This is a genomic window from Bacillus sp. KNSH39 (assembly GCF_052656585.1).
In genome coordinates, this window is the sequence record NZ_JBQXYO010000001.1 from 1,153,429 (window position 1) to 1,209,819 (window position 56,391).

71 protein-coding genes, 1 pseudogene and 1 riboswitch (1 of these 73 only partly in view) are annotated in these 56,391 nt (G+C 33.5%); of the genes and pseudogenes, 15 read left to right on the plus strand and 57 right to left on the minus strand.

Going from position 1 to position 56,391, the window contains the following annotated elements; genetic code table 11:
- Positions 1-12 precede the first annotated feature (12 nt).
- Complete coding sequence (locus ACUL40_RS05695) at positions 13-939, minus strand: NADP-dependent oxidoreductase (protein ID WP_445422870.1); 927 nt, start codon at positions 937-939, stop codon at positions 13-15.
- 256 nt (positions 940-1,195) lie between these two features.
- Here ACUL40_RS05695 and ACUL40_RS05700 point away from each other — a divergent pair, with 256 nt between their 5' ends.
- Positions 1,196-2,050 carry an alpha/beta fold hydrolase gene (locus ACUL40_RS05700; protein ID WP_065212646.1) on the plus strand — a complete coding sequence of 285 codons (855 nt, stop codon included), beginning with the start codon at positions 1,196-1,198 and terminating at the stop codon, positions 2,048-2,050.
- 111 nt (positions 2,051-2,161) lie between these two features.
- On the opposite strand, the gene ACUL40_RS05705 is transcribed toward ACUL40_RS05700, so the two are convergent.
- Positions 2,162-2,497: a hypothetical protein gene (locus ACUL40_RS05705; RefSeq protein WP_001257760.1), complete on the minus strand. Its 336-nt coding sequence runs from the start codon at positions 2,495-2,497 to the stop codon at positions 2,162-2,164.
- 11 nt (positions 2,498-2,508) lie between these two features.
- Entirely contained in the window at positions 2,509-3,678 is a 1,170-nt protein-coding gene (locus ACUL40_RS05710; protein WP_000025622.1) for a ParM/StbA family protein, read from the minus strand.
- A gap of 208 nt (positions 3,679-3,886) precedes the next feature.
- Here ACUL40_RS05710 and ACUL40_RS05715 point away from each other — a divergent pair, with 208 nt between their 5' ends.
- Positions 3,887-4,291, plus strand: a complete 405-nt coding sequence (locus ACUL40_RS05715) for a hypothetical protein (protein WP_001093141.1) — start codon at positions 3,887-3,889, stop codon at positions 4,289-4,291.
- 44 nt (positions 4,292-4,335) lie between these two features.
- Here the strand turns inward: ACUL40_RS05715 and ACUL40_RS05720 are convergent, their stop codons facing one another.
- The 7 genes from ACUL40_RS05720 to sleB all read right to left on the minus strand — a co-directional run bounded on the left by ACUL40_RS05720 (position 4,336) and on the right by sleB (position 9,806).
- Positions 4,336-4,872: a DUF1697 domain-containing protein gene (locus ACUL40_RS05720; RefSeq protein WP_000145144.1), complete on the minus strand. Its 537-nt coding sequence runs from the start codon at positions 4,870-4,872 to the stop codon at positions 4,336-4,338.
- A 28-nt stretch (positions 4,873-4,900) separates the two neighbouring features.
- The gene (locus ACUL40_RS05725; RefSeq protein WP_001070829.1) at positions 4,901-5,956 is read right to left on the minus strand and encodes an aromatic acid exporter family protein; all 1,056 of its coding nucleotides are present in this window, start codon (positions 5,954-5,956) and stop codon (positions 4,901-4,903) included.
- Positions 5,957-6,060: 104 nt separating this feature from the next.
- Positions 6,061-6,573: a GNAT family N-acetyltransferase gene (locus tag ACUL40_RS05730; protein ID WP_002025890.1), complete on the minus strand. Its 513-nt coding sequence runs from the start codon at positions 6,571-6,573 to the stop codon at positions 6,061-6,063.
- A gap of 11 nt (positions 6,574-6,584) precedes the next feature.
- On the minus strand, positions 6,585-6,941 hold the full coding sequence (locus tag ACUL40_RS05735) for a hypothetical protein (protein WP_000976446.1): 357 nt from the start codon (positions 6,939-6,941) through the stop codon (positions 6,585-6,587).
- 106 nt (positions 6,942-7,047) lie between these two features.
- Positions 7,048-7,644 (minus strand): YhcN/YlaJ family sporulation lipoprotein, encoded by a 597-nt coding sequence (locus tag ACUL40_RS05740; RefSeq protein ID WP_000854053.1) that lies wholly within the window; start codon positions 7,642-7,644, stop codon positions 7,048-7,050.
- A 26-nt stretch (positions 7,645-7,670) separates the two neighbouring features.
- Positions 7,671-9,011 (minus strand): germination protein YpeB, encoded by a 1,341-nt coding sequence (ypeB, locus tag ACUL40_RS05745; RefSeq protein WP_445422871.1) that lies wholly within the window; start codon positions 9,009-9,011, stop codon positions 7,671-7,673.
- Between the two features lie 15 nt (positions 9,012-9,026).
- Positions 9,027-9,806, minus strand: coding sequence for a spore cortex-lytic enzyme (gene sleB, locus ACUL40_RS05750; protein ID WP_001249053.1), 780 nt, complete (start codon positions 9,804-9,806; stop codon positions 9,027-9,029).
- A 145-nt stretch (positions 9,807-9,951) separates the two neighbouring features.
- On the opposite strand from sleB, the gene ACUL40_RS05755 reads away from it, so the two are divergent.
- On the plus strand, positions 9,952-10,284 hold the full coding sequence (locus ACUL40_RS05755) for a YqzG/YhdC family protein (protein WP_000793370.1): 333 nt from the start codon (positions 9,952-9,954) through the stop codon (positions 10,282-10,284).
- A gap of 52 nt (positions 10,285-10,336) precedes the next feature.
- On the opposite strand, the gene ACUL40_RS05760 is transcribed toward ACUL40_RS05755, so the two are convergent.
- From ACUL40_RS05760 to kynU, 5 genes are all read right to left on the minus strand, one after another.
- Positions 10,337-10,960 carry a Pr6Pr family membrane protein gene (locus ACUL40_RS05760; RefSeq protein WP_000650955.1) on the minus strand — a complete coding sequence of 208 codons (624 nt, stop codon included), beginning with the start codon at positions 10,958-10,960 and terminating at the stop codon, positions 10,337-10,339.
- 16 nt (positions 10,961-10,976) lie between these two features.
- Positions 10,977-11,894 carry a serine hydrolase domain-containing protein gene (locus ACUL40_RS05765; RefSeq protein ID WP_000346250.1) on the minus strand — a complete coding sequence of 306 codons (918 nt, stop codon included), beginning with the start codon at positions 11,892-11,894 and terminating at the stop codon, positions 10,977-10,979.
- A gap of 119 nt (positions 11,895-12,013) precedes the next feature.
- Positions 12,014-12,853, minus strand: a complete 840-nt coding sequence (gene kynA / locus ACUL40_RS05770) for a tryptophan 2,3-dioxygenase (protein ID WP_000661957.1) — start codon at positions 12,851-12,853, stop codon at positions 12,014-12,016.
- Between the two features lie 32 nt (positions 12,854-12,885).
- Positions 12,886-13,515: an arylformamidase gene (gene kynB / locus ACUL40_RS05775; protein ID WP_000858074.1), complete on the minus strand. Its 630-nt coding sequence runs from the start codon at positions 13,513-13,515 to the stop codon at positions 12,886-12,888.
- Between the two features lie 2 nt (positions 13,516-13,517).
- A complete protein-coding gene (kynU, locus tag ACUL40_RS05780) occupies positions 13,518-14,804 on the minus strand; it encodes a kynureninase (RefSeq protein WP_065212643.1) in 1,287 nt (428 codons plus the stop codon).
- 159 nt (positions 14,805-14,963) lie between these two features.
- Between kynU and ACUL40_RS05785 the strand changes: the two genes are divergently transcribed.
- Positions 14,964-15,575 (plus strand): TetR/AcrR family transcriptional regulator, encoded by a 612-nt coding sequence (locus ACUL40_RS05785; protein ID WP_065212642.1) that lies wholly within the window; start codon positions 14,964-14,966, stop codon positions 15,573-15,575.
- A 35-nt stretch (positions 15,576-15,610) separates the two neighbouring features.
- Here ACUL40_RS05785 and ACUL40_RS05790 read toward each other — a convergent pair whose 3' ends face one another.
- The 7 genes from ACUL40_RS05790 to ACUL40_RS05820 form a co-directional block, all read right to left on the minus strand.
- Entirely contained in the window at positions 15,611-16,048 is a 438-nt protein-coding gene (locus ACUL40_RS05790) for an NUDIX hydrolase (RefSeq protein WP_229175193.1), read from the minus strand.
- Positions 16,049-16,563: 515 nt separating this feature from the next.
- Positions 16,564-17,661 carry an L-dopachrome tautomerase-related protein gene (locus tag ACUL40_RS05795; RefSeq protein WP_065212748.1) on the minus strand — a complete coding sequence of 366 codons (1,098 nt, stop codon included), beginning with the start codon at positions 17,659-17,661 and terminating at the stop codon, positions 16,564-16,566.
- Positions 17,662-18,378: 717 nt separating this feature from the next.
- Positions 18,379-18,636: a DUF3977 family protein gene (locus tag ACUL40_RS05800; protein ID WP_000873825.1), complete on the minus strand. Its 258-nt coding sequence runs from the start codon at positions 18,634-18,636 to the stop codon at positions 18,379-18,381.
- 112 nt (positions 18,637-18,748) lie between these two features.
- Entirely contained in the window at positions 18,749-20,599 is a 1,851-nt protein-coding gene (locus ACUL40_RS05805; RefSeq protein WP_322369296.1) for a sigma-54-dependent Fis family transcriptional regulator, read from the minus strand.
- 313 nt (positions 20,600-20,912) lie between these two features.
- Positions 20,913-21,251, minus strand: coding sequence for an NIPSNAP family protein (locus ACUL40_RS05810; RefSeq protein WP_000499992.1), 339 nt, complete (start codon positions 21,249-21,251; stop codon positions 20,913-20,915).
- Positions 21,224-21,820: a GNAT family N-acetyltransferase gene (locus ACUL40_RS05815; RefSeq protein ID WP_048656499.1), complete on the minus strand. Its 597-nt coding sequence runs from the start codon at positions 21,818-21,820 to the stop codon at positions 21,224-21,226. Before ACUL40_RS05815 ends, ACUL40_RS05810 begins: the two co-directional genes overlap by 28 nt.
- Positions 21,817-22,602 (minus strand): DeoR/GlpR family DNA-binding transcription regulator, encoded by a 786-nt coding sequence (locus tag ACUL40_RS05820; RefSeq protein WP_060852075.1) that lies wholly within the window; start codon positions 22,600-22,602, stop codon positions 21,817-21,819. Before ACUL40_RS05820 ends, ACUL40_RS05815 begins: the two co-directional genes overlap by 4 nt.
- 250 nt (positions 22,603-22,852) lie before the next feature.
- Here ACUL40_RS05820 and ACUL40_RS05825 point away from each other — a divergent pair, with 250 nt between their 5' ends.
- Positions 22,853-23,350: a hypothetical protein gene (locus tag ACUL40_RS05825; protein ID WP_445422872.1), complete on the plus strand. Its 498-nt coding sequence runs from the start codon at positions 22,853-22,855 to the stop codon at positions 23,348-23,350.
- Positions 23,351-23,414: 64 nt separating this feature from the next.
- Here the strand turns inward: ACUL40_RS05825 and ACUL40_RS05830 are convergent, their stop codons facing one another.
- The 3 genes from ACUL40_RS05830 to ACUL40_RS05840 form a co-directional block, all read right to left on the minus strand.
- Positions 23,415-24,014, minus strand: coding sequence for a class I SAM-dependent methyltransferase (locus tag ACUL40_RS05830; protein ID WP_002041261.1), 600 nt, complete (start codon positions 24,012-24,014; stop codon positions 23,415-23,417).
- An 89-nt stretch (positions 24,015-24,103) separates the two neighbouring features.
- A complete protein-coding gene (locus ACUL40_RS05835) occupies positions 24,104-24,505 on the minus strand; it encodes an Rrf2 family transcriptional regulator (protein ID WP_000877642.1) in 402 nt (133 codons plus the stop codon).
- An 85-nt stretch (positions 24,506-24,590) separates the two neighbouring features.
- Complete coding sequence (locus tag ACUL40_RS05840) at positions 24,591-25,214, minus strand: DUF4085 domain-containing protein (protein WP_445422873.1); 624 nt, start codon at positions 25,212-25,214, stop codon at positions 24,591-24,593.
- Between the two features lie 220 nt (positions 25,215-25,434).
- Between ACUL40_RS05840 and ACUL40_RS05845 the strand changes: the two genes are divergently transcribed.
- A complete protein-coding gene (locus ACUL40_RS05845) occupies positions 25,435-26,031 on the plus strand; it encodes a hypothetical protein (RefSeq protein WP_000914433.1) in 597 nt (198 codons plus the stop codon).
- 77 nt (positions 26,032-26,108) lie between these two features.
- Here the strand turns inward: ACUL40_RS05845 and lpdA are convergent, their stop codons facing one another.
- The 6 genes from lpdA to ACUL40_RS05875 are packed head-to-tail and all read right to left on the minus strand — an operon-like array spanning position 26,109 to position 31,430.
- Positions 26,109-27,488: a dihydrolipoyl dehydrogenase gene (lpdA, locus tag ACUL40_RS05850; RefSeq protein ID WP_322367910.1), complete on the minus strand. Its 1,380-nt coding sequence runs from the start codon at positions 27,486-27,488 to the stop codon at positions 26,109-26,111.
- A gap of 15 nt (positions 27,489-27,503) precedes the next feature.
- Positions 27,504-28,703: a dihydrolipoamide acetyltransferase family protein gene (locus ACUL40_RS05855; protein WP_445422874.1), complete on the minus strand. Its 1,200-nt coding sequence runs from the start codon at positions 28,701-28,703 to the stop codon at positions 27,504-27,506.
- A 27-nt stretch (positions 28,704-28,730) separates the two neighbouring features.
- Positions 28,731-29,765 carry an acetoin:2,6-dichlorophenolindophenol oxidoreductase subunit beta gene (gene acoB / locus ACUL40_RS05860; protein ID WP_000198898.1) on the minus strand — a complete coding sequence of 345 codons (1,035 nt, stop codon included), beginning with the start codon at positions 29,763-29,765 and terminating at the stop codon, positions 28,731-28,733.
- A gap of 17 nt (positions 29,766-29,782) precedes the next feature.
- The gene (acoA, locus tag ACUL40_RS05865; protein WP_000921275.1) at positions 29,783-30,781 is read right to left on the minus strand and encodes an acetoin:2,6-dichlorophenolindophenol oxidoreductase subunit alpha; all 999 of its coding nucleotides are present in this window, start codon (positions 30,779-30,781) and stop codon (positions 29,783-29,785) included.
- Between the two features lie 30 nt (positions 30,782-30,811).
- Positions 30,812-30,958, minus strand: coding sequence for a hypothetical protein (locus tag ACUL40_RS05870; RefSeq protein WP_162900592.1), 147 nt, complete (start codon positions 30,956-30,958; stop codon positions 30,812-30,814).
- Positions 30,951-31,430 (minus strand): DinB family protein, encoded by a 480-nt coding sequence (locus ACUL40_RS05875; protein ID WP_060852067.1) that lies wholly within the window; start codon positions 31,428-31,430, stop codon positions 30,951-30,953. Before ACUL40_RS05875 ends, ACUL40_RS05870 begins: the two co-directional genes overlap by 8 nt.
- Before the next feature lie 165 nt (positions 31,431-31,595).
- Here ACUL40_RS05875 and ACUL40_RS05880 point away from each other — a divergent pair, with 165 nt between their 5' ends.
- Together ACUL40_RS05880 and ACUL40_RS05885 are read left to right on the plus strand one after the other, a co-directional pair.
- Positions 31,596-32,441, plus strand: coding sequence for an oxidoreductase (locus ACUL40_RS05880; RefSeq protein ID WP_445422875.1), 846 nt, complete (start codon positions 31,596-31,598; stop codon positions 32,439-32,441).
- A gap of 41 nt (positions 32,442-32,482) precedes the next feature.
- Positions 32,483-32,992 carry a GrpB family protein gene (locus ACUL40_RS05885; protein WP_445422876.1) on the plus strand — a complete coding sequence of 170 codons (510 nt, stop codon included), beginning with the start codon at positions 32,483-32,485 and terminating at the stop codon, positions 32,990-32,992.
- Between the two features lie 76 nt (positions 32,993-33,068).
- On the opposite strand, the gene ACUL40_RS05890 is transcribed toward ACUL40_RS05885, so the two are convergent.
- The 6 genes and pseudogenes from ACUL40_RS05890 to ACUL40_RS05915 all read right to left on the minus strand — a co-directional run bounded on the left by ACUL40_RS05890 (position 33,069) and on the right by ACUL40_RS05915 (position 35,899).
- Positions 33,069-33,452 carry a DUF4181 domain-containing protein gene (locus tag ACUL40_RS05890; RefSeq protein ID WP_322367974.1) on the minus strand — a complete coding sequence of 128 codons (384 nt, stop codon included), beginning with the start codon at positions 33,450-33,452 and terminating at the stop codon, positions 33,069-33,071.
- Between the two features lie 23 nt (positions 33,453-33,475).
- Positions 33,476-33,913, minus strand: coding sequence for an NUDIX domain-containing protein (locus ACUL40_RS05895; protein ID WP_000620919.1), 438 nt, complete (start codon positions 33,911-33,913; stop codon positions 33,476-33,478).
- 30 nt (positions 33,914-33,943) lie between these two features.
- Positions 33,944-34,308, minus strand: a pseudogene (locus ACUL40_RS05900) (DUF4181 domain-containing protein).
- A 23-nt stretch (positions 34,309-34,331) separates the two neighbouring features.
- Entirely contained in the window at positions 34,332-35,156 is an 825-nt protein-coding gene (locus ACUL40_RS05905; RefSeq protein WP_322367907.1) for a PP2C family serine/threonine-protein phosphatase, read from the minus strand.
- The gene (locus tag ACUL40_RS05910; RefSeq protein WP_445422877.1) at positions 35,140-35,640 is read right to left on the minus strand and encodes an HIT family protein; all 501 of its coding nucleotides are present in this window, start codon (positions 35,638-35,640) and stop codon (positions 35,140-35,142) included. The genes ACUL40_RS05905 and ACUL40_RS05910 overlap by 17 nt, the downstream gene beginning before the upstream one ends.
- 91 nt (positions 35,641-35,731) lie before the next feature.
- Positions 35,732-35,899, minus strand: coding sequence for a hypothetical protein (locus ACUL40_RS05915; protein ID WP_000508401.1), 168 nt, complete (start codon positions 35,897-35,899; stop codon positions 35,732-35,734).
- A gap of 217 nt (positions 35,900-36,116) precedes the next feature.
- On the opposite strand from ACUL40_RS05915, the gene ACUL40_RS05920 reads away from it, so the two are divergent.
- Positions 36,117-36,329, plus strand: coding sequence for a hypothetical protein (locus tag ACUL40_RS05920; RefSeq protein ID WP_065382618.1), 213 nt, complete (start codon positions 36,117-36,119; stop codon positions 36,327-36,329).
- Positions 36,330-36,382: 53 nt separating this feature from the next.
- On the opposite strand, the gene ACUL40_RS05925 is transcribed toward ACUL40_RS05920, so the two are convergent.
- Both ACUL40_RS05925 and ACUL40_RS05930 read right to left on the minus strand, forming a co-directional pair.
- On the minus strand, positions 36,383-37,219 hold the full coding sequence (locus tag ACUL40_RS05925; RefSeq protein ID WP_001084765.1) for an ABC transporter permease: 837 nt from the start codon (positions 37,217-37,219) through the stop codon (positions 36,383-36,385).
- Entirely contained in the window at positions 37,212-38,417 is a 1,206-nt protein-coding gene (locus ACUL40_RS05930; RefSeq protein WP_000370606.1) for a quaternary amine ABC transporter ATP-binding protein, read from the minus strand. Before ACUL40_RS05930 ends, ACUL40_RS05925 begins: the two co-directional genes overlap by 8 nt.
- 171 nt (positions 38,418-38,588) lie before the next feature.
- On the opposite strand from ACUL40_RS05930, the gene ACUL40_RS05935 reads away from it, so the two are divergent.
- Positions 38,589-39,446 carry a glycine betaine ABC transporter substrate-binding protein gene (locus ACUL40_RS05935; protein WP_074047874.1) on the plus strand — a complete coding sequence of 286 codons (858 nt, stop codon included), beginning with the start codon at positions 38,589-38,591 and terminating at the stop codon, positions 39,444-39,446.
- A 43-nt stretch (positions 39,447-39,489) separates the two neighbouring features.
- On the opposite strand, the gene clpP is transcribed toward ACUL40_RS05935, so the two are convergent.
- Positions 39,490-40,071, minus strand: coding sequence for an ATP-dependent Clp endopeptidase proteolytic subunit ClpP (gene clpP, locus ACUL40_RS05940; RefSeq protein ID WP_000991613.1), 582 nt, complete (start codon positions 40,069-40,071; stop codon positions 39,490-39,492).
- 21 nt (positions 40,072-40,092) lie between these two features.
- Positions 40,093-40,779, minus strand: coding sequence for an RNA polymerase subunit sigma-70 (locus ACUL40_RS05945; RefSeq protein WP_000337513.1), 687 nt, complete (start codon positions 40,777-40,779; stop codon positions 40,093-40,095).
- A gap of 142 nt (positions 40,780-40,921) precedes the next feature.
- On the opposite strand from ACUL40_RS05945, the gene ACUL40_RS05950 reads away from it, so the two are divergent.
- From ACUL40_RS05950 to ACUL40_RS05960, 3 genes are all read left to right on the plus strand, one after another.
- Positions 40,922-41,242 carry a 2Fe-2S iron-sulfur cluster-binding protein gene (locus tag ACUL40_RS05950; protein WP_001125388.1) on the plus strand — a complete coding sequence of 107 codons (321 nt, stop codon included), beginning with the start codon at positions 40,922-40,924 and terminating at the stop codon, positions 41,240-41,242.
- A 4-nt stretch (positions 41,243-41,246) separates the two neighbouring features.
- The gene (rpiA, locus tag ACUL40_RS05955) at positions 41,247-41,909 is read left to right on the plus strand and encodes a ribose 5-phosphate isomerase A (RefSeq protein ID WP_079004353.1); all 663 of its coding nucleotides are present in this window, start codon (positions 41,247-41,249) and stop codon (positions 41,907-41,909) included.
- A gap of 114 nt (positions 41,910-42,023) precedes the next feature.
- Positions 42,024-42,458, plus strand: coding sequence for a GNAT family N-acetyltransferase (locus tag ACUL40_RS05960; protein ID WP_065212632.1), 435 nt, complete (start codon positions 42,024-42,026; stop codon positions 42,456-42,458).
- A 127-nt stretch (positions 42,459-42,585) separates the two neighbouring features.
- Here the strand turns inward: ACUL40_RS05960 and ACUL40_RS05965 are convergent, their stop codons facing one another.
- The 16 genes from ACUL40_RS05965 to ACUL40_RS06040 form a co-directional block, all read right to left on the minus strand.
- On the minus strand, positions 42,586-43,953 hold the full coding sequence (locus tag ACUL40_RS05965) for a lytic polysaccharide monooxygenase (RefSeq protein ID WP_445422878.1): 1,368 nt from the start codon (positions 43,951-43,953) through the stop codon (positions 42,586-42,588).
- A gap of 441 nt (positions 43,954-44,394) precedes the next feature.
- Complete coding sequence (locus tag ACUL40_RS05970; protein WP_445422879.1) at positions 44,395-45,588, minus strand: macrolide family glycosyltransferase; 1,194 nt, start codon at positions 45,586-45,588, stop codon at positions 44,395-44,397.
- Between the two features lie 92 nt (positions 45,589-45,680).
- Entirely contained in the window at positions 45,681-46,361 is a 681-nt protein-coding gene (locus tag ACUL40_RS05975; protein ID WP_000180354.1) for a formylglycine-generating enzyme family protein, read from the minus strand.
- A 161-nt stretch (positions 46,362-46,522) separates the two neighbouring features.
- Positions 46,523-47,026, minus strand: a complete 504-nt coding sequence (locus ACUL40_RS05980) for a DNA topology modulation protein (protein ID WP_000720558.1) — start codon at positions 47,024-47,026, stop codon at positions 46,523-46,525.
- Positions 47,023-47,952, minus strand: a complete 930-nt coding sequence (locus tag ACUL40_RS05985) for a phosphotransferase enzyme family protein (protein ID WP_069358081.1) — start codon at positions 47,950-47,952, stop codon at positions 47,023-47,025. Before ACUL40_RS05985 ends, ACUL40_RS05980 begins: the two co-directional genes overlap by 4 nt.
- Before the next feature lie 24 nt (positions 47,953-47,976).
- Positions 47,977-48,363 (minus strand): ribosomal maturation YjgA family protein, encoded by a 387-nt coding sequence (locus ACUL40_RS05990; RefSeq protein ID WP_445422880.1) that lies wholly within the window; start codon positions 48,361-48,363, stop codon positions 47,977-47,979.
- 65 nt (positions 48,364-48,428) lie between these two features.
- Positions 48,429-49,136: a class I SAM-dependent methyltransferase gene (locus ACUL40_RS05995; protein ID WP_017656468.1), complete on the minus strand. Its 708-nt coding sequence runs from the start codon at positions 49,134-49,136 to the stop codon at positions 48,429-48,431.
- 21 nt (positions 49,137-49,157) lie between these two features.
- Positions 49,158-49,511, minus strand: a complete 354-nt coding sequence (locus tag ACUL40_RS06000) for an MmcQ/YjbR family DNA-binding protein (protein WP_000994622.1) — start codon at positions 49,509-49,511, stop codon at positions 49,158-49,160.
- Positions 49,512-49,526: 15 nt separating this feature from the next.
- Positions 49,527-49,931 carry a GNAT family N-acetyltransferase gene (locus ACUL40_RS06005; protein ID WP_017656469.1) on the minus strand — a complete coding sequence of 135 codons (405 nt, stop codon included), beginning with the start codon at positions 49,929-49,931 and terminating at the stop codon, positions 49,527-49,529.
- 35 nt (positions 49,932-49,966) lie between these two features.
- Positions 49,967-50,383 carry a GNAT family N-acetyltransferase gene (locus ACUL40_RS06010; protein WP_000680537.1) on the minus strand — a complete coding sequence of 139 codons (417 nt, stop codon included), beginning with the start codon at positions 50,381-50,383 and terminating at the stop codon, positions 49,967-49,969.
- Between the two features lie 28 nt (positions 50,384-50,411).
- Positions 50,412-50,783 (minus strand): hypothetical protein, encoded by a 372-nt coding sequence (locus ACUL40_RS06015; RefSeq protein WP_445422881.1) that lies wholly within the window; start codon positions 50,781-50,783, stop codon positions 50,412-50,414.
- Entirely contained in the window at positions 50,780-51,556 is a 777-nt protein-coding gene (locus ACUL40_RS06020; RefSeq protein ID WP_226368770.1) for a serine hydrolase, read from the minus strand. The genes ACUL40_RS06015 and ACUL40_RS06020 overlap by 4 nt, the downstream gene beginning before the upstream one ends.
- Before the next feature lie 127 nt (positions 51,557-51,683).
- Positions 51,684-52,196 (minus strand): GNAT family N-acetyltransferase, encoded by a 513-nt coding sequence (locus tag ACUL40_RS06025; protein ID WP_000617521.1) that lies wholly within the window; start codon positions 52,194-52,196, stop codon positions 51,684-51,686.
- Between the two features lie 80 nt (positions 52,197-52,276).
- Positions 52,277-53,278 carry an HAAS signaling domain-containing protein gene (locus ACUL40_RS06030; protein ID WP_445422882.1) on the minus strand — a complete coding sequence of 334 codons (1,002 nt, stop codon included), beginning with the start codon at positions 53,276-53,278 and terminating at the stop codon, positions 52,277-52,279.
- The gene (locus tag ACUL40_RS06035; protein ID WP_000380296.1) at positions 53,265-53,612 is read right to left on the minus strand and encodes a PadR family transcriptional regulator; all 348 of its coding nucleotides are present in this window, start codon (positions 53,610-53,612) and stop codon (positions 53,265-53,267) included. The genes ACUL40_RS06030 and ACUL40_RS06035 overlap by 14 nt, the downstream gene beginning before the upstream one ends.
- Positions 53,613-54,605: 993 nt before the next feature.
- Positions 54,606-54,667, minus strand: a riboswitch (Fluoride riboswitch).
- Complete coding sequence (locus ACUL40_RS06040; RefSeq protein ID WP_445422894.1) at positions 54,664-55,020, minus strand: DUF952 domain-containing protein; 357 nt, start codon at positions 55,018-55,020, stop codon at positions 54,664-54,666. (Overlaps the previous riboswitch by 4 nt.)
- 47 nt (positions 55,021-55,067) lie before the next feature.
- Between ACUL40_RS06040 and ACUL40_RS06045 the strand changes: the two genes are divergently transcribed.
- The gene (locus ACUL40_RS06045) at positions 55,068-55,796 is read left to right on the plus strand and encodes a hypothetical protein (protein ID WP_226368773.1); all 729 of its coding nucleotides are present in this window, start codon (positions 55,068-55,070) and stop codon (positions 55,794-55,796) included.
- A gap of 241 nt (positions 55,797-56,037) precedes the next feature.
- Positions 56,038-56,391: the 5' portion of a GNAT family N-acetyltransferase gene (locus ACUL40_RS06050; protein WP_000337118.1), read on the plus strand. It continues 207 nt past the right edge of the window; 354 of the gene's 561 nt are visible here — the first part of the coding sequence; its start codon is at positions 56,038-56,040; the stop codon falls past the right edge of the window.

Genomic DNA, 56,391 nt, shown 5'->3' on the forward strand with positions numbered 1-56,391 from the left:
TAATCTTTATTATCATTCCACTTTAACTACAATCTTTCCTCTAACATGTTGTCCTTCACTCAAAATATGAGCTTCTCGAACTCCTGCTTCATTAAATGGCACCACTTTACTTATGATTGGTTTGATTTTTCCGTTTACAATTAAAGCTGATAATTCTTCTAATTGTTTTCCATTTGGTTTTAGCCATAAAAATCCTGATTTTATTCCTTCTACTTTTTGTAGTGGTTCATGAACAATGGAAACTAGAACACCACCAGGTTTAATAATTCGAAAACTTTTTTCTTGCACTTCGCCACCTATTGTATCTAACACAATATCAAAATCTGATACTAGTTCTTCAAATTTATCTTTTTTATAATCAATAACGAGATCCGCTCCTAAAGACTGTAAAAATTCTTTATTTTTACTACTAGCAGTCGTGGCAACAAAAGCTCCAAATGATTTTGCGATTTGGATTGCCAAACTTCCAACGCCACCAGCTCCAGCATGAATGAATACACGGTCATTCTCTTTTATTTTTGCGTAATCTACAAGACTTTGCCACGCTGTAAGTCCTGCAAGAGGAATAGAAGCTGCTTCTTCGTAACTAATATTATTAGGTATATGTGATACTAAATCTAATTGTACTGCAATGAATTCAGCATAAGAGCCGCTTCCTATATTTTCAGGTTTCGTAAACACTTTATCTCCTATATTGAAACACTCTACATCTTCTCCAACTTCTTCAATAACTCCAGCTACATCTAATCCTAAAGTGATTGGAAATGAAAAGCGTAACTGTTCTTGTAAGTCACCTTTTCTTATTTTCCAATCAACTGGATTAACAGATGTTGCATAAATACGTATTAATACCTCATTATTCTTAACAACCGGTTTTAAAACTTGTCTTTCTTTTAATTCTTCAACACTGCCATATCGATCAATAACGATTGCTTTCATTTCCTCTCCTCCTTGCTGTTTATTTTAATAACATACAATTATTTCTCAAAATTTTTTGCCTTGAATTACCATATACTTATTTTTGGGGGTAATTATGCAAAAAGCATTATAAAGTGAAACTTTAATCATTCATCACCAATCGGGCTCTTACTGCCCGGCAAATAGCGGGATGAATTTCAAAAAGAATCTTACACACATCTTAGAATGATTCAAAACTGTATTATTAATTAAATTCAAAAGAAATGGGGCTAACGTTATGAGTGAAAAGATATTTAAAATAAACGGTATTGATATATGTACAGAAAGCTTCGGTAACTCTAATGATCCCGCTATTTTATTAATTATGGGAGCTACTTGTTCAATGATATATTGGGATGAAGAATTTTGTGAACAGTTGGCGAACACAGGAAAATTTGTTATTCGCTTTGATAATCGCGATGTTGGACGCTCTGTTACATATGAACCTGGCACTTCAAATTATTCAGTAACAGATATGGCTGAAGATGCAATCGGGGTATTAGACGCTTATCATATTGATAAAGCCCATCTTTTTGGTATGTCATTAGGTGGTATGATTGCTCAAATTGCCGCTGTAAAACATCCCGAAAGAATTTTGGCGCTAACTTTACTAGCGACTAGTGTAATAGGATCTGATAATAATACTCGCGATTTACCCCCAATGGATGAAAGGATTTTAACACATCATGTAAAGAGCGCAAGTATAGATTGGACAAATAAAAATGATGTGGCAGAGTATTTAGTTTCAGGATCTCGTCTATTATGTGGATCAGAACGAATATTTGATGAAAATAGAGTTTATAAACAAGTAAAACAAGAAATAGAACGCGCAAACAATTTACTAAGTATGTTTAATCACGCTTTACTTCAAGGTGATGATGCATATGAAGGTGTACTTCAATCCATACAAGCACCTACATTAGTTATTCACGGAACAGACGATACAGCACTACCATTTGAACATGGCCTCGCACTAATTGATGAAATTCCAAACTCAGTACTATTAACTCTTAAAGGGGCAGGCCATGAAAACCATCCAGATGACTGGGAAAGCATAATTAACGCTGTTTCTAAACATACATCTAAAATTTAGATAAATAACTAATGGAAGGGGGCACAAATTGTGTCCCCTTCTAGTTACAAACAAAAACCCATCACTGTATTCGTATGTATAGTGATGGGGACTTTTTATATTTTTCTATGTTTAAAAAAATGGACAATCTAATTGATCAACAGATTCCCATAATTTTTTTTTTGCATTTTCGGTGGATGTATTTGTGTCTAGTGTCATGTTTTTAAAAGGGTTTACTTCGACTTTTAATAAGGATGAAGGCTCCACATATAATGAGAAAACATGGCTGCTTGGTAAAGCTTTTGAAACGTCAATATCTCCAACTTGTTTAAATAGTTGCTGCGCAGCAAAAAAGAAGAAATTAGTTGGATTTGATTGTTTATTCAGCCACGCAAGCATTTCAGGTGATACCGATTTATGAATATTGATTTTTACTCGATCACCACGTTTATATCGCCTAGATCGCATACTTCCACCAACTAACTTATCGTTAAGTTTGTAAATCCTAACTCTTTTTGCTTATGCTCTCTATATTTTGGCGAACAAGTATAAACTAATAATCCTCGTGCATTTGTAAATAACGGATTATCTACAAAGATTACATTTTTGAGTCGTCCTTTTTGCTTTAAAATCATTTTTAAACTGTTTTTAATAATTACTGCACCCCCGCCATAAATAAACACGTATGGATCGTCTTTCATATCATCAATTTTATTTATAATATCTGTTGCAACACGTGCTGCTAAACCTAATAGCGCTGGCTGTGATTCCTCAACTAATAAGGTATTTCTCGGATGCTTATCATTTAAATAAATTTGGTTGAATTCTGTAATACTATCAATCGTTTTAGTTGGATACTTCCGGTTCCATCTCGTAATGATTTGTAGTAACGTCTCTTTTACACCATAAGATAAACCTTTACTTAGTTGCGGACGGAAATTCACCCCTAATGAAACGACTTCTTCTGTCGTCCCTGCACCAATATCAAAAGAGAGTAGAGTTTTATCTACAAAATCAATTTCAGAAACTTGATTTTGTTCACATTCTATTTTATGTTTCACAACATTTCCTTCTTCATCGTATACAATGCCCCACGTACCAGAAGCGCCCTCAGGCAGGCATTTACAATACTCAATTGAAACATTAATTGTCACATCGCGTCCGTTCGGATAATGGAAAATAACCTTATGATTTCCCATATAACGTTTTGCATTTTCAGCAGCTATTTCTTGTGTAATAAGCTGCATAGGAAGAGCGACAGATAAATCATAACGAATATTAATATGGCTAGAAGTTGGACTTTGACGCATAGCGCTTACCGCCAAACCTGATAGTATTGTAATAACCATTAACTCATCCGTTGACTTATTCGATTTCTTCTCTACCTCAGTACCTTTTAATTGATCTTGAATAACTTTTTCTCCAACGATGTATCGTACATTATTTAGCATTAACGATGGCGAACTTATAGTCACATCAATGTGGTTTTCTAATTCAGATAATGAAACATCTACCTCATCTAAGAGTCCTGTAGGCTCACCTATATATAAAGAATAAATACTCGGAATAAAAATAGGGTCTTGCCCTTTCACCATTAACTTCAAACCGTTGTTTCCTGCATCTGCACCAGCTTTTAAAAGTATAGACATAACTACCCCCTAAATTAATCTGACATCCCTTCCAAATATATGCGAGCCCATTCTTTTACATTCAAATGTATTGTAATTTTTTATTTATCATAAAAACAAAATATTGCATACTTACATATTGTGTGTAAAAAGTATTTGACATGACGCTTTTCCAATTTTATACTTATATTTGTAAAGAGTTTTTTACAATCGAGGGGGCAATTATTTATTGAATACTAAAAAAACTATTTTTATAATCATTGTTTTAGCATTAATTGCAATACTAGTACATGGCACATATAAATACATAACTGAAGGTTCTATTTTAGGTGGTACGATTTTTGCTATTTCGTTAATACTTAGTAATTTAATTAATCACATTACTTGGGGAGATCCCCACGGTGTGTCAGAAGAAAGTCAAGATGAGATGGGACAACAAATTACATATAAAAGCTTTAAAATTGCGTATTTTGTGCTTGTAGTTGTAATGTTCCTTTTATTAATCTTCTCCGAAGGATTTTCTATGGGGGCTAATTTAGATGGAGTAAAAAACCTCCCCCTGTTCATCGCAATTTGCTCTTCATTCTTTATTTATCCTATTGTCGAACTCATAGTTGCAAAACAATATAAGTAAAAAGATGAGGTTTTCTACATGTAGAAAACCTCATCTTTTTATATTTACATAATCTCTACAATTGCTTTTAATTTATTCACAGTCCGCCAATTCCTAACTGTAGCTGGTGTATGTAACTTCTGAAACTGGTTCATTAATTTAGAATTTCGAATGCTATTTTTGAAAAATAAATAAACGACCTTCTCATCTATATAGCAATCTTCAAGTTCACTTTTAAATGTAAGCAATTGACTACTCTCTTCTTCAGAAAGTACATTAGCTAAAAAAGCAATATGAACACTTTCTCCTTCTAACAATGAATGAACTTCATATGGACATTGTTTAATAATATTTATAAATTCATCATGTGTTCTTAGCATGACTGGAACATCGAAATCAAATTCTTTTTTTATTTCAGATTGTATTTGGTCCTTTAGAAAGTTTATACCTTCCTCAGATTCGAACACAATATTACCACTTTGTATATATGTTTTCACTTGTTTTAACCCTATTGATTCAAACACTCGTTTTAAATCAGCCATTTTGATTACTTTATGGCCACCGACATTGATTCCTCTTAGTAATGCAATATAAAATGTCATATTATCCCCCCACAGTAAAATGAACTTATCAATTGAATCGGTTTTCCCACTCATATTTCTCGGATATTTGTTTTAATTCTTCTAACATATCATGAATAGATAATACCTCAAATAAAATAATAGATTCACTTGAAAAATGGTGATGATAATGATTTGGTTTATAATCTTTTAAATCATTTTTATAACTCCAAAATTGCTTGTCTAATTCAGCAATAAGTTTGAAATGTTCCTCATCAATTTCATTACAACGGTTTCTCAATATAGCAATTATAGAATGAATTGTTCGTTGTAATATTTCTCTTTCACTTTGTGACCAGTCACAAGTCTCAATTGATACCCGAGCTAAATTATCTATATGGTAAATGATTTGCTGTAATATATGAAGTTGCTTCTGCATCGTTAAAAAGCTTCTCATTTCCTTCTTTGTATGTTGATGATATTTCCAATCTTTCTGCTCATATTGAACAAATTGTATCGCCTTATGCAATAATAAAGTCAATTTAGATAAATCCTGAGCAGTCTCCTTTTTCACACCTTTTCCTGCAACTAATGCAGTAATCCATTCTTCCATAATATTTGCTGTTTTAGCAAATAGATCCTCTGTACATCCAAAAATCATTTTCGTGTAGTGGGGTGGAAAAATGAAAAAATTCACTAAAGTAGATACTATAATACCAGTAGATGTAGTAGCTAAACGAATTAAAAATGCAGTAAAATAATGATTTGCCGTAATTGGAATCATTGCTACGGCAGTTAAAGTTGCAACTAAAGTTCCCGCATGTAACCTTAGTTTTTGACATGTAACGATCGTAAACATTGCAGCTAATGCATAAGAAATTGCTTGGTGGCCTAGGAAAAATGTGAAAGTCATGGCATATGCCGATCCAATTGTTGAGGCCGGAAAGCGAATAAGTCCTTTTTTTATTGAGTCTGTTGCAGTTGGTTCAATTGTAACAATTGCTGTTATTACAGCAAAAATAGTTGGGATGTTAAAAAAATCACAAACTAACACTGTAAGAAAAACTGCAATCCCAGTTTTAATCACTCTTCCTCCAACGATATTCCATTTTCTATCTTGATTCATTTTTTATATCCTTCATTCCTGTTTCATTTTATATACATATATTATATATTGTTAAAATAAAAAAACCTACTACTTGAATATTCAAGAGTAAGTTTTCTATCTCATTATTTCATTATCGGTAAATGCATTATTATTTGTTGGCCAATTGGTCCCATTCTTCTAAAACCTTTATCTTGGAAACCAACTTTTGCATATAAATTTTGTGCAGGAATATTTCTTTCATTCACAGCAAGTACAACTTCATTTTTTATTGGAAAATAACGTTTTACAAACTCTTCTAATAATAACAATGACTTTTTAGCGAATCCTTTTCTTTGTCTATTGTGATTAATAGAAAATGACGTTAAAAGTAAAGCATCCTCATTATCTGTGAACTCCTTTACTCTATCTCCCGTTTCCAATGCGAAAAGACCCACCGGTACCCCATTGTGATCTAAAATAACAATCACATTTTTTGTATAATCACTTTTTGCTTTCTCCAGTAATGCGCTTGGATCTGATGTAAACTGAACTTGTTCACTTGGTAAAGTAAATGTTTGTATAACTTCTTTATATTTCTCCTTATACGGAGCTAATTGAATTTCCCCTGTGTGTATGTTCATGCTAAACTCTCCCATTTTTTAGCTTATTAACTTATACCTTGCTGTGCTTTTGAATGCACTCTTCCATCTAAAAAGGTAATTTCAACAAATGAATTTGGATCGTTCCCTTTCCAAGCAAAAATTTGTTTAATTTGTGTAGAATGCTCTACCCCTTCTTCTATAAGTAAATCTCCTTCAAAACCAATTAAATCTTTCACTTCTGTATAAGTCATTCCTTCATTTATACTCGAGAAATGATTTATATTGATAGACTCTTTCTGTTGCCTTTCCATCACAGTAGAAGAAGTTGCTGTTTGGTTTTTCACTTCTTTTCTCTGTTCACACGCTGTCATACTGAAACCTAAGCATAAACTAAACAATATACATGCGCTTTTTTTCATCATAACAGTTGTCCCTCCCATGATAATTAAACCATATATTCCCTTAAAAATAAACTGAATATTTAATATTGCATTTAAAAACCTCGTACAATTAAGTACGAGGCTAATTTCATTTATTCAAATGATTATTTGATTGATCATCCTGTTCTTTTCTTAACTCTTGTTCTTCATCTTTTGGTAATTGTTTATCATTATCTTTAATTGGATTCGTTTCTCTATTTTCTATCATATCATTTGGAACTTGTGGCATTACTCGGCCCACAATAGCGGCTAATTCATCTAGTATACCTTCACCTGTTTTTCCTTTTTTAATTTGCTTTCCGATTTGTTTGAGGCGTTCATACGTATCAACATCTGCTACAACGACTGCATTAGCACCGTCAGGGTCATTTTTTAAACTTTCTGCAACAGAGTATTTAATTGATTCAACTCGAGTTCGATCAAGTTTTGCTTTTACATCAATACCTACAATAGCATATTTTCCAACAACGACCGCTGTTGCATCATTCACACCTGGCACACTTGCTGCTAAAGATGCTAAATGATCTGCTGCTTTTTCATTTGGCTTATTTGATTTATTCGTATAATTAACATTTTTCATTGAAACATTTTTTTGTTCCGGCTTTTCGTTTGGATTGTCTTTTTTTCCAATACTGCATCCAGTTATAACGAAGCAAAGCATCAATATATATATTAGAGTTTTCATTATTTTCACCACTTCACTATTAAGGTTTAATCATAAATTTTTTCAACAGCTTGCATTTTCTTTACCTTTTCCTCGGCCCCGCTATTAGCATTAATGAATATTTGGTACGTATCTTTTCCTAAAGTGCCTACAAATTCATAGCAAAGCACTTCATTATGCAAATCATTGACTACTAAAGCTTTACGTTCTTCCATGATTTTTACATCCGGATTGATTTTCTTTCTTGCTTCTGCTGCAGTTAGCTTTGCCGATGGAACTGTTCGCTTTTGATGTGACGCTAAATATTCTTTTGCGGAGAACCCAACGATAGAACCATCATCTAAAGCAATTTTCATTTGGATTGCTTCTGGATAAATTCGTACTCCATTTTCATTTACTACATACGTAAATACACCAACATTATCATATTGAGAGCTATCATAAAGCTCCATATTATTAAACTTATGGTCCTTTAAAAATTTCAAACCTTTACTACCTGCATCGTTTAAACTAACTTTCTGTTCTTTAATTTCGCGGTTATTCATAACCCAAATTGGATATCCGCCTTTTCCGGTAATATCCATATAGAACTCATTGTTCGTTGCTTCATCTTTAATTTTCACACTATAGAAGGATTCTTTCGCACCTTTTCCGCTTTTCTCAACATCTACTTTTTCATTTCCTTTTAAATTCAAAAACGATTTGGCAATTTTCGCCGCTTCATCTCTAGAAATTGCCTTTCCTTCCGCTTCAAATCCACCTTTTTTATTTTTTTGCGCACTTGTAAAGGTCGGTCCGAAGTTTGTAGAAGAATATGATGTTACGTTTTTCTCTACAGTTTTCAATCCATCAATAATTGTGTTATCTGCTGGATCGCGATTTGATGCAAGTGCCATTTCTACATCCATCCAGCGTAAATTATTTTTCAAAACAAGATGTTGTACTTTTCTTAGTTCATCTTGTATATTTCCTGCATTTGAATATAAAGTTTGTAGCGTTTTATATTCTTGCTCATTTAACGGCTCTTTTTCTAAATCACGAATGGCTGCACGGTAACTGAAATCACCGATATTCGCTAAAAATTCTTCCGTTTTATTAAATGGCATTAATGTTAAAGGTAGTTGTCCTACATCTGAGCGAGCTTCAGATGTTAAACGCCATACATCCGCTAATGCAGGTGATAAAGATGATCGTGAATTCATCGCAAGTGTTGTGCCAATTTTATCGTGTAATAAATCGACTTCGTATGCTAAATCATGGAATGCACGTTGATAGCTATTTTCCGCTCGAATTAAAACCGCATTTTTCTCTTGGTGCTCTTTATAGCCCCAATAGCCTGTTCCTACTACACCGACTGTTAATAATACAATGATAATACCTCGTAACATTGTCCCACCTCCGCTCTATTTACAGAAAATATGTTTACCGATTTTTTTAATTTGTGGACGAGTCCAAATCCATTTACTAGTCGCAGTATCTGGATTGAAATAATATAAAGCATTTCCTGTTGGATCCCATCCGTTAATCGCATCTAAAACTGCTTTTTTTGCTGTTTCATTTGGTGTTAAATATATTTGTCCATCGGCTACCGCTGTAAATGCTCTAGGTTCAAAGATTACACCTGAAACAGTATTTGGGAATGACGCACTTGTAACACGGTTCAAAATAACAGCAGCTACTGCAACTTGTCCTAAATACGGTTCACCACGTGATTCTCCGTATACTGCGTTTGCCATCAGCTGAATATCATTTTGAGAATAACCGTTCGGAACATTTGTCCCTTTATTTTGAGGTGGTTTATTCTCTTGTGCAGTGCCACCACTATTTCCTTTATTCGTTGTCGTCCCTTTATTAGCAGTTGACTTGTCATACTTCGTTGCTTTCACGAGCATTTGCTTCGTTTTAGCTCCAGCTAAACCATCAACGGGTAATCCAAATTTCTCTTGAAAATTCCGAAGTGCCCAATATGTACCCCATCCGAAAACACCATCTACTTTTCCCGTATAAAATCCGTTATATTTTAAACGAGATTGCAGTTCAATGACATCTTCGCCCGATGCTCCTCTTTGAATGACTTGATTAGAAAATGCTTCTACATTCTTTAGTTGTATACTACTGACCATTAAAGACAGTCCTATGAACGCAAGTAAAACCGCTATTTTAAAAATAGCTTTTTGGCGCATAATTTTCCCTCCTTAATTATGTAAATGATTTCTTGGTTATGTTTTGTAAAAGCCTCGCTTTTATGTAAAGAAGACAAAAAAATCCAAACTAATATCGTAGAAAGAAAATGTAAACAATATAAAAAAAGGATAAAAGGAGTTCATCATGAAGAATTTGTTAAAGCGTGTCGCACTCGTCCTTCTGTTCCTAACAACATGTTCAAATGTATATACAGGCTCATCAATTGTTCATGCGCAGCCGCCGTATGCAAAATGGGGTAAGCTTGCTGTAGAGAAAACGAAAGAAAAGTACCCAAAAGCAGAGATTATTGATTACCTTCATATAGGTAGAAAACCAAAAACCGTTCAAATAACAGTTGAAAAATTCAAATTGTGGCTACGTGAAGACGGAAAAGAATATGGTGTTTTTGTTGATGTGGAATTTGAAACGAAGACGGAGAAATTTATTAAAATGTCGTTTCAGAAGATGAGTAGATAAAATGAAAGAAACCCGGCTATTTAGATTCATAACAGCCGGGTTTCTTTCATTTCTAAAATTCTTTTCTAAAATATCGATTCCCTAAAAATCTTACCAATATACAAATAGTGCCAATTACAACTGCTATCCCTATACTGTATAAAAGTACTCTACCATATCCACCTATTCTCGGATCTAAAAATGGATAAGGATACCAATTCACGATTGGACCACGAATTAAGCTATATACAACGTAAAAAAACGGGAATAAGAGCCAACTTGAAGCTTGTTTCCAAGTGATTTTCTTATTTGGTGGATTTAATATCCAATCTAAAAGCATAGCAATTGGCATGATATAATGTAACACCGTATTTACCCATGGTATTGCCGTTTGAAGTGATTCTTCTAACCCTCTTAATAATAAAAAATAAATGAGTCCAGTCGTAAGTATGTATACCGTTGCTGCACCACGAAGTATACCAAACTGTTCTGATCGACCAAATGTAGCTGTTCCGATACTACTTAAAAGGAGAATACATGCAACTAAAATGTTACTTTCGATCGTGAAGAAACTAAAAAAGTTAACTGGATTGAACGGTTTCACTTGTGCCCGTATTATAAATTGCGTAATGATTGCACTAAATGCTAGAAGGCTTAAACATAGTCTAAATAAAGATAAAATTTTTTCATCTTTCATACATTCCCTCCTTTTCTTATATATAATTAGAATTTCCCTGTACATGCTCAATAAATAAATTTAACGGAACGAGCCCACGTTTTGGCATATGACTACTTATAATAGATACTACTTCTAATTGAGGAATGATAACGATGTATTGTCCGCCGTATCCCATAGCGAAATATATACAATACGGTATGTGAAATCTTTCGTTATGTAATACCCACCAGTGATATCCATATGCGCCGACATGTTCATATGTTTCAAATTGCGCCCTACTTGACTCTTCTAACCATTTCGCTGATACAATTTCTTTTTCATTCCAATATCCATTTTGCAAACATAATTTTCCTAATTTTAATAAATCGGTAGATTTCATTTTCATACCGAAGCCACCTACATATATACCCTGCGGATCTTGTTGCCACTCGTATTCGTTAATTTTTAATGGATCAAATAAATATTTCTTTGCAAACCGCTCTGTCGACATTCCAGTAGCTTCTTGAATAATATAGCTCAGTAAATGAGAAGAACCTGAATTATAATTCATTTTTGTAGCAGGTTCTTCAATTATTGGCTTTTCTAATATGTACTGTACCCAGTTCTCTGATTCTACAAAGTCATTTGGGAATACTACTCCATTCCCAAACTCTTTCCAGTCCTCACCAGTAGTCATTGTTAATAAGTGATATAGCGTTAAATCATGTTTTTCCCCAGGTACATTTTCAATCCACTCTGTAATTGATGTATGTATATCATTTATATAGCCCTTATCAATTGCAATACCAATTAATAAAGATACGATACTTTTTGTAATCGAATTTATTTTATATAAGTTATTTGCACATTCGGGTGTTTTATAATACTCCGTTGTTAATTCCCCTTTTTGATAAACAAGAAATGTATTCACTTTTTTCTTTTCGAATTTATTTTCTAGTTGCTTGAAATCCAAAAACTTTACCTCCATTTAAATAGTTACTCCATTTATTATATCTTGTTCCTTCATTTTAAACATAATTGCGCTCAAATAAAAATAAACCTGTCAGCCATAATGAACTGACAGGTTTATTTTTATAATTTCGTACGAACATTCCAAAGCTCTGGGAAGAATTGTTGATCAAGTACTCGCTTTAAATAAGAAACACCGGAGGATCCACCTGTACCCATTTTATGTCCAATAATTCTTTCTACTGTTTTCATATGACGGAAACGCCATTGTTGTAGCCAGTCTTCAATATCAATCAATTTTTCAGCAAGCTGATATAAATTCCAATATTTTTTCACATCCGCATACACTTCCAACCATGCTGCTTCTACTGTTGCATCTTCTTCATAAGGCTGCGTAATATCACGGTTTAATACATCTTTATGAATAGGGAATCCTTCTTTTACTAATGCTTGAATCGCGACATCATATAGACTTGGTGCATGTAGCGCTTTATGAAGTCGTGCATGTAATTCTGGATCCTTTTCATAAATTTTTAATGCGTGTGGCGTTTTATAGCCAAGTGCATACTCAATCATACGATATTGATACGATTGAAAACCTGAAGCTTGACCGAGTGAATCACGAAACTCAATATATTCTGATGGTGTTAATGTCGCAAGAATATCCCAAGATTGAATAATTTGAGACTGAATTTTTGATACACGTGCTAACATTTTAAAAGCTGGTTGTAATTTATCTTGTTTAATAGATTCAATCGCCGCATTTAGCTCATGTAAAATGAGCTTCATCCAAAGCTCACTTGCTTGGTGAATAACGATAAATAACATTTCATCATGATGGTCCGATAATCTTTTTTGAGAAGATAGTAAACTATCTAATTGTAAATACTCCCCATACGTCATATTCTCTTTAAAATCCGTATGAATCCCTTTTTCCATAATTACTTTTTCATTTTCTTTCATATTAGCCAAACGCCCCTTTTATATGATTCTACTTATATTGGTCTAATAACGGCTCGAACTGGACTTCCATCTGCATCAGTTAATGCAAGTGGTAATGCAATAAGTTCATAATCACCGTCTGCTACGTGATCTAGTACGACATTTTCTAAAATATGAATTCCATGTTTAAATAATTGATGATGCGCTGCTAATTCTTTATCATCTAGCGGATCAACTGATGGTACATCTACTCCGATTAAACGAATACCTTTCTCTGAAAGAAACGACGCTATGTCTGCACGTAAATGAGGGATCACCTCTGGAAATTCTTCAGCTTTCCCATGTGAAGATGTACGTAATAATAATCGTTCTACACCTTCTAAATGAAAGCTTTCTAATTCCTTTTTCCCGATGCTTTCAAGATTAGAAACGTCAATAATCCGTGCTGGGCCAACATAAACTTGAACATCTAAATCCAATACTTTCTTTCCATCATTATCAAAATGAAATGGTGCATCAATATGAGTGCCTGTATGAATACTCATCGTTAACTTTCCGACATTTACTGAGCCACTTTCTTCTTTTGACCATGAAACTTCATACGAGAACGGTGTGTCTCCTGGCCACGTTGCAATATTATTATTTAGCGGTTGTGAAATATCAATCCACTCTGATGTTTTCATATTTATGCCACAACCTCTCGCTTATTTTCAAACTGCTTATACTCTTCATTTTTCATAATTTTCTTTAATATTTGTACAGATTTCCACACTTCTTCGTATGTGTTATATAAAGCGACCGGCGCAAGTCTCACCCCATTTGGCGCTCTAAAATCTGGAATTACTCCATTTGCTTTTAGTGCTTTACATATACGTGCTGCTTCTGCATGCTCTAAATAAATGTGCCCGCCTCGTTTTTCATCCTCTAATGGATTTCCAATTGTAAATTCGAAATCTTTTAATTCATGTCCAATTAAATTCAGCATGTATCTCGTAATATGTAAAGATTTCTCACGTAAACGTTCAATACCAGCATCTTTGAAAATTTCAAGTGAACCAATTAATGGTGCTGTACTTAATACGTGCGGTGTACCAATTTGATAAGCACCTGCATGATCAGCAGCTGTTAATGTATGCTCCATATCAAACTGTTTATCTTTTCTAGAACTAAACCATCCAGACAATCCTGGCAGTCTATTAAAATGTTTACTATTTACATAAAGGCCTGCAACACTACCCGGTCCTGCATTTAAATATTTATAATTGCACCAAACAGCAAAATCGACATCCCAATCTTTGAAATGATGCGGAATAGATCCTATTGAATGGCATAAATCAAATCCAATGTGAATGCCGCGTTTATGAGCTTCCGTTGTTAAACGTTTCATATCAAGAATTTGACCACTTCTATATAAAACAGAAGGTAATAAAATTAAAGCGATATCATCTTCCATCGTATGGATAATATCTTCTTCAGAAAGTGTTCTACCATCTCGGCTTTTCACTCTTACTAAATGCTCCTCTGGATCTAATCCTTTTAAACGAATTTGACTTTGAAGTGCATAAATATCTGATGGGAAAGTTAATTCATCCGCAAGTATTTTTGTACGTATTCCTTTTGGTTCGTAAAACGTCGCAATAACTTGGTGTATATTTGTAGTTGTAGAACCGGTTACAATAGTTTCTTCCGGTAAAGCACCAATAAGAGGGGCTGTAAGTTTACCTAATTTCTCTGAAAGGAAAAACCACGGGTGCTCACCTTCTGTCCAGCCGTCAATGCCATACTCTTTCCACGAATCTAGCAACGTAAGTAATGATTTCTCTGCTCTTTTTGAAAGTAGCCCTAATGAGTTTCCATCTAAATATATAGTACCTTCTTTTTTATAGAATTCAGTTTGAAAATCTTTCAGTTCATCATGTTTATCACATTCAAGCGCATACTCATAAGTTGGTTGAAATGGTTCTTTATACATGGTGTCACCTTCTCTTAATTTTCTTTTTATTCTAACTAATTGAAATATATCACCTTAATTGATACAACGTCAATGATATTATGTCAGTTGACTTTATATATGAACTTCTTTTACAATACAGTTATATTTTCAGATATTTCAGTATAAAGAGGTGATTCTTTGAAAAACTCTACTCTTTCATCAAGAAAACACCGCTCCTTAGAAACGAAGAAAAAACTATTACACTCTGGTTACACTATTTTTATAAATAATGGATTTCAAAAAACGACAATTACACAAATTATTAAACATGCAGAAACTGGTTATGGAACAGCATATGTATACTTCAAAAACAAAGATGATCTCCTAATTAGTTTAATGGAAGATGTTATGAATCAATTTTATAATATTGCTGAGCGCTCTTTTTCTCCACAAACAAAACAGGAAGCACGTATAATGATCCAAAATCAAGTTAGAGCATTCCTGCAATTAGCAGATGCAGAACGCGCTATTTTGCAAGTTGTAGAGGAAGCGATAGGATTATCAAGAGAAATACGGCAAAAATGGGATGAGATTCGGGAACGTTTTATAACAAGTATTAAACAGGATATTACTTACTCTCAAGAAAGTGGATTAGCACAACCTAATTTAAATAAAGAGATTGTAGCACGCGGTTGGTTCGCGATGAATGAATCGTTTCTTTGGACTATTACGCAAAATGATAAAAAGATTAACTTAGAGGAAATTGTGTATACGTTAACGGAGATGTATACGACCGGGTTATATAAATAACACACCTTCAATAAGTAAGGTGTGTTATTTTACATCTATAAAAATATATTATCTGGGTATGGTAGCGCTAAAGTAGGCTTTTCAGAAAATGAGAAATATTGTAGTTTTAAAGATTCAACATCTATCGATTTCAGTTTTCCACTAGTAATTTCACATTCAAACACAACAACAATATATTCTACTTGATCGCCATTCGGATATATATGACGGAACCTTTCCCCTCCAAATACCCCTTTTTGTTTTTTTACTTGCACTTTCAAACCCGTTTCTTCCCACACTTCACGAACTACCGCTTCTTCTGGAGTTTCTCCAGGCTCAATTGCTCCAGCCGGCAAACTCCAATATTCTCCGCCAGGATATTGAAATAAGATTTCTCCCTGCTCGTTTTTAATAACTGCAGCTACACTTGGCATGAATATTAGTTCATGGCCTAATTGCTCCCGGATTTTTTTATAATATAGCGACATCGACATATAATTCTCTCCCACTCCATTAATGAATAACTGTATTTTCTGATATATATTCTATAATAATACCAATAACAATTTCTATATAGAAAGGATAAGAAAATTACTCCCCTTTATATCTGCTACACTAGATAATTTATACAGTTCTAAACCTCGCGTTTTCCATTCTTGTGAATCTTGTTTAATTATCTTTTTAAAATATTTTAGTAGTGGCCATAAAGCATACTCCTTATGATCTACATAACTAACAACATCCCATTTTAACTTTTCATTAATTTCACTCATAAGTTCGGGTATTACTACTTCACCATATTTTTTAAAACATTCATGAGTTTCTTCGTAATTTTAAAATAAAGTTTGATTAAAAATATCGTGTTAACCCGTATTCTATGGTAAATAAAAAGAATCCATTTTGAAAAAGATTGATCAAAATGGATTCTTATCCAGCAGGTTTATGTTTTGGTTTTATAAAAAAGTTTGATCATTTTCTATCAATGAAAACAATTAATTGACTATTTTTATTATGAAAAGGTCGGAGCAGGAAATTCATCAATTTTGATACGAAGTAAACTATAAGGTTTCTGTCGTAAGTCTTTTCCATAATGAAATCTAGGCTGTCGATGTAATTGGTTCACAATGACATACAAATATTGATCCGGACCAATTGAAAAAGTATCCGGCCACAAAATTCTCGGATCATGTGCGATAGTTTCCATTATGCCATTTGGCAATATCTTACGGATACTGTTGTTTTCATAATCTCCAGCATAAACAGTTCCCTTTGCATCAGTGATCATTCCATCAGACGCACCTTTTTCTCCCCAATACTCCACATGATAAGGTAAATTCATGTCCGGTATCGTTCTGTTTCTCAGGGCTTCTGTTGAGATCGAGAACAAATGCCGACTGGTTAGTGGAGCAAAAAATAATATCTTTCCATCAGGAGAAATCGTAAGACTATCAGACGCCAATCTAAATGGAGAAGTTGAACCGTCTTTGTTTCGATTCATTAAAATTTGACCTTCTACTTTCGGTAAAAAATAGGGATCGGGGGAAGTTGAATTTGCTCCATTTAACCGTCTAAACGCGTTTCCATTTGACAAATCTACGACGATAATACCTCCTGGTCCTCTTGAAGAAGAATCCGTTATATAGGCATAACCTGCTTTTCCAACACGAAAATCAAAACGGACATCATTCAGATAAGTTGTAGGCAGGACAACATCTTCTGTAAAGGTATATACTTTTCTTATTGTATTGGTTTCTAAATCAACAGCGACTAATTTTGCCCCCCCTTTAATAGGTTCAGAAAAATTGGGTGCCGCTGTATCTAATATCCAAAGCGTTCCCCTTCCATCAGCAACTACACTTTGGACACTGATGAAAGTCATTAGGATATTCTCGAGGTTAACCAAATTGGTTTGTAAATTAGGATAAGGCTGCAATTTATCCTCAAAAATTTCCGCCACCGTAAATTTAACATCGTCTCCCCATTTCGGAAAGCAAATGAAAATACGACCGGTTTCTGAAACAGTAACACCTGTAGGCATAGCCCCATAAAATGCATAAACTAGTTCTAAATTACCGAAATATTTTTCACTAGGTAACATAGGTTTCATAATATCCTCCTCAAGCATTCAAACGGGATATCTCCTATATATGATTTATATTTTTTCTAGTGCATGTTTCTTAATAAGTTTTTCTATACGAAAAGATGATTGAATTGATTGTTTTCCAAATTTAATAAGTCTGTCAGAAGAAAGGAAACATTTTAATTTAAAGGTCTCCAGATGAAGTAGAATTCAATTAGCAGGTAGCGAAGTTCAATATTCCCGAATCAACGTTAAGCTGGTATAAAAAACGGGGAAATTTCCCCATTTAAATTTGTGAAAAAATGTACTTAAGCTAAACTGCCCGTTAGTTTAAGTGTAACACTTCACAAACAATCTTTTGAGTATTCTTATTATTCCTGTTTCCTCAACAATCTGGCCCTTTAATTGAACAATACAACTGAAATTTAAGGGGCAAAAAAAACCTTATATTAATACAAGGTTTTATCAATCTTTTTTATAAATTATCAAACTTTATTTTAAATCAATACCACACTTTATTCCATGTTCCATGAGTGACTAACGGGTACTTTGAACAAGAAAATAAAGGTGAGTACATATTATACATGACTAATATGCGCTCACCTTTATTTTTTAAAGATTTTTAGCTTTTAGGTCTTGATAATAATTTTTAGTGGTTGTATTAACAATTTATATTTAGTAAAATTGCTTTTTATGAATTTGATATAAGTCCAAAGAATTTCCTGGTCAATATAATAACGTATATCAGCACACTTTTTCTTTATTTATTCTACTTACAATTCCAACTATAAATTTATATTCAATCCTCCTCTTCTTAGTTTTTTTAAACCCTTCTTTCGTATCAAAAATAAAACACGTTTTCCGAAACCAAATTCGTACATATAAAGACTCAAAATAAATAGGTTTTATTATTCCTCGTTCCTCAAATTCAGTTCCATCTTTATTTTCAGTTTCTGTTCGAACGAACCACCTATTTCCGAAGCCAATTTCAATATACTTCACATAAGTCCCCCTTTCGGAAATTAATTTCTAACTGTTCTATTATTTCCCCGGTAAGCGCACATTCCGACAGAACATGAGCCCACAAAGAAAAAGTAGATTACAAAAATCTACTTTATAACTTATATTTTTGCATTCGTTTATAAAATGTACTACGGGGTACATCTAATAGTTTTGCAGCTAATGAAACATTTCCGTTTGTCTTTTGTAATGCTTCAATCATGCTATCACGCTGTATTTTTTCGCGAAAATTCAATGTATGTTCGGTTTTATTTTCAACTTGTAACTCAAGTTGTTGTTGATTTCCCATCATTGTTTGTATCAAAAGAGCGACTTGTTTTTCGCATATTTCCCGTCCTTGCGACAAAATGTAAATGCGTTCTAATGCATTTACTAGTTCTCGAATATTTCCGGGCCATGTATGTTGTAAAAATTGATTGCAAATACTCTTCGGAAATACAACATTCCAATTCTTCTGTTCGCAAAAGTGTTGTATAAAATATGGGATATCCTCTTTTCTTTCTATTAACGATGGAACATATAACGGATAAACGTGCAAACGATAATATAAATCTTGACGGAATTTCCCTTCTTCTACTAACCGTAGTAAATCTTTATGTGTGGCAGTAATAATACGAATATTTACTGGTACCTCTTTTGAACTTCCTATTGGAGTTATTGTACGTTCTTGTAAAACACGCAATAATGCTACTTGCATCTCTGGTGGTACTTCACCAATTTCATCTAAAAATAATGTTCCTCCATTCGCTTGTTCAAATTTCCCTTTATATCCTTGACGTCGCGCACCTGTAAACGCACCTTCAGCATAACCGAACAATTCACTTTCCATTAATTCTTTAGGCAAAGAACCGCAGTTAACAGCTATAAAGGGTCCATCTTTTCTTGGACTATTTTCATGAATCGCTCTCGCGACATATTCCTTTCCTACTCCTGTCTCACCACATACATACACACTAGCATCAGTCGGTGAAACAAGCTTAATTTCTTCTAGTGTGTGTTGAAATGCTTTACTTGTCCCGGTAACTCCTGGAAAAGTAATTCCTTTTATAAATGTGAAAGCAGAATATGTATTCATTTGTTTGTTTTCCTTTAAATACATACATTTCCCGATCATTCTTTCATTACTATATACCGGTATCTCTAATTTAGTTTCCAATCCATGGTGCACTAAATCTTCAAGTTTCATTCTTGACCAATTAGTTACTCGTTCCCGAACGCTCTTACTCGCAGAAATGATAACATCACGATGATTACAAATAACTACTTGTTCATCACTATCAATGACATCTAAAAAACGATGGATTAAGTGTAATTCATTTTGATGAACTCTTATGCTACATTCACGTTCTATCGCATGTGCAATTGAAGTTACCATACCGAGCATATATGGATGCGAAAATTCAATTGGACAGGAGAAATCTAGAACACCAATTAATTTCCCGTCATCATTATGAATGGGAGCAGCCGCACAACTCCAGCTATGAGATGCCACGGAGTAATGTTCAGTACCACTTATCATAATAGCTTCTTCAATTTCTAGCGCTGTTCCTATTGCGTTTGTCCCCACAGCTGCTTCCGTCCATTTTACACCTTCAATAAAATTAATATGTTTCGCTCGCTTTAACGTTTGTTTATTTCCACTTAACGATAGAACGTAACCATCTGGATCGATTAATAATGCCATCATTTGTAGTTCATCAATGGTTTTTCTCATATTTTGTATTTGAGGTAGTGCTATATCAAGGAAAATTTCACTCTTTTTCTTTTGTTCTCGAAAAATATGAGAAGACAAAATTTTCTGACCTTTATTCATGTGAGGATTCACATTTGCTTGTTTACATCGATGCCATGACTCTGAAATTCTTTCGTTTATACGGTTCGAATCAAGGACTCCTTCATCAATAAACTTTTTCCATGTATGTAAGTAAAAAGGTGAAGCTAACATTGTATCATCTCCCTTTTAATTATTTTGGAGATTTATAAAACATGCTTTTATTATAAAACTGAATAAAAGCGTTTTCAATATAACTAGCAAGACGACACAAATATGTTAATAATTTGAATATCCTAATGCACTTCTTTATTCTTTTTTAGTAGTACTATATTTTGTATAATGGACGCAAAGAAAATACATAACCAAAACCACTTTTGTGGATTGCCGTTTATAAAGAAAACAATCACGGCTATTGCAAATAAAATAGTGGATGCTAAACTAAAATATAATTTTGTTTTAATTTCTATTATCCCTCACCCCTCTGTTACTTTACAGTACATACTAACTCTTCATTTTTCATCTCTACTATGTACTCCTGTAAAACATATTCTTTCCCGCCATGGTTTTCATACCATTCATGTATTCCTTTAATATGCCTCTCGTCACTTCTAATTTTCGATTCTATTTCATTATACTGTTCATAACTATCATATTCCCATATGGCAAATACTTCAGACGTACCATTCTTATTATCTTTCATCCAGCGTCCTATTAGCCTAGAGCCATGCTTTAACTGATTAGGTAAGTTCGTGTTATTAAAATGATCATTAAATACTTCTATGAATTCATTTTTCACTACATAGTACTTCCTTCTGTAAAACATACTTCTTCACCTCTTTTATGAAAAGTATCAGTAAACCTTCCCATCACTACCGTATTATAATACTTTCCATCCGATAGTCTTTTGTCATTTTTCAAAATGCCTTCTACTTCAAAACCTAATTTTTTATAAAGATGAATAGCTTTCTCGTTTGTCTCTAATACTTGTAAAGATATTTTATTTACTGCATTTTCGTCAGCCCATTTAATAGATTGTTGTAATAGGCTCTTCCCCATTCTATATCCCCAAAACTCTTTTAAAATGCAAACGCCAAACTCCACTTTATGAGATAATCTCTTAAAATTTGATCCTTCACATCTTGAAAATCCAACGATTCGATTGTGCACTTCTGCAACTAAAAAGAGATTCTTCGTCTCTTCACTATCTGTTTTTATTATTTTTTGAAATCCTAGATTATCTATAAATCCCTCTCCAGCATCTCTATCCATATTTTCAGTTTCTCCATCAATCTGAACTCTAATTTTCGATAACTGCTCAGCATCTTTCTCAGCTGCAGAACGAATTGTATAAGTTAATCCATTTATATGAAACTCTTGCTCTTTTACAATCATGTCAAACTCCTTTCAAATGAATATAATGGCGCTATTACAACTTGTTTACCTTGTTTCTCAAAGTCCTGAACAGTTTCTTTACTAGCCTCTTCGTCAGTTATAATAATGTCAATTTCTTTTAGAGACTCTCCTCTTATAAAACAATCTATTCCAAGTTTATTATGCGGAACTAAACAAATATTTCTTCTAGCAATTTCACTTACTCTTTTACTAAAATAAGCAACTTCAGGTGTTGCGGTACTAATACCTTGTAATGAAATGCCTCCACCTGTAGAGAAATACAAATCAATAGAAAATCTACTTATCAATTCAGAGGCAAGTGTATCAGTAATATTCCCTGAAGGTTTTACTTTTCCGCCAATTAAATACGTATCAATATTCTTATATTCTCGTAGATAACCAGCTATTTCTATAGAATTCGTAATAACCGTAAATGATACTTCCGGTAAATATTTCAGCATCGCATTATGAACGGAAGCCCCACCAATAAAAATTGAATCACCTTCTTGTATATAAGATACCGCAACTCTTGCAATTGTGTCCTCATATATTGAGCTATCACTATAACGTTTAGTTGGTTCCGCAGCTAAGTTTCTCACTCGCGTAAGTTCAATTGCACCTCCGTGCGTTCTTTTTAATAAACCATCCTTTTCCATAATAGACAAATCTCTTCTTATAGAATCAATAGACATATCAAATCTTTCCGCAAGATCCTTTGCTATTACTCTTCCATCTGTATTAAGTAGTTCTAAAATTTTCTCTCGACGTTCTTCAGTAAACATGTTATCACCACCGTTATTGAAGGTTCAGAAACTTAAACTTTATTTTAATTATATGCATGCCTCTTCCGTTTTACAATATTTTCAATTCTTATTTATTCCGTTTTATACAGTCTTCTCCCTCTTTCTATCCTGTTAACTTGACAACCAAATAAATGTATATCTGTATATTACGCAAAAATACTTCCATTTACCTTCCTATTGATGTAAAATTATTCCTATGTTTTACTTTTTAATACAGAAAGGGATTACTATGAAATCATTAATCAAAACGACATGTACAGCATTATTATTTACTGGAATATTAACAGGATGTAATAGCAATACTACATCAAAACAAGAAAAGAGCGCTCTCGAAAAGAATGCAATGCACTATGGAGAAATAGTTAAAAACGAATACTATAGAGCGACAGTTGAGAATGCAAAGTTTGAAAAAATAGACAAAGAGCGGCGCCTTACTACTCGTGTTATGATTAATAATGTTCGAGACGATGGACAAACTATTGATCTTTCGGAAATAAAATATTTCATACAAGATGAAAAAACTGGTGAGAAATATGAAGGTGAAGCTCATCCGATAGATGACGAGCACTATAAAAATGTTCCACACAAATTCTCTTTAACTACTGACGTTGTATTTAAACTGAAAACTTCACCAAAAGATTTAAATAATATGTATTTATACATAGATAGCAAAGCAGCGCCGTTAACAGATACATATTGGAAGCTTGATAATTTAGTATCTAAATAGAAAGACCAGTCTTACATGACTGGTCTTTTACATTCATACATTTAACTTTCATTAACACTTATATTCATTTTCTAATAACAACTTGAATAACATCAGCTAAACCAGTGTGCCCTTTCCCTTCAATTCGCTCTTGTTCGCCATTAAAGAAATGAATTACCTTATGTTCTTCACACCAAGTAAGGATATCAATTGGATCATACAGCATATCAACATCTTTTGGTCCACCAGTACCATAGTTTATTTGTTTTTTTGAGTAAACTTCAAACATAATTAAACCACCAGGCTTTATCGTTTGTATCATTTTACCTAATATCATTTTTTTATAATCATCATGAAAATGTCCAAATACCATAATTGCTGCATCATATTCATTTTCTGGCAAACTATCAGCTAATAAATCTACTTTTTTTGTATGCACGTTTACGTTATGCTTCTCTGCCAATTTTTTTGTCTTCTCTAATCCATCTTCCGAATAATCAATAGCTGTTACTTCGTTCCCTTGTCTTGCTAGAAATACAGCATTTCTACCTTCTCCTTCCGCGAAAGCTATTACTTTATTGTGATTTGCTAAACGAAATGCTTGTTCTTTAATAAATGTATTAGGTTCTTCCCCGTAAAAATATTCATCTGATTTATATCGATCATTCCAAAATTTAGTCATCATCTTCTCTCCTTCTTCATATCATTTTCTAACTACAATTAAAGATATCAAAGAGTCTTTTTATCCTTAATTAATTTAAAAATAAAAGCAGATTAAAAATCCACTTTTATTTTTTTCGCAAGATCTACGATTTTTTGATTTCGTAACTCTTCTTCCATTTTCTCTTCTGCTGCAAGCATTACTTCATTAATTAAACATCCCGGTTTGTCATGTAAACAACATTCAAACAATGATGTTTTACCTTCAATTGCATGTATAATATCTAAAAATGAAATATCTTCCCAATTCTTACTAAGCGAGTAACCGCCCTTTGGACCAGATGATGAATGTATCATCCCTTCCTTCGTCAACTTAGTTAGTATTTTAGACAAGTACGTTGGTGAAACATTTTGCATTTCTGCTAATTGGTGAACACTAACTAACTTATTTGGTGTAGCCTTTGCCAGAAAAAGTATTGTATGAAGAGCATAATTTGTAGCTTTAGAATATTTCATAGTACAGCCCCTATTGTAGACTTCATGTATCTACAATAACTTTATTTTTTTATTATGTCAAACGTTTGTAATGCTCCATACAACATTATTTCTTCACAAGTAATACATTTGCTGCGCAAATCGTCACTTCTCTAAATGGACAGTCAAATAAAACGCCTAGTTCAAAACCATCTTCAGTAAGAGCTATTTCATGATATAACCACCAAGCATTTTCAAAGTTTTCCGGCATAGAACACTGTGTTACTCCTATAAAGGTTACTTCAAGTTTATCAAATTCACTAAAAGTACCACTGCAATCTAATACGATAGACAAAGTATCTTCTGATTCTCTCTTTATTACTTTAATTACACTATCGTGTAGTGATGTCTTGTGTAACTGAGCGACATTTGACGGAAGTTTTTTCTCAATGGAATTAAAATATTCTACGTATGATTGATCTAATTGTGCCATTCTTTTCTCATAATCTGTTGTCCACTCTTGCATAAGTTTTTTCAGTTCACCTGATGGGTATTCTGAATTAATTGTTATGTTTTGTATAATTGAGTATATCGATTCAGGAAGGAATTTTAATAAATCTATTTTCCTTTCCTCTATTTCTTCCTTTAAACTTTGTATATCCATTTCCGACCATTCTTTTATAGACTCTATAAAACTTACAAATTCTAAAACTTGCATTTTTTTATACCATTCTCTTGTAAAATATTTCAATGACACCTCTCCTAAAATATCTTTACATCCAGTAAAAGCAATACATCCACTTATTATATCATTCCAATAACCATTTTTTCTAAAGAAATAATGTAAAAATGTAAATATTCCGCCTATTATTTCTAAAACTTCAGAATATTTACAAAAGTATGAAATTAGAATACATTTTAGCTGTACAAGATTCACCTGTACAAAAATTCAAACAAAAAGGGATGGTTATATGTTGAAGAAATTAGTAGCAGGGACATTAGTAGCGGGTTTTGCACTAACTGGAGGACTAGGTGCGGTAAGTGCTGAAGAAAAAAGTAACACAATTAAGTCATTTGATTATTTAAAAGTGGATGAACAAAATGTTAATTCCTTTGCAAAATTAAGTGATCAGGATAAGAAAGATATCCAAATTACTATGGTATTACCAGAGCAAAATGAAAATGGAGATTGGCTAGCTTATGGTTTTACTAGCCGTGAAACATTGGATGCGTATATTGCAAAGGATAAAAAAGCAATTAAAAATAATATTAATCCTTTAGGTAGCGGTGCTGGTAGTACTGATTTTTACGAACATAAAGATAAAGGTGGTCAATATATTTACTGGAGCAGCGGCTTTAAAAACTTACCATCTAGCTGGAATGACAGAATTTCTTCTGTAAGTACAGCCTCACCTTCTGCAAGTTATTCAACGACACTTTGGGAGCACACTTCAACACAAGGATATGGAAAAGGTGTTATATTTAAACACGCTGATTGGTATGGTAAAACTGCTAATTTAGCTCCTGATTGGAACGATATTACTTCAGCGATTGAAATTAAAAAATAATAAGATATTCTATTAATAAAAAATCAAACCACTATTCTCTTATTTGTTTAGAGAATAGTGGTTTATTATATTTCCATTTAAGCATGTACAGCATGTCCTACCGCTTGCATTAACGCTTCATGAATTGCTTCTGATAAAGTAGGGTGTGCTGCAATATAATCTCTCATTATATCAGCGGTAACTTCTGTATGAATCATTACGGTTCCTTGACCAATAAGTTCAGTTGCATGAGGACCGATAATAGAAATCCCTACAATTTCTTGGTATTTAGGTTCTACAATGACTTTTACTTTCCCTACTTGTTCTCCTAAAATAAGAGCTTTTCCGTTCGCTGTAAAAGGAAATTCTCCGATGAGAATATCACCATATTGTTCTCTTGCACCTTTTTCACTTAACCCGACACTAGCTATTTCTGGAGCTGTGTATATACAACGGGGCACAGCGTGATAATTTACTTTCACGTCTTCTCCGCTTGCGTGTAATGCTGCTGTCGTTCCTTCATGGAAGGCAACGTGAGCAAGCTGAATTCCACCAATCACATCACCAGCTGCGTAAATATGCGATACGTTCGTTTGCATATGTTCATTCACAGCAATCCCTTTATTTGAAAACTGAACCCCTGCCTTTTCTAATCCTAATTGTTGCACTCGTGGTTTTCTTCCTACAGAAACAAGAACAAATTCTGGAGTTACTTCATGAGTAATTCCCTCGTATTCAAATGAAGCTTGCTTCTTATAGTTATTTAAACCTTTTAAAACTGCTCCCGTAAAAATTTTCACCCCATCTTTTTCTAATTTCTCTCTTAAAGTATTCGCGATATCTTCATCTTCACCAGGTAGTAATTGCGGTGCCATTTCAACTATCGATACTTTTGTGCCAAGTCTACTATAAATGCTTGCAAACTCGCATCCTATTACACCACCACCAACGATTAACAATGAAGATGGTACACTCTCAAGAGACATGGCATGGCTACTATTTAAAATCCATTTTCCATCAAACGGAGCGAATGGTAATTCTGTAGGTTCGGAACCAGATGCGATAATAAAGCTCTCTCCATCAACTACTTCTTCTTTATTTCCTTGTACAACTCGCACACGATGATCCGTTTCGAATTTCGCTTTTCCTTTTACAACTTTAATTTTATTTTTCTTCATTAAATATTGTATTCCTTGGACAAGTTGCATTACGATTTGTGATTTTCTCGCCTGTATTTGATCCCAATCAATTGATATACTTCCTGTATTAAGCGTAACTCCATAATCATTCGCTTTTCTCACAATATCATGTACTTCAGCACTTTCTAACAGTGATTTCGTCGGCATACACCCAACATTTAAACATGTTCCGCCAAGGTCAGCTTCATCAATAAGAGTGACATCTTTGCCATTTTGAGCCGCGGTAATTGCTGCTACATAGCCAGCTGGTCCGCCTCCAATTACAACTAGTTTACTCATTCTCTCACCTTCTCTTTATAAAAGAATTGTTATAGGTTCTTCTAAATAATGTTTAATTGTGCGTAAAAATGCAGCTGCTGGTGCACCGTCTAGTACACGATGATCGAATGTTAAACTTAAAGGTAACATACTACCTTTTTTAAATTTTTTCCCTTTATATACAGGAACATGTTCAATTGCGCCAATACCTAAAATGCCAGTCTCAGGTGTATTTAATACCGGTGTGAAATATTCAATACCAAAGCTACCTAAATTACTAATTGTAAATGTCGTTCCGTGCATATCATCACTACTTAAGCTACCTGCTCGCGCCTTTTGTGCCACATTCTTAATCTCTTTAGACAACTCTACTAAAGATAAATTATTTGCAAAGCGAATAGCTGGAACGACTAACCCTTTTTCTAATGCGACTGCCATGCCTAAATGCACATGTTCAAATTGATGAATTGCATCATCTATATAAGCGCTGTTCATTTCTTTATGCTCTCCAAGTGCTAATACAACAGCATGCGAGACGAAATCCGTAATAGTTAATTTATTATCATATCTTTTTTGTACAACTTGCGCTATTTCTTTATGTAAAGCAACTAAATCTGTTACATCTACTTTCATCGTTAACGTTAATTGTGCGCTATTTTGTAAGCTTGCGTGCATACGATTTGCGATTGCTTTACGCATACCAGTAACAGGAATCGCTTTACTTTCTTCTCGTTCAGATATTTCCGGAACGTTTACTCTTACCTCAAGTACTTTTAATACATCTGCCTTTGTAATCCTTCCGCCAGGACCTGTACCAACTAATGCCTTGATATCCAGATTTTCAGACTTTGCAATTTTCTTGGCTACAGGTGAAATTTTAATTCTTTGCTTCGATACTTCTTTCCCATTTGCTTCTTGATTTTGTACATTTTGTACTTCTATATTAGATGTTTTTTCTTCTACAACATGTGTGCTTTCCTGCATTTCTACCTTTTCATTCGGTTTACCGATGTAGCAAATTACAGTACCAGGCGGCACTCCTTCATCTTCACTTACAGCTATATCAAGTACCGTACCATCAGCTGGCGCTTCAATTTCCGTTTCAATTTTTTCTGAATTAATACTAGCAATTAGTTCTCCTTTTGCTACATTATCGCCTGCTTTAATATTCCAGCTCGTAATAATACCTTCTTTCATCGCCATACCTAACTTCGGCATTACAACTTCTACAGCCATGTCTCTCTCTCCCTTCTCATCGTTTTATTACACATGTAATAAAGATTGGTCTCCGATCATTTCTGATACAGTTTCAATTACTTTTTCTGGTGTTGGCAAATACAACTTTTCAAGTGGTGGTGAGAACGGAACGGGTGTATGTGGTGCTGTAATTCGTTTAATAGGTGCATCTAACAAATCAAAACCTTTATCCGCTACAATTGCCGCAATATCTGTTGCAATACTACATCTAGGATTCGCTTCGTCAATGACGATAAGACGATTTGTTTTTTCAACAGATGATAAAATCGTATCTTCATCAAGTGGTGATAAAGATCGTGGATCAATTACTTCTACTTCAAGCCCCTTTTTCGATAATTGCTTTGCAGCTGCAAGCGCTGTATGAACTTGCTTTCCGATTGCGACAATTGTTACATCAGAACCTTCCCGTTTAATATCTGCTTTTCCTAATGGAATTGTATAGTATCCTTCTGGCACTTCACCTTTCATATTGTAAAGTGTTTTATCCTCAAAGAAGATTACTGGATCATCATCTTCAATTGCCGCTAATAATAAGCCTTTTGCATCATACGGTGTGGAAGGAACAACAACTTTAATACCTGGTATGCTCGTAAATAATGCGTACAAACTTTGTGAATGTTGAGCTGCTGCACTAAAACCAGCGCCATGCATCGTACGTACTGTAACGGGTACTTTTGCTTTACCTCCAAACATATAACGGAATTTCGCACCTTGGTTTAATACTTGGTCAAGACAACTACCGATAAAATCATTAAACATTAACTCAGCTATCGGACGTAACCCAGTTGCAGCAGCTGCCATCGCAGCTCCCATATAACCCGCTTCAGAAATTGGTGTATCCAATATACGATTTCGGCCAAACTCTTGTACAAGTCCTTTCGTAACACCAAGAACACCACCCCAAGCTTCATCATCTTGCAGGTGATCAACTTGTGCACCGCCTGCAACATCTTCACCTATTAAAATTACATTTTCATCACGACGCATTGAGATTTTCATCGCTTCATTAATTGCAGTTGACATACTTACTGTTCTAGTCATAATTTTTCACCCTCCTCTTATTTGTAAGAAACGTATACATCTTTTAATAATTCTTCATCGTCTGGGTATGGACTATTTTCACTAAATTCAATGGATCTTTGTACTGCATCATCTACTGCTTTTTCCATATCAACAAGTTCAGATTCTGTTAATAAACCTTCATGAATTAAATGCTTACGGAAATTCACAATTGCATCTTTTTCATTTAAATGTTCTTCTTTTTCTTCTGATGTTTTATATGTTTGTGCTTCACCTTCGAAATGACCATAATTACGATATGTCATACATTCAATAATTGTTGGACCATCACCATTACGCGCACGTTCCACTGCTTCTGCAGCAGCTTTATATACAGCTAGAAGATCTTTTCCATCTACTTGAACACCTGGAATATTATAAGCTTTTGCGCGATCAGCGATAGAATCACAACTTGAAGCATATTCAAATGTAGTTGCTTCACCGTAACCGTTATTTTCTGCAATAAAAATAACTGGTAACTTCCAAATCGCCGCTAAATTAACCCCTTCATGGAATGTTCCTTCATTATTTGCTCCGTCACCGAAGAAGCAAACACTTACATCTTTTGTTCCTTTATATTTAGCTGTTAATGCTGAACCGCAAGCAAGTGGGAACCCCCCGCCTACAATGCCATTCGCACCAAGCATTCCTTTATCTAAATCGGCAATATGCATGGAACCGCCTTTACCTTTACATAATCCTGTCGCTTTCCCGAAAAGTTCAGCCATCATACCATTTAAATCACAACCTTTTGCGATACAATGTCCATGACCTCTATGTGTACTTGTAATACTGTCACTATCTGTTAAGTGGGCACATACACCAACTGCTACCGCTTCTTCACCTGCGTATAAATGAACGAAACCTGGCAAAACGCCTTGCGCGAACAATTCATGCACCTTATCTTCAAACTTACGAATTTCTAACATTTTTTCGTACATCCAACGAGCTTGTTCTTTCGTAATTTCATTCCCTTTACTTTCAGTTGTTTTTAACATGTCCAGCCCTCCTATTTTCTTGTTCGTCTTTTATATTGCAAGTATTGTGCCAATTTCGAATCCTTGTTTTAATAGGTTTTCTCTATCTTTTAACAATAAAAAAGTGGACAAAATGAGACGTTTGTCTCGTTTTGTCCACTTTTGTTCCCTTAATAAGAGAATTGTTACTTTATTCATTATCAAAGTTCTTCTGTAATTTTCGGATGTAAATAATTTGACCAATATGATATGCATTATGAGTTGTTACATTCGCTAACACTTCCCACCACTTTGCAGAAACAGGAAATCCCACTACATCACTTTCAACCTTTTCTTCATTTATGAGATTTTGCCATTGTAACAGTTTTTCTAGTAGTTTTTCCCGTAATTCATCGAAAGTTTGATTATCTGAGAGCATAAAACTTTTGTTATTATCTCCTATAGCGGGTACTGCATTCACATTTGATTCTTTATACCTAGTTTGCCACGTAGAGTTCCAATACAGTAAATGTTGTACGATTTCAGCTATACTATTACTCTCTTCATTCGGTTTCCAGAAAGCTTCCCTCTCAGATAAATCCTTAACTGCATCTGAAAATGGCATATACCAACTGGGATCATTTGCATTCGCTAATAGCTGATCTGCTAATACAGCTTTTACATGGACCATTTTTCTTCCCTCATTTCATTATCATATTATATACACTACTCTATATACGCTGATTCCCTATAATCCCCTTTTTTTACATACAAATTGATTTCATACTAAATGTAAGAATAATAGATTTTCTTATCATAACTCGTTATGATAAAAGAAAAAGAAAGCTGGCGAAAAATGAATAAAAAAATCGCAATAATTACTGGAGCCTCAAGTGGATTTGGACTATTAACTACACTCGAACTCGCAAAAAAAGATTATTTAGTTATCGCTACAATGCGAAACCTTGAAAAACAAGGAACCTTACTATCCCAAGTTACTCAACTTAACTTACAGCACAATATAAAAGTTCAACAATTAGATGTAACAGATCAAAATTCTATACATAATTTCCAATTATTTTTAAAAGAAATTAATAGAATAGATCTCCTTATAAATAATGCAGGATATGCAAATGGGGGCTTTGTAGAAGAAATCCAAGTAGACGAATATCGAAAGCAATTTGAAACGAACCTTTTTGGAGCTATATCAATTACCCAGCTTGTTTTACCATATATGAGAAAACAAAGAAGTGGAAAAATCATTAATATAAGCAGCATTAGCGGCCAAGTTGGATTCCCTGGTTTATCTCCTTATGTATCTTCAAAATATGCATTAGAAGGCTGGAGTGAATCGCTTCGCTTAGAATTAAAACCTTTCGGAATAGATGTCGCTTTAATTGAACCTGGTTCTTACAACACAAATATATGGGAGGTTGGTAAACAACTAGCTACAAACCAATCTGATACTACTTCTCCTTACAAAGAATATATGGACAAAATACAAAAACATATTAATAGCGGCAGTGATACATTTGGTAATCCAATAGATGTTGCTAAAAAAGTCGTTGATATTGCTGAAGCTAAGCGCACAACATTACGATACCCAATTGGAAAAGGTGTAAAATTTATGATCTTAGCAAGAAAAATTCTTCCTTGGAGATTGTGGGAATATCTTGTTTTGAGAAGCTTTAAGAAAATATAATTACCTTTATTGAAAACCATTTTGAAAGAGGTGCTAAACAAATGCTAGGTTTACCGTACGGGAAAGTATTTTTAGTTCCGTGGACTGAGGAATGGGAATTTGAGTTTATGAAAGAGAAACAATTCATTGAGAAACAAATTGGCGAACATATTTTAGCGATACACCATATTGGTAGTACTTCTATTCCATATTTAAGTGCAAAGCCCATTATTGATATAGCAATTGAATTAGAAAATTATACGGACGGTATACATTGTATTAAAAAGTTAGAACTACTAAACTATAAATATAGAAAGGAAGTATTACCCGAAAGATACTATTTTAATAAAGGTGAACCAAGAACTCATCAAATTCATATGTATGAACAAGGGAATACATATTTAATAGAACAATTACAATTTCGTGATTACTTAATAGACAATAAAACTGCACGCATGCAGTATGAACAGTTAAAGATTCAACTTTCACAAGCTAATCCTACTGATAAACATAAGTATGCAGAGGATAAAACTAATTTCATTACATCTATATTAACTAAAATAAATGCTTAAATAAGCAAGAAACCATTTAGTAGTAAATGGTTTCTTGCTTATTAGTTATTTCATTATTTGTACTATCAAATTTTTATTATACAGCAGGTGGAAAGAAGTAAAATAGTATCGAAGTCATAAAAATAAACGTGAATACCCCAATTACCGAAAATATATATTCTTTGGATTCTTTATCATACTTCCATTCCATCAATGCTCTTAAAATTAACGTCCCACCTAAATAAGTAAAAATGACATAAGCGATATTAACACTCTCAAATTTAAAGATAAATATAAAGCAAGTTATTAAATAAATAAAAAGTAGTCCTATTTCCAATTTTTTATGTAAACTATTTACATGTTTCTTATATCCCCAAAAACCACCCGTGGGCATATTCAATTTTTTTCTTAAAAACTTATCGAGAAAATAGACAGCTATACAAAAAACAATAGTTATAATCCAAAAAGTAGAAGCTCCTATTTTAACCCCTCCTATTATTTCATTTAATTACTTGAAATAAATTGGACTATATTACGGTTATCCCCTTCTAAATAACTTATGATGCCTTCAGGATATGTCGGCTTCTCCTGTAATTCCTCTAGACTTTTCCAAATTAATATAATATCCTCATGCTCTTTATGTCTTATTTCATTTGTAATGATTTTTTCAACAGTCCCCCAATGTATCAATGTACAATGATGACCATTTTCGTTGCCCCACTCAAAAATATGTTCATTTACAATTGCTAACTCTTGAACATCAACTTTCAAATCGTATTCTTCTATTAACTCTCGAATTATTGCTTCTTTTGACGTTTCACCAAATTCAATAGAGCCACCTGGAAAACGATAAAATGATTCATTCTCATCACATTGCACTAGTACTTTTGAATGTTCGTCGTTTACAATCATTACTTCAGCCCGTAAACGTGGTCTTATCATTTTCTCACCCTTTATTTGTATGACCATTCATCACCAATACGTATTATAGAATACATTCAACATAAAACCTGTAATTATTAGTAACGGAACAATTCCAAACGAAATAATATATTCTTTTGCTTTCCTATCATATTTCCACTGCATATATCCTTGAAAAATGTACAACGTCATAAAAAAGAAAATTGGTATATAAGTCATGTATATTGGATTCAAAATTGAACCTATCATCATAAGTACTACATAAGAAATAATGATAATCCATTGCCCCATTTATGTGATTGGCTGACATATTTACTATTCCATCCAGTTTGTCTCGGTATATTTAACTTCTTCCTCACAATTTTTTCTAAAAAGAATAAAATTATAATCCATAACAATAAGACAATTAGTTTCAAAAGAAACAGAAAGGCCTCCTCCTTTACCTTTTCTCCAGCTGATCACTCGGATACGTGGCATTCCTTTTATTTTCTACGTCCCAACTAATAATTGTCGCACTATCACGTCCCAACTGATGATGCACGTGTTCTAAAACATTGTGAATATTTTCTTTAAGTGTTTTATCATTTCTGTTCATAGCATTATACAAATTTACAGGTATTTCATATCGGCGCTCCCCGCATTCTAATACCCCATCTGTCACCATCACAATTCGGTTCTTTCCAGTACGTAATTCACGAATACCTGATGAATAACAAGGAACAGGTAAATCGAATGTGTTTACATTCCCAATCCATTCGTAAAAATGACGTTGATTTAATGCATATTGCCCTAACTTATGTAACTCTTCATGAAATACATACACTAAACAATCACCAATAGAAATCCACCATATATAATTTTCTTTCCTTACACATAGTAAGCAAGCTGTTTCACCTTTAATTTTTTTGCACTTTTCCTTAAATGAAGAAGATTGAAAGATAGTAAGAATATGATTTTCAATAGATCGAAATACTAGATCAATTGATTCATTTATCATTTCTTTTATATTTTCATATTCTTTTTGAATTGTATTTACTACTAAATCAACACTTTCTGCACTATTATGTCCATCTAATATAGCTGCAAATTCCCAATCACCATTTGACCAAACTAACGCACCATCTTCGTTCTTTTTTGCTCCAGCACTTATATTCCCACCATATGTACCGAGCACGATGTCACCATATTGTTTTACTGAAACTTCGTCTAAACACATTTCACTACTTCCAACCCATGAATGTTGTCTATTATTTGTTGTATGCATATTCACTCACCATATACTTTCGTAATCTTTCGCATAGTTTTTTGATTTTTCCTGCGTCACCATAAGGCGCACCGTTCCATTTCGCTACTTCAGTCGGTGACCAAAACTCTTTTGGTGTATTTTCATAACGCGGTATGATGTGCATATGCATATGTGGTACACCATTTCCTGAAACAAAAGTGTAAATATGTTCCGCACCTTCACTTGCTTTTAGCGCTTTACTTACTTTACTTGTTATAAGTCCGAACGCTTTCGCTTCTTCATCTGTTAGTTCAGCGAGGCCAGGTACATGCCTTTTTATATCTATCATTACATAACCCAGGTATGTTTCTTCACTATCCCAGTGGACATGTCCAACGTAAACGAGTTCATCTTCGTAAATAGCTCCACCTGGAACTATAATATTTCCTTTATGCTTTTTGCAAATGAAGCAGTTTTGTTCTACTTGATTGTTTGTTGACATGTCCATCACCTTCCTTTTCATATATAATATCACAAAAAAAGGAAAAACAGGTTTTGTATTCCGAATTTTCATTCTTTTGATACAGCAATTTTTGAAATGAATTTACACCTCATTATTTCTTCAAAAACGCAATCCCAATTATAATCCCAATCACAATTCCGATTACTAAATTATTTGTAAAGTGCCCTTGAAATACACCAATTACAACCCCTATACCGACACCTATTGCCAAAGCATCATTTCTTTTTTTATTTTTAGCCAAAATTGCATCTCCTCCCATCATTTCTCCCTAAACAACATGCATTCACTTAAATGTATTAATATACGCACTATCTCGCTTGAATCTTTTCAAAAAATGCACTTTAACTTCATATATAATATTTTCCATTTTCTGTACATACTCCTTTTATAATGAAAAAATTTCAAGTAACCATTAAATATATATAGACATTTACTATAAGAAAGATCCGTAATTTATTGAAGGGGGAACGATTCAAATGCATCCTCATTGGAATCGTTCCCCCCATCCTGTAAGGAATACATTGCATCATGATTCACAATATATGATGCAATGTATCGCAAGTCTTGAAAATCAATTAACTAAATTAATCTCATTAATCGAGGAAAATAATCAATTCATCAAATCAATGGAACAACAACAAAACCAAGTTTGCGCACCAGCTGGAGGTTCTGTTATCGTTCGTATGTGATCTGGATGCAATAAAAAACACACTTTGTATTATAAAAGTGTGTCTTTTGGTCATTATTTTCTTTTCGTATGGAACCCTTGTGTAATACGGTCTAATATAATTGCGATTACTACGATAGCTAATCCAGCTTCAAAGCCCATTCCGATATTAACTTGTGTTACAGAGCGGTATACATCAACTCCAAGTCCTGGAGCTCCTACAAGTGATGCTGTTACAACCATCGATAACGAAAGCATAATGCTTTGGTTCACACCAGCCATAATTGTTCCGGTTGCAAGTGGTAATTGTACTTTAAATAGTTTTTGTGATGCAGTGGATCCAAATGCATTCGCTGCTTCAATTAAATCTTCTGGAACTTGTCTAATTCCTAAATCAGTAAAACGAATTGTCGGTGGCATTGCAAAGATTACTGATGCAATAATCCCGGGTACTACACCTACTCCGAAAAATGTAATCGCGGGAATAAGATATACGAAAGCCGGCATTGTTTGCATAAAATCTAACGTTGGTTTTAAAAATTTTGAGAAACGCTCATTTTGAGATGCTAATATCCCAATTGGAATTCCGACAATAATTGAAATAATAACGGAAGTAAGTACGAGTGATAATGTTTGCATCGTTTGTGCCCAGTAGTTAATATTTAAAATAAATAATAACCCGATCAGTGTAAAAATGACTAAAGATACTTTTCTCGTTGTGTACCAAATAAGGAAACAAAGGATGATAATCATCAATATGGCTGGTATTATTGTTAAAAAATTAGTGAGTAAATCAACGAATCCGCCGATAATATAAGAGAACCCTCGGAATAAGCCTTCAAAGTGCTCATATAAACTTGCAACAAATGAGTCGACCCATTCCCCTAATGGAATACGTGGTATACTATTCATCGTCTTTCACCTCTTCCTCAATGTTTCCTGCAAGAGCTTGAATGACACTTTCACGTTTAATAATTCCTCTTAGCCTTTTCTTCTCATCGATTACTGGTAAGGGATATTTCATCTCTGCCATTTTTGCATATGTCTCTTCCAGTAAAGTATCCAAATACACATGCGGAATATCATTAAGTAATAAATCAGCAATCGGCCACTGTTTTTGTACTGCTTTACTCGCATCATCCGCAGTTAATATACCTAAAAACTCATACTTTTTGTTTACAACATATACAGTTGAGACGCCTGCATTCCTCATAATTTGAAGAGCCACACGAGGTCCACGATCAATTAATAAAGTTTCTGGTCGTTTTAAAATAGACTCAGCCGTAATTACTTTTCCTAAATTCACGTCCGCAACAAACTTTTCTACAAATTCATTTGCGGGGCTCATCATAATTTCTTCTGGCGTTCCAATTTGGACGATTTCTCCATCTTTCATTAATGCAATACGATCTCCAATTCGAAGCGCTTCATCTAAATCATGCGTAATAAATATAATCGTTTTTTCCATTTTATCTTGTAACTCTAACAATTCATCTTGCATTTCTTTTCGAATAAGTGGATCTAATGCACTAAATGACTCGTCCATTAGTAATACATCTGGATTATTCGTTAGTGCCCTTGCGATTCCAACGCGCTGCTGCATACCACCACTAAGTTGACTTGGATAATTATCTTTATGATGATCGAGTCCTACTAACTGTAGCGATTCTAACGCTTTTTTCTCTCGCTCTTCAACCGGAACTCCTTGTATTTCTAAACCATATGCAACATTTTGTATAACTGTACGATGCGGAAATAGAGCAAATTTCTGAAATACCATACTCATTTTCGTTCTTCTTACTCTCCGTAACTCTTCTTTTCCCATCGTTGCGATGTCTTCACCATCTATGTATATATGACCTGCAGTTGGTTTAATCAATTGATTTAACATACGAACTAGCGTAGATTTCCCGCTGCCAGACAAACCCATAATAACGAAAATCTCTCCAGAGTAAACTTCAAACGTTGCTTTTTTCACCCCAACGTTCATTCCTGTCTCTTTTAAAATTTCCGATTTACTTTTTCCTTCTTTTAATAAGGAAAGGGCTCTTTGCGGATGTTTCCCGAATACTTTTGTTACGTTTTCAACACGCACCTTTGTATTATCCATGTCACTACTCCTTTTCTACCCATCTATTCACATAGTGTTGCGATTTTACAAAGAAATATTACATAAAAATGACATTCATAAGATTTCTTTAAAATTCTCGTTTCCGTTCATAATAAGAATGCTTACTTATACATTTATTTTATAAGGCAAACGTTACTTAGGAGGTTTTCGATGCGAAAGAAAATTTGGTTTATATGCCTTGCATTATTTATTACTATGATTTTCACTTCATGTAATGCAACAAATGCAAATTCGAAAGGAAAAATTAAACTTGGTGTAACAAGTTGGAAAGAAAATATTGCAACTGCAAACATGTGGAAAGTTTTATTAGAAGAAAAAGGCTACAAAGTTGAGCTCATGTATTTAGAAAAAGCCGCAATTTGGACTGGTGTCGCTCGTGGCGATGTTGATGCGAATTTAGAAGTATGGCTACCAGTTACAGATAAACCGCTAAACGATCGTTATAAAGATGATATTGTCTTAAAATCAAAATGGTACGAAGGTACTGGACTAGGTTTAGTCGTCCCTTCTTATATGAAAAACATAAACAGTATCGAAGATTTAAATGCTCATAAAGATGAACTAGATAATAAAATTGTCGGTATCGAACCCGGTAGTAGTCTTATGAATTTAACGAATAAAGCAATGAAAGAATATGATATAAAACTAAAACTTGTCCAATCTTCTGAAGCTGCGATGATGAGTGAACTAAAGAAAGCATATACAAAAAAGAAACCAATCGCTGTTACGCTTTGGAATCCGCATTGGGGTTTTTCAGAATTTGACTTAAAATATTTAAAAGACCCTAAGAAAGTATATGGTGAAAAAGATGACATTTATTACTCCGTTCGTAAAGGTTTCGAAAAAGATCACCCGGATATCATAAAATACTTTGATAAATGGAAAATGAACGATGAGCAGCTTGGTACATTAATGGTCGAGTTAAATAAAACGAAAGATCCCGAAGAAGCGGCACGAAAATGGATTAAGAACAATCAAGCGCTAGTTGGTGAATGGGTAAAGGATTAATAAAAAGGCTAGAGAATTAACATATCCTCTAGCCTTTTTCATCTTATTTTTTCGTAACAACATCATCTACAATCCCATATACCTTCGCTTCTTCTGCAGTCATAAAATAATCTCTTTCTGTATCATGTGCTACTCTTTCAATCGGTTGGCCTGTTTTTTCTGCAATCATTTTATTAATATCATGCTTTAACTTCAATATCCTTTTTGCTGTTATTTCAATTTCTGTTGCTTGCCCTTGTGCACCACCAAGCGGCTGATGAATCATAATTTCACTATTTGGGAGTGCAAATCGTTTTCCTTTTGCACCTGATAATAATAACAATGCACCAAATGATGCTGCAAAGCCCATGCATAGCGTTTGCACATCAGGTTTAATTAAATTCATTGTATCTAATATTGCAAAACCTGCTGTCGTTGATCCGCCGGGGCTATTAATGTATAAAAATATATCTTTCTCTGCATCTTCTGCTTCTAAAAATAATAATTGAGCTACGACACTACTCGCTACTTGATCATTTATTTCTGAACCGATAATAATAATACGATCTTTTAATAACCTTGAATATATATCATAGGAACGTTCTCCTAATTTCGTTTGTTCCACTACATATGGAATTGCATTCATTTTATATCCCTCCAATAATTGTTATGCTGCTAAAAGCATACAACTGTAGGAAGAAGGTTTTTTCGCATTAAATAATAAGACTGGCTGTTTAGATGGTAACTTAGTAAAATCTATTGTCGGAAGCAGTTTCGTTAATAATTCCGGTCTCTCCTCTCGAATAGACGTTACTACAACTTCCATATCATCTGTGAATTCAACTATCTCAATCCCTTCTTCACTTACAGTTTTCAGCCTATTTCTACTACGAAACAAAGAAGCTTTTACTGCCCCTTCCGATACGGAACATACTTTAGCAATATCAGCGATACTATATTGAAAAACATCCTTTAATAATAAAATCGTGGATTGCTGTACATTTAATGAAGATAATACTTTCCCTACCATTTCATGCAAATCTGCAATGTTCTCATGTGGTTCTTCAAAAGTGATTTGTTCCTTTACTTTTTCATGAACTGATTTTAATTTCATCTGGTCTAACCAACGATTTCTTGCTATTTTATAGACGAGTGTCATACAAATATCTTTATTTCTATATTTTTGAAGTACTTTACACACTGTTTCTTGGGCGAGATCTTCCCCATCCCATTTGTTTTTCGTTAAAAAAGTACAGTATCTTTTTAACTCTCCATATTGTTCAATTAAAAAGTTTATATTTGAATGATTCATATCGATATGGTTCTTTAAAACATGAGTTACTTTTGTGCACAAAATAACCACTCCTTTTCAGCGCTTACTTAATAAACGATTCAACATTAAAAAAAGTTACGGGGATATAAAAAAATAATGTTTATGTTCAATAATTCGCGGTCATAAATATGTTATGTACAATTTTACGTGAGGAGGAACAAATTTGCCAAAATTAACAATTGAAGGTGCGGGAACTTTTGATGTAAAAGAAGGAACAAAGTTAGTATTAGCAATTGAAGATAGCGGTGTCAACATTCTTCATCGTTGCGGCGGGAATGCACGTTGCACAACTTGTAGAGTAGAAATACTAGCAGGTGATTTCTGTGAAGCGAGTGCGAATGAGAAACATGCAATGACGGAAAAAGGGATTGAAGATCATTTACGATTATCTTGTCAAATGCGTGTACATAAAGATATAGTCGTTCGTCCGGTACTTACAGTTGAAAATTCAGGTCTTGATGCTGGACCGCGTCCAGCGGAGTAAAGCGATGAATTTAAAACAGCTCGCTGGCGAATATGCCGCTAACTTTGTAAATGATGGCATGAAGATTGGGCTTGGTACAGGTTCTACTGTATATTGGACAATACAAAAATTAGGTGAGCGTGTAAAAGAAGGATTATCATTTCAAGCTGTACCGACATCAAAGGAAACTGAAGCATTAGCACATCAACTAAATATCCCCCTAATTTCGTTAAACGACGTACAAAGTCTTGATCTTACAATTGATGGAGCGGATGAAATTGATTCAAATTTACAACTTATAAAAGGCGGTGGCGGTGCATTACTTCGTGAAAAAATCGTTGCCTCTTCCTCTAAAGAACTAATTATCATTGCTGATGAATCGAAACTTGTAACACATTTAGGTACTTTTCCATTACCTATTGAAATCATCCCTTTTTCATGGAAACAAACCGAAAATAAAATTCAGTCTTTAGGATGTCAAACAACATTACGTTTGAAAAATAATGAAACCTATATAACCGATAACAATAACATGATTATCGATTGTATATTCCCTAATCATATTTCTAATCCTGTCCATTTACACACCCAATTAAAAATGATTACTGGTGTAGTTGAAACAGGGTTGTTTATAAGTATGACGAGTACAGCAATTATTGGTACTAAAAATGGGATAAAGAAATTGTAATAAAAGCTAACTTTTTAAAGTTGGCTTTTTAGTATGTTCTTCTTCTCTTAATAGTGCTTTATTATGATATACTAGGAAAACGCAAACAGATTACACTAGAAAGGACTGAACATTTTGCAATCCAAACTTATAACAGAACTTGCTGATTTAGAAACTGCCTTTCATATTCGAAAAGAAGTATTTGTAAAAGAACAAGGTGTTCCTCTTACAGATGAATTCGATACATTCGATGAAATCGGAGAGCAATGTAAACATATTTTAGTTTATTATCATGAGCTTCCTGTAGGTACAGGGCGTATACGATTTGTTGATGGCGTCGGAAAATTAGAACGTATTTGCATTTTAAAAGATTATCGTACATACGGATTAGGTAAAGTCATCATTCAAACGTTAGAAGAAATTGCTCGTAACGAACAAGCTACAAAAGTGAAACTACACGGGCAAACACAAGCTGAAGGATTTTATAAAAAATTAGGTTATGAAACTTCTTCTGATATATTTATGGAAGATGGCATTCCGCATATACTTATGACGAAAATGTTATCATAATAAAAAGGGTAGTATATGAATCTTATGTATTCATACACTACCCTTTTTTATAAATAGAAAAGTGAATTCTCCAGATTCTCTTTTGAAATCAAAGCCCATCATCTCTTAGTTCATATCTAGGTAAAGCTTACACTGTTTTCCATAATGATAATGCATAAATCCAGTTCGGATCACCATTTCCTTGATGACTCTGGACTGCTTCATATACTTTTCCTTCGTGTAGAACTCTATCTCCCTTTTTATATGCTTTTTTTGCATCCCACGCTTCATATGAAGCGCTTTCGGTTTTTGTAGTAATTGTGAATATATCACTCTGTACGGATTCATTTCCAGCTACATCAACAGCTTTTACTACATATTTATAAGTAGTATTAGCGAGCAGATTTTTATCCATATAAGAAGTTGTATTGGATGTTGCAATCTTTTTCATTGATCCTTCTGTTTCTCTATAAATATCGTAATGGTCTACACCAATATTATCGTCAGATGGACTCCACATTAAATCCACACTTGACGCTGTCGTTCCCATACTATGTAATCCTTTTGGTTGTGTTGGTGCTTCTGTATCTAGAATCTCAACTGTCGTTTTTACTGTAAGCGCTGTACTTTCCTTCGATACATTGCCAGCTGCGTCAATTGCTTTTACAGTATAAGAGTATTCTGTGCTTGGTTGTAATTTCTTATCAATAAAATGAGTGCCTATTACTGTATCAATCATCTCTCCGTTACGGAAGATTTGATATCCTTTTACCCCTACATTATCCGTAGAAGCGTTCCATGTTAGTTCTACACTATTTGCTGTTACTTTTTGCGTCTGAAGTCCATTTGGAATACTTGGCGCTTCTATGTCTGGTTTCACATCATTAATAAGATTAACATCAATTACATTATAGAATGCATTTGCTGTATCAGCTACATCCCATACTGCTAAAATCACATGATATCCACTACGATCAGTAGGTACATTGATTTTATGAGTTAAATTATTTGAAGCTGCGGAACCATCATGTTGTACAGTTCCAATTGGTTCAAAATCTGCTCTTGTTAGCGCTTTATTTGGATTCCATCCTTTTTTAGTAATATAGTAATGCCACTTACTCGTTAAGTGAGGCGCAGTATACTTCCAAGTAAATGTATTTTCCCCACCAGTGATTGTATTTTTAAACCAACGATTTGCTGTTTGTTGATCTAAAATACCACCAAATTTTCCGCCTGCTGAAGCAATTTGTCCATCTACTGGACCACCTTGTGGGAAACCTTTTGGAGCTTCTAAACTTTGTGGTTCATACATAACACTTCCACAGTTTACATTTAGCGCACCATAAGTTGAACTACATAAAGCGGATCGGCTACCGGGCTTTTCAACAAAACCGTGCGCATAAGCATTTTGAGGAATAAGTGTCGTACTAATAATTCCAGCTGTTAATGCTACAGCTCCTAAACTTTTTTTGTTCATTTTCATATTTTGTAGTTGTTTTAAAAATCGATTATTCATGTTCATGTCTCCTTCTTGTTATACTTTGTAGTGGAATGTGGGCTTTGATGTAAAAGAATAACAAGAGACAAACTTGTACCGATGTATGTGTGAATTATGCATACACCGCAGTGAAATTATATTTTTCTTGTGAAATATTTCACTTTATGAATATATCATGACATAGAAATTACCTGAGTATGTGCAGAAGTTGTGCAGAAACAGTGAAATTATTACTAACATGTAAAACTAAGTCCTAACATTTTAAAATAAAATTCGAATATATTTATCTATCATCTTTACTTCATAATTGACAATACATTTAACTGGTTAACTTTTATTCTTATACTTATATCTCTCAGTGCCTTAGTTTTAACCATACTAGATATTAAAAATAAGAATTATAAAGTTAAATAAAAAGCATCCTATTTAGATGCTTTTCTAATGTATAATTTCATTTTTTCACTGACCTACAAATATAAAAATTTCATCAACAGCTTTCTTATATCCACCTGATTTTTGGAAAGATTTCTTCAAATTCAAAGCAACTTCTTTAAATGACGGATTATTTAATACCATTTCTACACTTTCACTTAGTTGATCCGCAGTTAATCCTTGCATTTGTAATTTTATTCCTGCTCCAAGACTCTCCACTTGCTTTGCGACTACTGGCTGATCTGCACTTTGCGGTATTACAACGAGCGGAACCCCGTTATACAGTCCTTCATGCGCACTGTTCATCCCGCCGTGTGTAATAAATAGTTTCGTATATGTAAGCAGCTCAGTTTGGGGTACATAGTTTTTCACAATGAAGTTTTTAGGAATTTCGCCTAGATCACTTATTTTTGTTTTACTACCAATAGACATAACAATTGTATGCTCACTATTCTCAAAGGCCTTCATACACAGTTTATAAAAGTCAATCGCTTCATTAAAAACAGTACCTAATGAAATATAAATCGGACTTTTTTCTTCAATTGAAGTAAAATCAACGTCTCTGTTTTTCATTTGTGCAGAGATAGATGGTCCTACAAATTTATATATTTCATCAAACGTATCACCAAAAGGCTGGAACTCCTTAATTGTATATACAATAGTAAGGGGTGCAGGATTACAGAAAACTTCATACGATGATTTTATTTCAACACCATATTTTTCAGCAATTCCCTTCGTTAAGTTTTGAAAATCATTCTGTATTTTATCATAAATTTCTACTGGGATATTTTTTGATAGATGACCTAACATTTGCTCAACGGATTTTTCATCCTGCGCAAAAGATGTGCATGAATTTATGGCTGGAAGTTTAAGGATTTGAGCAATTAAATGGCCACAGCCAAACATAGAATCATGAATTATGTAATCAAAATGTTCACCTTCAATTTGTTCTAAAACGCTAGGTATTACAATATCTGCTGTATGTAGAAGGCCATTTATTCTTTCCTGTAAATAATTTCTGCCTCCAGATAGAAACGCTTTTATAAATTTTTGATCATCAATCGTTCGTACAGTAGCACCTGTCTTCTCAATCCGCTCCCTGAAAGCTTCTATTGAAAAATAAACGACCTCTTCACCACGAGAAATCAATTCATCTACAACTTGTAAAGTTGGATTTATATGTCCTTCTGATCCAGCATTAATAAATAAAACACGCGCCATAATAAACACTCCTTACGTTAAATCATTTCTATGTTGGCAAGAGTACGGATTCTCTCCATACTCTTTTCCTAGCTGTTCGTATCATGTTCCTACTAAATTGACCTAGCAAGTCTAAAACCGAGATCATCTATATGAAATGTAGGATGGCTTCGACGACGACAAGTAGCGCCGCACCCTCTCGCTGTTTCAGCCCAACTACCACCACGAAAAATGCGGTATGATCCGTACACTGTTTCATCATACAAATCATAACACCATTCCCAAACGTTCCCTAGCATATCATAAAGTCCCCATGCATTCGGTTCTTTTTGGCCAACGTCATGAATCTCTCCATTTGAATTTTCATTATACCACGCTATATCATGAAGTTTCCCGTATGTATATCCGGTTGTACTTGCTTTACATGCATATTGCCACTCCGCCTCAGATGGTAATCGGTAGCCATTTGAACCTAAATTACATTTCACAATTTGACCACCATCACTAATAGAATAATATTCTTTTAATCCCGCTTTTTTTGAAAGTACATTACAAAACGAAATGGCATCGTTCCATGAAATATTGACAACTGGTTTATGATTTTCATCAAAATTATTTAATGTACTATTTGTAATAGCATCATATAGTTCCATTGTTACAGCATACTTTGCAAGAAGAAATGGTTGAATTTGTACTAGCCATTCTTTTTTTATTCGATCATCTCTTAATACTACCTCTCCAGCTGGAATATTGACCATTAATGAATTGATTAGTTGAATTAAATCGTTAGTCATTTTCTATTCCTCCAAACGTTCATTTTATATGAACTTAAAGTCATATACTCATTACAAAATAGAATTTTCAAAAAGCGTTAAATTTTTCATAATAAAAAACGATTAGTTTTATTAAACTAATCGGTAAGATTCACAAAGAATTTTTGTGTTACATTCTATAATTATATGTGCTCTAAAAATTTCCGAACCTCATTTGGAGATTTTAAAACAATAACCTTTTTCTCTTCCGGCAATTGCTCTAACCCTTTTAAAATTGTAGGTCGTTTAGCATTAGGATATTCCCATATCCATTTAAAAAATTGCAAATCAAATCTTTCTTCACATCCCGCGCCCATATCTGGTCTTGTTTTATTCTGGTATTTTACAATTCTTTTAAAAGCACGATAAATACAAATTGTTCTATGAATATCAAGGAAGATAATTGTATCAGCTGCATTCAGTCTTATACCCATCGTCCCGCCATAATTCCCATCAATAATCCATTTCTCATCTTTAATTAAGTTATTTTGAACTGTTATTTGTTCTTCTCTCGGAACACCTTCCCAATTCGGTTTCCAAAATAATGCATCAAGATGATGCACCTTAATATTTAATTTATTTCCTAACTGCCTTGCTAATGTAGATTTTCCTGAACCACCAGAACCAATTAATATTATTTTTTTCATACCTTTACGATACCTTCTATAACTTCTTCAATAGTTTCCTTATTAGCGAAAATCCAGAAGAACATTTCTTCATTTAACTTTAATAAATCTGGTAACTGGACAAAATAAGCAATAAAGATAATTTGAATTGAAAGCATAACATACCAAATAGCTTTTAGTTCTTCTTTCGTTAAATCATTTTGTTTATAATAACCTTCAAAGACTTTGCTAACGATATGTAACCATTTCCCTCTTAATCTTTCATCACTAAATAGCTCGCTTAATATACTTGTACAGCAATAACATAAATCAAATATTTTTACATTATTTTCTAAAATCTCAAAATCTATAAACCCTTCCAGTTTATCATCTTTAAAGATTACATTTGATAGATGCATATCACGATGAATAATTTGTCTCGGTAATGGATGGACCGTTTCCTTGAAAGCTGCGTGCATTCGCTCCATCTTTTGAATTACCTCTCGATGAACATACTCATTCTTTTCTAAAATCGGTATAGCCCATTCAAATGCCATCCTATATAAATCTCTTTTTATTAACTCATGGTCACTATTCACCGAATGTAATGCTTTGTGCAGATTAGCTATTTCTTCTCCAATTGTACTTGCTAGCCTTTCCAGCTTATTCGTATCTTTTATTTCTAAAACACTTCCGGCAACATACTCATATAAGCAATAATATTTTTCTTTATATAATACATATTGTTCATCATTTTCTGTCTTTACTACTCTCTGTACTTTAATTCCCTTTTCATACAGTTGCTTCAAAACATCGAATTCAACTAGAAGTTGCTTTATTGATCCTGTTTTCTTTAAAATATACTCTTTATTCTTGCATATAACCTTCGCTACTTTTTGTTGAATTACAGTAGCTGTGACATGTTCATTTTGAAACCAAAACTTTGCAATTTCCAGTGCTTGTTCCATTTACAAATACCCCTTTTACAATTCTTATGTCTTCCGAAAAATAACCTCACACAGTACTCCCACTCCAACACCAATTGTATAGGCCACTAAATCACTCCACAAAAAACCGTATCCCAACACGAGTCCGCCCAAAGTCGTTGCACGCATGCTATCTATCCATTCCGCATGATACAATTGGCTCGCTTCAATCCCGTAGCAAAACATTAAACTAATAAAAGCCAACTTCTTCGTCTCTGTTTTAGGAAACAAAAGTCCAAAGCCAGTAAAAATCATTAATGCCCATAAAGCATCACCTAAATAATCATTTAATAGATGTGGTAGTGCAAAAGCAAACTTTCTTGAGCTAAGACCTAAAATAATAATAACTATAGTAAATAGTGCATATACTACTCTATTTCGTTTCGTATTCATTTTAAAGTCCCCTAATATGTAATGTAAAACTGTAAATAGCTAGTAAAACAAAGTTATTTTACTAGCTATTTATTAGTTGCTTTAATGATAAGAAAATGTGGATTCGTATTTAGATAATAATATGATTTTTCGTCTACTTCTTTCATTTTTTCAATTGCCTTCGGTTCTACTATCTCTTCTAATACAAAATAATTTGTAGTTTCATTTAGTATGTCTTGTAATGATCTTCTAAAAAACTTGACTTCAATAGTAATATTCGGTTTAACCCAAGTATCTATTAATAACTGTTTTTCAAAATAATTTTTACATGGAAACTTTGTGAAATCCATAAAAGGATGATGAATAGAATAAATAAGTTCCCCACCTTGCTTCAATACACGACGAAATTCTTGAAATACTTGATTCCAATTTTCTAAGTAATGAAGAGTTAACGAACTTACAATCACATCATACGTATTATCTTCAAATGGCAATGTTTCTTGCAGATCATGACAAAGGAACGTTGCTTCTTCTCCTATATTTTCTTTTGCTGCTTTTACCATTTCAGGACTTACATCAATTGCTGTAACATTTGCTCCTCTTCCTATGAATTGAGAAGTATACCATCCAGCTGCACATCCAGCATCTAATATTCTTTTTCCTTCTAGTTCCCTTGGAATAAGCTCCATCATCGCCGGTCTTTCATAATAACTGTTATATGGATTTGCAAAATCTAGATTTTCTTTATATGTACTCGCTAATTTATCATACGTATCTTTAATCGAATCTTTCATTACACACACTCCTAATACATATTAATCCATTAACTCCTGCTGCTTTTTCTTTGAAAATGATTGTAGTACTAGATCATACGACCAATCAATCATTTTATTAATTTGCTCCTGCTCTATACCCTTATGAATATAAACGGTATTCCAATGTTTTTTATTCATATGATACCCTGGAATAATTGTTTCTGGATAATCTTCTCTTATTCTTAATGCGACTTCTGGATCACACTTCAATGTAATCGCAGCTTTTTCGCCTTCTTCATGATTTACTATCGCAAATATTTTATTATTAAGCCTCATACATGTTGCACTCCAGCCATCTGGAGAATCTTCTGTCGCTTTTCTTTTCGATAAACAGTACGCTCTTGTTGCATTCATTTTAATTGGCACCTCTTATTCTTTCCCTGTTTGATTACGATGCATCACAATTTGCTTCGTTGCTTGAAATTGCTGCTCACCGTAAAACTTTATTAGCTTCTCACCGCAAAATAGACTAACAATATCAATATGAGATATTTCTCGAAGTAATATTGTAAGCATTTTCTCTCCAATACCTTTATTTCTTACACTCTCATGTACGACAACATCTTCAATGTATGCTCGAAAAACACCATCAGAAACGACTCTAGCAAATCCAACTAATTCATTTTCTTCCCATACTCCAATGGCTATACTATTCTTTAACATTTTTTCAATATCGACTTCTTTTCTTTCTGGCCACCAACCGACAGAATCATAAAGCTTCTTTATTTTTTCTGCACAGATTGGTTGTTCTTGTTGCAATTTATACGTGTACATATGCTTTCTCCCATCAACCAGTATACATAATACTATTATAATCTCTTTTCAAAAAAGTGCTGACTATGACCTTTCGGATGATCTTCAACGACACCATACTCCCTGTAACCGTGCTTTTTATAAAATTCTGGTGCTTGAAAACTAAATGAATCTAGCAATATTAATCTACACCCTTTCTCCTTCGCAATCCCTTCAATTTCATGTAAAAGTTGGCTGCCATAACCGTCATGACGAACTGATTCATCAACCCATAAAAAGTCGATATGAAGGTGATAAAAATACATCGTACCTGTTACGCCACCAAAAATTTTTCCTTCTTCATTTTTTACTACGAGGCGTACTTCTTCCATCGTCTGTCTTGCCTCATCTGTTAAGATGGACATATTATATTGAATAACTTTATTTTTAATATATTCTCCTTCAGTACGTGTACCGTTCTTTATATGTTTCATTTATATTGCTTCCTTTCAGCTTAGTAATCTACATTTTATTTTTTCTCTTTAAAATACTAATACATACGAATCCACCATATGTAACAAAGCATGAAAAGCCAATTATACCTGGTACAGAGACATATCCTACCCTTATGTAACTTATAACCGCAAAACAAACGATAGACAATAAAATAGATGGCCAAAATATAAGAGCTGTTTTTCTTCTTCCTCGTTGCGATGTACTTTCTTTCTCTCCAGAAACACGTGTGCCAAAAAGCAATACAATACAAATAAGGATCGCTGCAAAGTAAATTGTATCTAATGACAAATTGTGATCATATAGTGCGATTCCAACTTCAAGAGCAATAACCGTTAAAATTAAAATAATGATTGTTGAAGTCTTTAAGTTTCTTTTCAATCGCTCACTCCTAGCATGCTTTCACTATATTCTTTGTATATGTACTTTAAAACTATTGCAAAAGCTTCATCTACCTCTTTATTTTCACGTCGATTCGGTAAATCTTTTCCCCCCATCACATAAAGAAGCGGAAATTCGTTAAACATTCCTATAATACCAATATTTATTGTAGCTGTGAGTAATCCACCTGTCATATGAGCTAAATGATAATATGGGATTTCTTCATACTCTCCTTGCTGTCTTACCATGCCGCTAATAATTGGTTCCCATAATTCTGGTTCTGATTTATAACCTTGAAAGGTTTGTATGAAAAGGGCAAGAACTTCACTTAATTCTCCAACATTTTTCTCATCTCTAGCATTCTCTTGTATATAAATTTTTGAAAAGTACGTTTGTGCGTACATTTTCACAGCATCCCATCCACCACAGTGCATTACAACTGACTGTGCAACGCAACTATCATGACAAGCAATCATTACCTCTACCGCTTGACTAAGTGTTAAAGAAGTTCTTCCTTGTAAATGCGGATATAACTGCCCACTATCTTCATGCGGATTAAATTTAATGTGATGAAGTATATCATTCCAATTATGTTTATTTTCCTTCACCATTTGCGTTACTACAAATCCAATGACTAATTTTGCTGCTGATGCTAACGGAATATTTAATTCATTATTATATGAAGCAACTATCCGATTATCTTTTGTAGAATAAATTGCCATTCCCACATAATTAGATTGTACCTCTTTTATTTTATTTATAACAGTTTCCATTTCCATCCCTCTTTTTATATCGTTATATTAACTTCTAATATTTCAACATTGAATGTAAAAAACCTTTTCATTAGCTATTAAAATAAGAAAAAGGTAGCATGAATTTTTTCTTGCTACCGAAAAATATTTATTCTTCTATAGGATTTTCAGGACCGTTAAGTTCCAGCTGATAAAAAGCTAAATCTAGCCATTTATTAAACTTATAACCAGCTTTTTTTATTGTTCCTGCATGAATAAATCCATAGTTTTGATGCAAGGCAATACTTTTCTCATTCTCTGCATCAATTCCAGCAATTAAGGTCATATACTCTCTTTCCTTTGCAATTTCGATTAATGTTTTCATTAAAGACGTCCCAATCCCATTTTTTCTATAATCCTTATCAACATACACCGAATGCTCAATTGAATATTTATAAGCAGGCCAAGCTCTAAATGGTCCAAATGTCGCAAATCCTACTACTTTATTATCTAATTCATATACGAAAATTGGATACCCTTCAGCCTTTTTTTGTTCATACCAATCTATTCTATTTTCAAGGGTTACAGGTTTATACGCATATACAGCTGTTGTATAAAGTATCGCATCGTTATAAATATCTAAAATGTATGCTAAATCTCTTTTCGTTGCTTCCCTTATCATTGTTTTCTTCCTTTCATCATGTTCATCTTATTTCACTATCTTTTCAATAGTTTTATTTTATCGAAATTTCAGATTTTTATCTACATACGAATACTAGCTTTTCGGAAACCATCAAGTATATTTATTGCAGCAGATAACATGTAGAAGAAAATTCCTCCCCCAATGAGCCACGTTTTAAACTCCTCTGGGGAAGTAGTAAATGCATTTGCCATATACGTAATGAATCCTTCGTTTAATAAATGTGGATTTACTACAATTACAATGAATATGATTGTTCCGACTACTTGAAGAATAGCATTTCCAATTGCCAACCTTTTCGTCCATTGTCCCTGTACTAACTTATAAAGTGATATAGCTACTTCGAAAACGATCATAACCAAAATTAGGGGCCAGTATTGAAGCAAAACATCTTGATTAAACGTTGGCGCGACAAACTTCAATCCGTTTTCTGTACCATGATATACGCCTACAAGATGATTCGCATAAAAGTAAAGTGTAGTCCAAACTGCCGTCCACATTAAACCTCCAAAAACTTCAAACTTCGAGATTGCTTTTTTCTTTGGGATATACGAGATGTTTTTCAAATCATCTGGTGTCCATTTTTTAAAACTTGTCGTCAACGGCTCGATACCTTTGTCTTTATCTGTTCTTTCTAAAATAACAAACACAAGTGTCAACCAGAAAAATACATGGAGACCCACTTCAAAAATTTCCCCTATACCTTTACCTATCAATTGTAAAATAACATTTAATACCGCTTGATCACCATTATAGCCTATAACATTTTCTGCAACCATTGAAATGAGCGCAATAACAGCTGCAATTGGTATAATCATTTTTAATAGCGTCGTATATACATCAAAATAACGTGGTCCAATTAAATGCATTGGTCTATCCAAGTACCCATTAGCCAATGAAACTGGACTTCCCAATTTTTCGAGTACGCTCTTCACATCTTCCTCATTATAATCGTCTGGTAACATATCCTCTATTGTTGACCGTAGTTCAAGTGTAATATCTTCACGATTTTGTTCAGGCAATCTCTTCGCAACTTCATGGACATACATATCAATCAAACTCATTTTCGTCCTCCTCCTTTAATAAGTTATAAAGTTCTTTCGAATCCTTTACCCACTGCTTTTTCAATTGTAAAAATATCTCTAATCCATATTCACTTAAAACATAATACTTACGAGGTCTACTCTCTGTTTTATCCCAACTACTCGTCACTAACTCCTGCTTTTCTAATCGGCGAAGTAGCGGATATAAAGTACTTTGATCAATTGTAATCCCTGATTGCTCCAATAACTGGACAAGTGAATATCCGTACTGCGGCGTTCTTAATTGACTTAAAACAGCTAACGTTAATGTCCCTCTTCTTAACTCAGTAATTAACGAGTTTAATAAAGTATCCATTCACTCACCTCATTTCCATTACTATATGTCATACAGTATGTGTTTTATACTATGTATCGTACAGTATTAATGTGACAAAAACTATAATCATTTACCAAAAAACGGATAATAAAAAGCGCAAATTATATGATTTTTGCTTTTTTAGCTAAGTTATATATCTATAGCACTCTAAAAGGTAGCAACCTTAACTACTAATTTTGAAGTTCCAGTAATGCTATATTAAGTTACAAATATCGTATACATATGATGTGAACATAACATTTCACTATAGGAAGCTATAAAAATGGCGAATTACCATGCTTGAATGATTCCCGTTTTCAGCACCTAATCAACGTTATTTCCTTCATAAACTTCATCTTGTTCAAAATCTTTATTTTTGTTTGGTTTATTAGAGAAAAATAAAAAAACAATTAAATTAGGTTAATTGTTTTTCAAATGCAAAATCTTTATTTTTTTAAATAATCTATGATATTCGAAAAGACAAACTCTCCAAATGCAAGTGGTATATAAATAAACCATAACTTTAATATTGCCTTTGTTTCTTTGTGATCAGAATCCCCCATTAAAACCAGCCCAATCCTTTTTCTTCTAATATTTTCATTTTAATTCCAATAACAAGGAAATTATACCATTTATCAATATTATAGTCTATTTTTTCTAAAAATTAGATAAATAAAACTCTTGTATTCCCTCAACATTCAGATAAACATAATAATTTTTTTTACGTTTCATCTTCAAAGTCTATAATGAGTCCTGTTAGAACTGCTTCATTACCAATCGATTGGATCCCGTGACCAATAAAATCCATCTTAAATTCTTCCCACTCTAACTGCTCTTTTGTGATTCATCGTCACATTATGATGAATCACTCATACATTATCTAGAAGTAAAAACCCTAATTCACTTTTCTCTTAAAGAGCACAATTCAAATGTGCTCTTTTTAAGTCTGTTCGAATAAAATTAAAAATCCTACTGATAAACAAAAAATCTCGTTTATCAATAGGATTCATTAGCTATATATAGCAATTATAGCGAACTCCATCGCCTATTACTAAAGTCGAACTGATTTAAGTAATATAAATTCCCCGTTTTCTTTAGAAAATGGAACAACCTCTACAATCGCCTCAACATTAATTACTCCGTAAACATGCGGATATTCTTGACTGTTTGAAGCAAGTTCATATTTTACTTCTGCTTTTAATAGGGCTGGATCAATTGTAAGTGATAAAACATCTTCTTCATGCTTGAAATATTTTTCTGCAACTCTTAAAGCTTGATCTACTAATGAACAATGAATAAATCCCTCTTCTATAAGGGAATCTTCATTAATTTTTCCAATTATTTTTGCGATTTCCCAATTACTTTTGTAATCATAGTAACTCTCCCTTTTTAATTTATGTAATGATATAATAACACTAAATTTTCAACACGTTCTTAATAGATTGGGGACTTATAATGGATAAACCTCTCACTACATTACAAACTATTATTATACATATGAATACAAATGAGCATTGGCATGATTTTATTTGTTACTGTCAGCATCGCGAAGCGGGACTTCGAAAATTAGCTTATAAACATTTAGAGACATTTATTTCAAATGCAAAGAAATGGGAATCAAAAGATCAAGAGGAGTTTGCCATTTCACTGTTTACTATTTTAGATGCATCAAACGAAAAAGATGAGGTGTTAACTTTCTCACTAAATAGTTTTCTAATTGACATTCTATATAGATGGACAGAAAACACCCCATTTGATTCAAGGCCTTTTAGATGGATAGGAATTTATATGGACTCTAGCAATAAAGAAGACGATTTAGAAAAATCCCTTCGAAAAGCGATTGAATTAGGTGGTGATACCGAACAAGAAGCCATGATATACCTAGTTTCTAATTACATCCATACTTTAGAATTTGGTACACATGAATTCCCTTCAGGTTATTGCGGAGATTTAAGCGAATGTATAGAAAAACTTCCCTATATGTTTCAATTAACTAATAGAATTCAGAATAAGAACATAAAGGAGCAAAACATTGGTCAAATACAAGAACAACTACACTTAATTCTAGATTGGTTAAAACATACACAAATTCCAGTAGATGCTGTTCGTATATGGGAAAAAGAACAAACTAAGGAATTAGAAATGGTCATTGTATATTATTTACACAACAGCTCAAGTCGTTAATTCATCTTGTACAGAGATAATAAAGTTGTTTAAAACATAATAAAATTGTTTGAAAAACGCCAGTCATGTTATTCAACAATCGGACTATATAATGGAATGAACCCTTGTAAAAATTAGAAATATTTGAAATAATCATTATTAAGTTGAAGCAGAACGATTGCAGAAAAAGGTGATACGACTTTTTCTTACTTAAGAATCGCGAAACAGTTGAAAATTTTAATTAATTATATTCCGAAAGGGTGTGTGTAGTATCTTATCAACTAATGTTTTTACTTATAAATCTAAGGATGGAAAAACAGTAATAATTAGAGAAGCTAAAGAACAGGATGCAGAAAGAATACTAGATTCTGCTTCAAAAGCTTTAATAAACGCTCCATACATGCTAAGTACGGTTGAGGATGTAAAAAAGGTACGTATCGATGCTATTCAAAAAACGTTAAAAGCTTATCATGAAAATCCAAATTATGTACAGTTTATTGCTGAAGTTGATGGTAAGTTAGTCGGTGCAATAGATTTTAAGAACGGAAACAAAGAAAAAATTAGTCATCAAGGGGCTTTTGCGATGACCATACTACCTGAATATCGAAATTATGGT

Excerpts from the sequence above, each read along its gene's own strand:
- ACUL40_RS05695 (WP_445422870.1), bottom strand. The coding sequence starts at position 939 with ATGAAAGCAATCGTTATTGATCGATATGGCAGTGTTGAAGAATTAAAA.
- ACUL40_RS05700 (WP_065212646.1), top strand. The coding sequence starts at position 1,196 with ATGAGTGAAAAGATATTTAAAATAAACGGTATTGATATATGTACAGAA.
- ACUL40_RS05705 (WP_001257760.1), bottom strand. The coding sequence starts at position 2,497 with ATGCGATCTAGGCGATATAAACGTGGTGATCGAGTAAAAATCAATATT.
- ACUL40_RS05710 (WP_000025622.1), bottom strand. The coding sequence starts at position 3,678 with ATGTCTATACTTTTAAAAGCTGGTGCAGATGCAGGAAACAACGGTTTG.
- ACUL40_RS05720 (WP_000145144.1), bottom strand. The coding sequence starts at position 4,872 with ATGACATTTTATATTGCATTACTAAGAGGAATCAATGTCGGTGGCCAT.
- ACUL40_RS05725 (WP_001070829.1), bottom strand. The coding sequence starts at position 5,956 with ATGAATCAAGATAGAAAATGGAATATCGTTGGAGGAAGAGTGATTAAA.
- ACUL40_RS05730 (WP_002025890.1), bottom strand. The coding sequence starts at position 6,573 with ATGGGAGAGTTTAGCATGAACATACACACAGGGGAAATTCAATTAGCT.
- ACUL40_RS05735 (WP_000976446.1), bottom strand. The coding sequence starts at position 6,941 with ATGATGAAAAAAAGCGCATGTATATTGTTTAGTTTATGCTTAGGTTTC.
- ACUL40_RS05740 (WP_000854053.1), bottom strand. The coding sequence starts at position 7,644 with ATGAAAACTCTAATATATATATTGATGCTTTGCTTCGTTATAACTGGA.
- ypeB (WP_445422871.1), bottom strand. The coding sequence starts at position 9,011 with ATGTTACGAGGTATTATCATTGTATTATTAACAGTCGGTGTAGTAGGA.
- sleB (WP_001249053.1), bottom strand. The coding sequence starts at position 9,806 with ATGCGCCAAAAAGCTATTTTTAAAATAGCGGTTTTACTTGCGTTCATA.
- ACUL40_RS05755 (WP_000793370.1), top strand. The coding sequence starts at position 9,952 with ATGAAGAATTTGTTAAAGCGTGTCGCACTCGTCCTTCTGTTCCTAACA.
- ACUL40_RS05760 (WP_000650955.1), bottom strand. The coding sequence starts at position 10,960 with ATGAAAGATGAAAAAATTTTATCTTTATTTAGACTATGTTTAAGCCTT.
- kynA (WP_000661957.1), bottom strand. The coding sequence starts at position 12,853 with ATGAAAGAAAATGAAAAAGTAATTATGGAAAAAGGGATTCATACGGAT.
- kynB (WP_000858074.1), bottom strand. The coding sequence starts at position 13,515 with ATGAAAACATCAGAGTGGATTGATATTTCACAACCGCTAAATAATAAT.
- kynU (WP_065212643.1), bottom strand. The coding sequence starts at position 14,804 with ATGTATAAAGAACCATTTCAACCAACTTATGAGTATGCGCTTGAATGT.
- ACUL40_RS05790 (WP_229175193.1), bottom strand. The coding sequence starts at position 16,048 with ATGTCGATGTCGCTATATTATAAAAAAATCCGGGAGCAATTAGGCCAT.
- ACUL40_RS05795 (WP_065212748.1), bottom strand. The coding sequence starts at position 17,661 with ATGAAACCTATGTTACCTAGTGAAAAATATTTCGGTAATTTAGAACTA.
- ACUL40_RS05805 (WP_322369296.1), bottom strand. The coding sequence starts at position 20,599 with ATGTTAGCTTCACCTTTTTACTTACATACATGGAAAAAGTTTATTGAT.
- ACUL40_RS05810 (WP_000499992.1), bottom strand. The coding sequence starts at position 21,251 with ATGTTTTACAGAAGGAAGTACTATGTAGTGAAAAATGAATTCATAGAA.
- ACUL40_RS05815 (WP_048656499.1), bottom strand. The coding sequence starts at position 21,820 with ATGATTGTAAAAGAGCAAGAGTTTCATATAAATGGATTAACTTATACA.
- ACUL40_RS05820 (WP_060852075.1), bottom strand. The coding sequence starts at position 22,602 with ATGTTTACTGAAGAACGTCGAGAGAAAATTTTAGAACTACTTAATACA.
- ACUL40_RS05825 (WP_445422872.1), top strand. The coding sequence starts at position 22,853 with ATGAAATCATTAATCAAAACGACATGTACAGCATTATTATTTACTGGA.
- ACUL40_RS05830 (WP_002041261.1), bottom strand. The coding sequence starts at position 24,014 with ATGATGACTAAATTTTGGAATGATCGATATAAATCAGATGAATATTTT.
- ACUL40_RS05835 (WP_000877642.1), bottom strand. The coding sequence starts at position 24,505 with ATGAAATATTCTAAAGCTACAAATTATGCTCTTCATACAATACTTTTT.
- ACUL40_RS05845 (WP_000914433.1), top strand. The coding sequence starts at position 25,435 with ATGTTGAAGAAATTAGTAGCAGGGACATTAGTAGCGGGTTTTGCACTA.
- lpdA (WP_322367910.1), bottom strand. The coding sequence starts at position 27,488 with ATGAGTAAACTAGTTGTAATTGGAGGCGGACCAGCTGGCTATGTAGCA.
- ACUL40_RS05855 (WP_445422874.1), bottom strand. The coding sequence starts at position 28,703 with ATGGCTGTAGAAGTTGTAATGCCGAAGTTAGGTATGGCGATGAAAGAA.
- acoB (WP_000198898.1), bottom strand. The coding sequence starts at position 29,765 with ATGACTAGAACAGTAAGTATGTCAACTGCAATTAATGAAGCGATGAAA.
- acoA (WP_000921275.1), bottom strand. The coding sequence starts at position 30,781 with ATGTTAAAAACAACTGAAAGTAAAGGGAATGAAATTACGAAAGAACAA.
- ACUL40_RS05870 (WP_162900592.1), bottom strand. The coding sequence starts at position 30,958 with ATGAATAAAGTAACAATTCTCTTATTAAGGGAACAAAAGTGGACAAAA.
- ACUL40_RS05875 (WP_060852067.1), bottom strand. The coding sequence starts at position 31,430 with ATGGTCCATGTAAAAGCTGTATTAGCAGATCAGCTATTAGCGAATGCA.
- ACUL40_RS05880 (WP_445422875.1), top strand. The coding sequence starts at position 31,596 with ATGAATAAAAAAATCGCAATAATTACTGGAGCCTCAAGTGGATTTGGA.
- ACUL40_RS05885 (WP_445422876.1), top strand. The coding sequence starts at position 32,483 with ATGCTAGGTTTACCGTACGGGAAAGTATTTTTAGTTCCGTGGACTGAG.
- ACUL40_RS05895 (WP_000620919.1), bottom strand. The coding sequence starts at position 33,913 with ATGATAAGACCACGTTTACGGGCTGAAGTAATGATTGTAAACGACGAA.
- ACUL40_RS05905 (WP_322367907.1), bottom strand. The coding sequence starts at position 35,156 with ATGCATACAACAAATAATAGACAACATTCATGGGTTGGAAGTAGTGAA.
- ACUL40_RS05910 (WP_445422877.1), bottom strand. The coding sequence starts at position 35,640 with ATGAAAAGGAAGGTGATGGACATGTCAACAAACAATCAAGTAGAACAA.
- ACUL40_RS05915 (WP_000508401.1), bottom strand. The coding sequence starts at position 35,899 with ATGGGAGGAGATGCAATTTTGGCTAAAAATAAAAAAAGAAATGATGCT.
- ACUL40_RS05920 (WP_065382618.1), top strand. The coding sequence starts at position 36,117 with ATGCATCCTCATTGGAATCGTTCCCCCCATCCTGTAAGGAATACATTG.
- ACUL40_RS05925 (WP_001084765.1), bottom strand. The coding sequence starts at position 37,219 with ATGAATAGTATACCACGTATTCCATTAGGGGAATGGGTCGACTCATTT.
- ACUL40_RS05930 (WP_000370606.1), bottom strand. The coding sequence starts at position 38,417 with ATGGATAATACAAAGGTGCGTGTTGAAAACGTAACAAAAGTATTCGGG.
- ACUL40_RS05935 (WP_074047874.1), top strand. The coding sequence starts at position 38,589 with ATGCGAAAGAAAATTTGGTTTATATGCCTTGCATTATTTATTACTATG.
- clpP (WP_000991613.1), bottom strand. The coding sequence starts at position 40,071 with ATGAATGCAATTCCATATGTAGTGGAACAAACGAAATTAGGAGAACGT.
- rpiA (WP_079004353.1), top strand. The coding sequence starts at position 41,247 with ATGAATTTAAAACAGCTCGCTGGCGAATATGCCGCTAACTTTGTAAAT.
- ACUL40_RS05965 (WP_445422878.1), bottom strand. The coding sequence starts at position 43,953 with ATGAATAATCGATTTTTAAAACAACTACAAAATATGAAAATGAACAAA.
- ACUL40_RS05970 (WP_445422879.1), bottom strand. The coding sequence starts at position 45,588 with ATGGCGCGTGTTTTATTTATTAATGCTGGATCAGAAGGACATATAAAT.
- ACUL40_RS05975 (WP_000180354.1), bottom strand. The coding sequence starts at position 46,361 with ATGACTAACGATTTAATTCAACTAATCAATTCATTAATGGTCAATATT.
- ACUL40_RS05980 (WP_000720558.1), bottom strand. The coding sequence starts at position 47,026 with ATGAAAAAAATAATATTAATTGGTTCTGGTGGTTCAGGAAAATCTACA.
- ACUL40_RS05985 (WP_069358081.1), bottom strand. The coding sequence starts at position 47,952 with ATGGAACAAGCACTGGAAATTGCAAAGTTTTGGTTTCAAAATGAACAT.
- ACUL40_RS05990 (WP_445422880.1), bottom strand. The coding sequence starts at position 48,363 with ATGAATACGAAACGAAATAGAGTAGTATATGCACTATTTACTATAGTT.
- ACUL40_RS05995 (WP_017656468.1), bottom strand. The coding sequence starts at position 49,136 with ATGAAAGATTCGATTAAAGATACGTATGATAAATTAGCGAGTACATAT.
- ACUL40_RS06000 (WP_000994622.1), bottom strand. The coding sequence starts at position 49,511 with ATGAATGCAACAAGAGCGTACTGTTTATCGAAAAGAAAAGCGACAGAA.
- ACUL40_RS06005 (WP_017656469.1), bottom strand. The coding sequence starts at position 49,931 with ATGTACACGTATAAATTGCAACAAGAACAACCAATCTGTGCAGAAAAA.
- ACUL40_RS06010 (WP_000680537.1), bottom strand. The coding sequence starts at position 50,383 with ATGAAACATATAAAGAACGGTACACGTACTGAAGGAGAATATATTAAA.
- ACUL40_RS06020 (WP_226368770.1), bottom strand. The coding sequence starts at position 51,556 with ATGGAAACTGTTATAAATAAAATAAAAGAGGTACAATCTAATTATGTG.
- ACUL40_RS06025 (WP_000617521.1), bottom strand. The coding sequence starts at position 52,196 with ATGATAAGGGAAGCAACGAAAAGAGATTTAGCATACATTTTAGATATT.
- ACUL40_RS06030 (WP_445422882.1), bottom strand. The coding sequence starts at position 53,278 with ATGAGTTTGATTGATATGTATGTCCATGAAGTTGCGAAGAGATTGCCT.
- ACUL40_RS06035 (WP_000380296.1), bottom strand. The coding sequence starts at position 53,612 with ATGGATACTTTATTAAACTCGTTAATTACTGAGTTAAGAAGAGGGACA.
- ACUL40_RS06045 (WP_226368773.1), top strand. The coding sequence starts at position 55,068 with ATGGATAAACCTCTCACTACATTACAAACTATTATTATACATATGAAT.